General features: G+C 64.8%; 52 protein-coding genes and 1 pseudogene (1 of these 53 running past the window's edge). 28 read left to right on the forward strand and 25 right to left on the reverse strand.

All coding sequences use genetic code 11. From position 1 onward, the window contains the following. From B5G43_RS10460 to B5G43_RS10475, 4 genes and pseudogenes are all read right to left on the reverse strand, one after another. Positions 1-1241, reverse strand: a 1241-nt coding sequence (locus B5G43_RS10460; RefSeq protein WP_206405023.1) for a DUF1116 domain-containing protein, incomplete at its 3' end; no start/stop codon positions are given. Positions 1242-1432: 191 nt separating this feature from the next. Next, positions 1433-2857, reverse strand: coding sequence for a sigma 54-interacting transcriptional regulator (locus tag B5G43_RS10465; RefSeq protein ID WP_087261007.1), 1425 nt, complete (start codon positions 2855-2857; stop codon positions 1433-1435). A gap of 335 nt (positions 2858-3192) precedes the next feature. Beyond that, complete coding sequence (locus tag B5G43_RS10470) at positions 3193-4344, reverse strand: HAMP domain-containing sensor histidine kinase (protein WP_087261009.1); 1152 nt, start codon at positions 4342-4344, stop codon at positions 3193-3195. Then, positions 4341-5021 (reverse strand): annotated as a pseudogene (locus tag B5G43_RS10475) (response regulator transcription factor). Before B5G43_RS10475 ends, B5G43_RS10470 begins: the two are co-directional and overlap by 4 nt. Positions 5022-5164: 143 nt before the next feature. On the opposite strand from B5G43_RS10475, the gene B5G43_RS10480 reads away from it, so the two are divergent. From B5G43_RS10480 to B5G43_RS10505, 7 genes are all read left to right on the forward strand, one after another. After that, on the forward strand, positions 5165-5950 hold the full coding sequence (locus tag B5G43_RS10480) for a hypothetical protein (protein WP_087261010.1): 786 nt from the start codon (positions 5165-5167) through the stop codon (positions 5948-5950). Between the two features lies 1 nt (position 5951). After that, positions 5952-6083: a CD1871A family CXXC motif-containing protein gene (locus tag B5G43_RS18010; protein WP_275532317.1), complete on the forward strand. Its 132-nt coding sequence runs from the start codon at positions 5952-5954 to the stop codon at positions 6081-6083. Beyond that, the gene (locus B5G43_RS10485) at positions 6076-6945 is read left to right on the forward strand and encodes a 4Fe-4S binding protein (protein WP_087261012.1); all 870 of its coding nucleotides are present in this window, start codon (positions 6076-6078) and stop codon (positions 6943-6945) included. Before B5G43_RS18010 ends, B5G43_RS10485 begins: the two co-directional genes overlap by 8 nt. Beyond that, positions 6942-7496 carry a TlpA disulfide reductase family protein gene (locus tag B5G43_RS10490; RefSeq protein WP_087261014.1) on the forward strand — a complete coding sequence of 185 codons (555 nt, stop codon included), beginning with the start codon at positions 6942-6944 and terminating at the stop codon, positions 7494-7496. Before B5G43_RS10485 ends, B5G43_RS10490 begins: the two co-directional genes overlap by 4 nt. A gap of 155 nt (positions 7497-7651) precedes the next feature. Further along, on the forward strand, positions 7652-8671 hold the full coding sequence (locus B5G43_RS10495; RefSeq protein ID WP_087261016.1) for a LacI family DNA-binding transcriptional regulator: 1020 nt from the start codon (positions 7652-7654) through the stop codon (positions 8669-8671). After that, positions 8668-9558: a ribokinase gene (locus tag B5G43_RS10500; RefSeq protein WP_087261018.1), complete on the forward strand. Its 891-nt coding sequence runs from the start codon at positions 8668-8670 to the stop codon at positions 9556-9558. Before B5G43_RS10495 ends, B5G43_RS10500 begins: the two co-directional genes overlap by 4 nt. Positions 9559-9978: 420 nt before the next feature. After that, positions 9979-13233, forward strand: a complete 3255-nt coding sequence (locus tag B5G43_RS10505; RefSeq protein WP_087261021.1) for an S-layer homology domain-containing protein — start codon at positions 9979-9981, stop codon at positions 13231-13233. An 87-nt stretch (positions 13234-13320) separates the two neighbouring features. On the opposite strand, the gene B5G43_RS10510 is transcribed toward B5G43_RS10505, so the two are convergent. The 7 genes from B5G43_RS10510 to B5G43_RS10540 form a co-directional block, all read right to left on the reverse strand. Further along, positions 13321-14511, reverse strand: coding sequence for a M20 family metallopeptidase (locus tag B5G43_RS10510; protein ID WP_087261023.1), 1191 nt, complete (start codon positions 14509-14511; stop codon positions 13321-13323). A 21-nt stretch (positions 14512-14532) separates the two neighbouring features. Then, positions 14533-15192: a lactate utilization protein gene (locus B5G43_RS10515; protein WP_242960537.1), complete on the reverse strand. Its 660-nt coding sequence runs from the start codon at positions 15190-15192 to the stop codon at positions 14533-14535. A gap of 70 nt (positions 15193-15262) precedes the next feature. After that, the gene (locus tag B5G43_RS10520; RefSeq protein WP_087261029.1) at positions 15263-16660 is read right to left on the reverse strand and encodes a Na+/H+ antiporter NhaC family protein; all 1398 of its coding nucleotides are present in this window, start codon (positions 16658-16660) and stop codon (positions 15263-15265) included. 57 nt (positions 16661-16717) lie between these two features. Then, the gene (locus B5G43_RS10525; protein ID WP_143382856.1) at positions 16718-17119 is read right to left on the reverse strand and encodes a DUF296 domain-containing protein; all 402 of its coding nucleotides are present in this window, start codon (positions 17117-17119) and stop codon (positions 16718-16720) included. Positions 17120-17128: 9 nt separating this feature from the next. Next, on the reverse strand, positions 17129-18490 hold the full coding sequence (locus tag B5G43_RS10530) for an FAD-dependent oxidoreductase (RefSeq protein WP_087261033.1): 1362 nt from the start codon (positions 18488-18490) through the stop codon (positions 17129-17131). Between the two features lie 21 nt (positions 18491-18511). After that, positions 18512-19426 (reverse strand): dihydrodipicolinate synthase family protein, encoded by a 915-nt coding sequence (locus tag B5G43_RS10535; RefSeq protein ID WP_087261035.1) that lies wholly within the window; start codon positions 19424-19426, stop codon positions 18512-18514. 184 nt (positions 19427-19610) lie between these two features. Further along, positions 19611-20297, reverse strand: a complete 687-nt coding sequence (locus B5G43_RS10540; RefSeq protein WP_242960538.1) for a Crp/Fnr family transcriptional regulator — start codon at positions 20295-20297, stop codon at positions 19611-19613. Between the two features lie 289 nt (positions 20298-20586). Here B5G43_RS10540 and B5G43_RS10545 point away from each other — a divergent pair, with 289 nt between their 5' ends. Then, on the forward strand, positions 20587-21336 hold the full coding sequence (locus B5G43_RS10545) for a GntR family transcriptional regulator (protein ID WP_087261040.1): 750 nt from the start codon (positions 20587-20589) through the stop codon (positions 21334-21336). A gap of 37 nt (positions 21337-21373) precedes the next feature. On the opposite strand, the gene B5G43_RS10550 is transcribed toward B5G43_RS10545, so the two are convergent. From B5G43_RS10550 to B5G43_RS10595, 10 genes are all read right to left on the reverse strand, one after another. Further along, positions 21374-21781: a secondary thiamine-phosphate synthase enzyme YjbQ gene (locus B5G43_RS10550; protein WP_087261042.1), complete on the reverse strand. Its 408-nt coding sequence runs from the start codon at positions 21779-21781 to the stop codon at positions 21374-21376. Between the two features lie 11 nt (positions 21782-21792). Further along, the gene (locus B5G43_RS10555; protein ID WP_087261044.1) at positions 21793-22929 is read right to left on the reverse strand and encodes an SIS domain-containing protein; all 1137 of its coding nucleotides are present in this window, start codon (positions 22927-22929) and stop codon (positions 21793-21795) included. Further along, positions 22922-23857, reverse strand: coding sequence for a nucleoside phosphorylase (locus B5G43_RS10560; RefSeq protein ID WP_087261047.1), 936 nt, complete (start codon positions 23855-23857; stop codon positions 22922-22924). Before B5G43_RS10560 ends, B5G43_RS10555 begins: the two co-directional genes overlap by 8 nt. Further along, the gene (locus tag B5G43_RS10565; protein WP_087261050.1) at positions 23854-24765 is read right to left on the reverse strand and encodes a carbohydrate kinase family protein; all 912 of its coding nucleotides are present in this window, start codon (positions 24763-24765) and stop codon (positions 23854-23856) included. Before B5G43_RS10565 ends, B5G43_RS10560 begins: the two co-directional genes overlap by 4 nt. Positions 24766-24771: 6 nt before the next feature. Then, positions 24772-26901 carry an ADP-ribosylglycohydrolase family protein gene (locus tag B5G43_RS10570; protein WP_087261052.1) on the reverse strand — a complete coding sequence of 710 codons (2130 nt, stop codon included), beginning with the start codon at positions 26899-26901 and terminating at the stop codon, positions 24772-24774. A 32-nt stretch (positions 26902-26933) separates the two neighbouring features. Beyond that, the gene (locus B5G43_RS10575) at positions 26934-27803 is read right to left on the reverse strand and encodes a carbohydrate ABC transporter permease (RefSeq protein ID WP_087261053.1); all 870 of its coding nucleotides are present in this window, start codon (positions 27801-27803) and stop codon (positions 26934-26936) included. Continuing rightward, positions 27800-28693 (reverse strand): sugar ABC transporter permease, encoded by an 894-nt coding sequence (locus B5G43_RS10580; protein ID WP_087261055.1) that lies wholly within the window; start codon positions 28691-28693, stop codon positions 27800-27802. Before B5G43_RS10580 ends, B5G43_RS10575 begins: the two co-directional genes overlap by 4 nt. Before the next feature lie 80 nt (positions 28694-28773). Beyond that, entirely contained in the window at positions 28774-30174 is a 1401-nt protein-coding gene (locus B5G43_RS10585; protein ID WP_158097408.1) for an extracellular solute-binding protein, read from the reverse strand. 52 nt (positions 30175-30226) lie between these two features. Continuing rightward, positions 30227-31273, reverse strand: coding sequence for an ADP-ribosylglycohydrolase family protein (locus B5G43_RS10590; RefSeq protein ID WP_087261059.1), 1047 nt, complete (start codon positions 31271-31273; stop codon positions 30227-30229). Continuing rightward, the gene (locus B5G43_RS10595) at positions 31270-32196 is read right to left on the reverse strand and encodes a carbohydrate kinase family protein (protein ID WP_158097409.1); all 927 of its coding nucleotides are present in this window, start codon (positions 32194-32196) and stop codon (positions 31270-31272) included. Before B5G43_RS10595 ends, B5G43_RS10590 begins: the two co-directional genes overlap by 4 nt. A gap of 112 nt (positions 32197-32308) precedes the next feature. Between B5G43_RS10595 and B5G43_RS10600 the strand changes: the two genes are divergently transcribed. After that, entirely contained in the window at positions 32309-33094 is a 786-nt protein-coding gene (locus tag B5G43_RS10600; RefSeq protein WP_087261060.1) for a GntR family transcriptional regulator, read from the forward strand. A 72-nt stretch (positions 33095-33166) separates the two neighbouring features. Here the strand turns inward: B5G43_RS10600 and B5G43_RS10605 are convergent, their stop codons facing one another. From B5G43_RS10605 to ade, 4 genes are all read right to left on the reverse strand, one after another. Continuing rightward, positions 33167-33916 carry a 5-formyltetrahydrofolate cyclo-ligase gene (locus B5G43_RS10605; RefSeq protein WP_087261062.1) on the reverse strand — a complete coding sequence of 250 codons (750 nt, stop codon included), beginning with the start codon at positions 33914-33916 and terminating at the stop codon, positions 33167-33169. A gap of 95 nt (positions 33917-34011) precedes the next feature. Then, positions 34012-35139 (reverse strand): sn-glycerol-3-phosphate ABC transporter ATP-binding protein UgpC, encoded by a 1128-nt coding sequence (ugpC, locus tag B5G43_RS10610; RefSeq protein ID WP_087261064.1) that lies wholly within the window; start codon positions 35137-35139, stop codon positions 34012-34014. A 17-nt stretch (positions 35140-35156) separates the two neighbouring features. Next, positions 35157-36107 (reverse strand): nucleoside hydrolase, encoded by a 951-nt coding sequence (locus B5G43_RS10615; RefSeq protein WP_087261066.1) that lies wholly within the window; start codon positions 36105-36107, stop codon positions 35157-35159. 10 nt (positions 36108-36117) lie between these two features. Beyond that, positions 36118-37815, reverse strand: a complete 1698-nt coding sequence (gene ade, locus B5G43_RS10620) for an adenine deaminase (RefSeq protein WP_087261068.1) — start codon at positions 37813-37815, stop codon at positions 36118-36120. Positions 37816-38093: 278 nt separating this feature from the next. Here ade and B5G43_RS10625 point away from each other — a divergent pair, with 278 nt between their 5' ends. The 19 genes from B5G43_RS10625 to B5G43_RS18015 form a co-directional block, all read left to right on the forward strand. Next, positions 38094-39026 (forward strand): sugar-binding domain-containing protein, encoded by a 933-nt coding sequence (locus B5G43_RS10625; RefSeq protein WP_087261070.1) that lies wholly within the window; start codon positions 38094-38096, stop codon positions 39024-39026. Between the two features lie 184 nt (positions 39027-39210). Next, on the forward strand, positions 39211-39819 hold the full coding sequence (locus B5G43_RS10630) for a DAK2 domain-containing protein (protein WP_087261071.1): 609 nt from the start codon (positions 39211-39213) through the stop codon (positions 39817-39819). A 29-nt stretch (positions 39820-39848) separates the two neighbouring features. Next, on the forward strand, positions 39849-40847 hold the full coding sequence (locus B5G43_RS10635; RefSeq protein ID WP_087261073.1) for a dihydroxyacetone kinase subunit DhaK: 999 nt from the start codon (positions 39849-39851) through the stop codon (positions 40845-40847). Between the two features lie 3 nt (positions 40848-40850). Beyond that, positions 40851-41738: a 3-hydroxy-5-phosphonooxypentane-2,4-dione thiolase gene (gene lsrF, locus B5G43_RS10640; protein WP_087261075.1), complete on the forward strand. Its 888-nt coding sequence runs from the start codon at positions 40851-40853 to the stop codon at positions 41736-41738. 3 nt (positions 41739-41741) lie between these two features. After that, positions 41742-42062 carry a hypothetical protein gene (locus tag B5G43_RS10645; RefSeq protein WP_087261077.1) on the forward strand — a complete coding sequence of 107 codons (321 nt, stop codon included), beginning with the start codon at positions 41742-41744 and terminating at the stop codon, positions 42060-42062. Positions 42063-42207: 145 nt separating this feature from the next. Continuing rightward, the gene (locus B5G43_RS10650; protein WP_087261080.1) at positions 42208-42915 is read left to right on the forward strand and encodes a LytTR family DNA-binding domain-containing protein; all 708 of its coding nucleotides are present in this window, start codon (positions 42208-42210) and stop codon (positions 42913-42915) included. After that, the gene (locus B5G43_RS10655; protein WP_087261082.1) at positions 42915-44240 is read left to right on the forward strand and encodes a sensor histidine kinase; all 1326 of its coding nucleotides are present in this window, start codon (positions 42915-42917) and stop codon (positions 44238-44240) included. The genes B5G43_RS10650 and B5G43_RS10655 overlap by 1 nt, the downstream gene beginning before the upstream one ends. 196 nt (positions 44241-44436) lie before the next feature. Then, entirely contained in the window at positions 44437-47319 is a 2883-nt protein-coding gene (locus B5G43_RS10660; protein WP_087261084.1) for a glycoside hydrolase family 3 N-terminal domain-containing protein, read from the forward strand. 67 nt (positions 47320-47386) lie between these two features. Further along, entirely contained in the window at positions 47387-49819 is a 2433-nt protein-coding gene (locus tag B5G43_RS10665; RefSeq protein WP_087261087.1) for a glycoside hydrolase family 3 C-terminal domain-containing protein, read from the forward strand. Beyond that, positions 49812-50303, forward strand: coding sequence for a GtrA family protein (locus tag B5G43_RS10670; protein ID WP_087261089.1), 492 nt, complete (start codon positions 49812-49814; stop codon positions 50301-50303). Before B5G43_RS10665 ends, B5G43_RS10670 begins: the two co-directional genes overlap by 8 nt. Positions 50304-50499: 196 nt before the next feature. Next, on the forward strand, positions 50500-51633 hold the full coding sequence (locus B5G43_RS10675) for a glycerate kinase (RefSeq protein WP_087261091.1): 1134 nt from the start codon (positions 50500-50502) through the stop codon (positions 51631-51633). Positions 51634-51915: 282 nt separating this feature from the next. Then, positions 51916-52620 carry a VWA domain-containing protein gene (locus B5G43_RS10680; protein ID WP_087261094.1) on the forward strand — a complete coding sequence of 235 codons (705 nt, stop codon included), beginning with the start codon at positions 51916-51918 and terminating at the stop codon, positions 52618-52620. Between the two features lie 132 nt (positions 52621-52752). Beyond that, positions 52753-53124 (forward strand): hypothetical protein, encoded by a 372-nt coding sequence (locus B5G43_RS10685; RefSeq protein WP_143382857.1) that lies wholly within the window; start codon positions 52753-52755, stop codon positions 53122-53124. Between the two features lie 99 nt (positions 53125-53223). Next, complete coding sequence (locus B5G43_RS10690) at positions 53224-53529, forward strand: hypothetical protein (protein ID WP_087261097.1); 306 nt, start codon at positions 53224-53226, stop codon at positions 53527-53529. A gap of 248 nt (positions 53530-53777) precedes the next feature. After that, the gene (locus tag B5G43_RS10695; protein ID WP_087261099.1) at positions 53778-55748 is read left to right on the forward strand and encodes an RAMP superfamily CRISPR-associated protein; all 1971 of its coding nucleotides are present in this window, start codon (positions 53778-53780) and stop codon (positions 55746-55748) included. Further along, positions 55745-56446, forward strand: coding sequence for an RAMP superfamily CRISPR-associated protein (locus B5G43_RS10700; RefSeq protein WP_087261101.1), 702 nt, complete (start codon positions 55745-55747; stop codon positions 56444-56446). Before B5G43_RS10695 ends, B5G43_RS10700 begins: the two co-directional genes overlap by 4 nt. A gap of 9 nt (positions 56447-56455) precedes the next feature. Next, positions 56456-57031, forward strand: coding sequence for an RAMP superfamily CRISPR-associated protein (locus B5G43_RS10705; protein ID WP_087261103.1), 576 nt, complete (start codon positions 56456-56458; stop codon positions 57029-57031). Then, complete coding sequence (locus B5G43_RS10710; protein ID WP_087261105.1) at positions 57028-57411, forward strand: hypothetical protein; 384 nt, start codon at positions 57028-57030, stop codon at positions 57409-57411. Before B5G43_RS10705 ends, B5G43_RS10710 begins: the two co-directional genes overlap by 4 nt. Beyond that, positions 57398-57671 carry the 5' portion of an RAMP superfamily CRISPR-associated protein gene (locus B5G43_RS18015; RefSeq protein ID WP_087261107.1) on the forward strand. Its footprint extends 62 nt past the window's final position, so only the first 274 of its 336 coding nucleotides appear in the window; it begins with the start codon at positions 57398-57400; its stop codon lies beyond the right edge, outside the window. The genes B5G43_RS10710 and B5G43_RS18015 overlap by 14 nt, the downstream gene beginning before the upstream one ends.

The raw sequence follows: 57671 nt of genomic DNA on the forward strand, positions 1-57671 counted from the left end.
TGATACACTTCACTGTAACGGATGAGCGCCTGCTCGAAGAGGGCCATGGGGGCCCGCAGGCAGCCCGCGCCCACCTGGCCCACGCCGGGCTCCTTGTGGGCAACGCCGGTATGGCAGACGGGGGCGATGTTGGTCTCCAGCACCTTCAGAATGTCGATGCCGGTGGGGATGCCCCGGAACTCCAGCGCCGGGATGGTGAACTCCGGGTTCTCCCGGGTCACGATCTCGTACATCTCCAGGTTCCGCTTGGCCGCGTCCTTGGCCGTGCCGCCCACGAACTGCACCACCGACGGGGAGGCTGCTGCGGCAAAGCCGCCGAAGCCCATGGTCTCGGTGATGGTGCTGTCGCCGATGTCGGGATTGGCGTCCTTCTCGCTGTACCCGGGCAGGTACAAGGCATCCACCCGGGGCGCGGGAGCGGTGAACCACTCGCCGGGCAGGCCGCTGATGCGGATGCCGAAGTCGGTGCCGTTGCGGGCCATGGCGGTCACCACCGTGCTGCCCTTCACCCCGTCGCCCGCGTCCGCCATGGATTTGAGCGCCGGCATGGCCAGGTTGAGGAAGGTGTAGTCGTTCTGGCCCACGAACTCCAGCACCCGCTTGGCGTCCTTCTCATTCACCGCGTCGAAGATGGCCGGCGCGATGCGGTTAGCAAAGAGCGCGGAGGAGGCTTTGTAGCGGTTGTGCAGGTCGTCGCCCATGTGCAGCGCCTCGCTGAGGATGGGTTTGATCCGCAGCTCGCCCATGGCCTTGATGACCGCCTGCAGCGCCGGGCCCAGCACCTCGTTCATCCACACCAGGCGCTCATGGACCTCCGGGCCCAGGCCACCGTAGCGCAGCACCTTGCCGCGGCCCTCGTTCAGGTTGCAGTAGGCGTCGTTGCCGTGCTTCCGGTTGTGGATGACAAAGACCGGCATGCTGGGGCTGGTGACGCCCGCCATGGGGCCCACCGCGCTGTGGTTATGGCAGGGGGCGAAGTGGATCTCCCCCGAAGCGGCCAGCTCGTAGGCTTCCGCCTCGGTCCGGGCACGGCCCTCCAGCATCAGAGCCCCCGCGATGGCGCCCTTCATAGGGCCGCACATCCGCTCCCAGGTGATGGGAGGACCGGCGTGCAGGATGGTGTCCTTGGTCATCCCCGGGATGACCTCGATGGCCGGGCGCACGTCCACCCAGACCGGGTCCGCCTCCAGCATGGTGTGCACCGCCTGCTGGTTGGCTTGGTTGATGGCTTCGATGTTCATCGTCTGTTCCCTCTTTTCCTGATAAGATCCGGTGTCAGCTTTTGTCGTGCAAACTACCCTAATATATCAGCAAAATTCATGCCAACTTTGGGCGGTTTTTCACGGGGACAATCCGGCCTTTTTTCCGGGGCATTCAGGAAGGCGATGAAATTGGTCATCATGGACGATGAAAAAGGGAGCGCCCAATGAAATTATTCATCGGGCGCTGTCACGTGCAGGCGTTTCATTTTCTTGACTACGGTGGACTGGTCCAGTTTCAGGGCCTCTCCCACCTTGCGTGTGGTCTTGTAGCGCCGCAGTGCCTGGGTCAGGATACGCCGTTCATACGCTTCCACGGCCTGTTTCAGAGAGACGATCTGGTCCAACTCGTCGGGCGCGGCCTCTGTGGGGGAATTGGGGGCCGGCTCAGAGTCCTCACTGCTGAACAGCTCCAGAAGGCGGATCTGGGAAGCGTCGATGAATTCATAGGGTGAGGTCACGATCAGCCGCTCCACCGTGTGTTCCAGCTCCCGGATGTTGCCGGAGAAATGGAAGTGGCTCAATACCGCATAGCCGGATTCGGTGAGCTGCTTTTTGGTGCCGTATTTCTGGTTGAATTTTTCAAAAAAGAGGTTGGTCAGATAGGGAATGTCCTCCCGCCGCTCCCGCAGAGGGGGGATGGTGATGGGGACCACACTGAGCCGGTAGTACAGATCTTCCCGGAATTTGCCGTCCTGGATGAGTTTTTTCAGATCCTTGTTGGTGGCGGCCACGATGCGCGCCTGGATGCGGATGGGCTGGCTGCCGCCGATGCGCAGCACCTCGTAGTGGTCCAGCACATGGAGCAGCTTCACCTGGAGCTCCAGGTGCATGTCCCCGATCTCGTCCAGGAAAATGGTCCCGTTCTTGGCCAGTTCGAACAAGCCCTTTTTTCCGCCGCGCTTGGCGCCGGTGAAAGCGCCCTCCTCATAGCCGAAGAGCTCCGACTCCAGCAGCTCCTTCGGGATTGCGCCGCAGTTGATGGTCACGAAGGGAGCGTCCTTGCGGGGGCTGAGCTCGTGGATCAGCTTGGCAAAATAGCTCTTGCCCACGCCGGTCTCTCCCAGCAAAAGGACCGTGACGGTGGAGTTGGCCACGTGCTTGATGAGCTCCATCAGGCGCTGGACCGCAGGGCTTTGGCAGGCCACTTTGGAGTCGTGGATGGCCTGGCGGCGCCAGAGCTCGTTGCGGCACCAGTCCAGCTCACTTTGCAGGTTTTTGACCTCGGCGTTCAGAGACTCCTCCTCCGTGATGTCCTTGGAGAAGCTGATGATCTTGGAGAGCTTGCCCTGGTCGTCAAAAATGGGGTGGGAGGTGACGAAGAGGGTCTTTCCGGAGGCGGTCCGCTGGACCATCGTACTTTTGGAGCCGGTCTGTACCACTTTGGCGGTGATCGACTGGTCAAAGATGCCGTTGCGCTCCAGATCTTCAGAGCCCATGCCGATCAGCTCCTGCTCAGGGATGCCGAAATAGCGCTCACAGGATTTGCTGGCCGCGGTGAGGATGCCCTTGCCGTCGGCTATGGTGATCATGTCGTAGCTGAGATCCAGAATCAGCTGCAGTTCCTTCTCATATTCACTCAAATAGTTCTGCTTCATGGTATGCTCCTTTATACAAAACCATCGATGATGAGCGGCTTTTTATTCCATATTACCCGATTAGCCAAGGCTTTGTCAAACCCCGGGATAATATTGGAAAAAACATTGAAATATGTGTAAATACGTGGGAAATGTTTGAAAAATAGAGCGGAATGAGCGGTGATGTAACAATCGCGGAAAATAGGTTCGCTTTTTAGAAAAAAACCGGTCGGTCGGCCGGGAAACTCTGTGCAGCTGCCCACTCCGGCGTTATAGAAATAGCTTGAAATAGGAACAGGCCGCCCGGCACAGCCTCACAAGGCTGTGCCGGGCGGCCTGCGTGGGACGCCGTGGGATCATGGGTCCGGAGCCTTCGGGATCGTGGCCCGGAGGGGCAGCTCCAGCACGAAACGGCTCCCGCCGTTGGGGCCGGGCTCGGCGCGGACCGAACCGCCGTGGAACTGCGCAATGGCCCGCACCAGGGCCAGGCCCAGTCCGGTACCGCCCTGCCGGCGGGAGCGGGCGCGGTCCACCCGGAAGAAGGGCTCAAAGATCTGCTGGCGGCATTCCTCCGGGATGCCGGGCCCCTGGTCGGTCACCTGGATTTGGATAAGCCCGCCGGTCTGCCGGGCCAATACCTCCACTGTGCCGCCGGTCGGGCTGTATTTGACCGCGTTTTCCACCAGATTGAACAGGGCCCGGTGGAGCAGCTGCCGGTTTCCACGCAATGTGCAGCCGGGCACATCCACCGCCACCGCTACCTGCCGCGGACCGGCCAGGGGGCGGACCTCGTCGGCGACGGACCGGAGGAGTTCCACCACCACCGGCTCCTGCCGCGGGGCGTCCTCCAGATTGGTCAGGTCCAGCAGGTCCCCCACCAGGGAGGAGAGCCGGTCCACCTCGCCCTCCAGAATTCCAACAAGCTCTGCCGTCTCCGGCGGCGGAGCGTGCACTTTCTTCCGGTACAGGCCGAGGCGGGTCTTCATGATGGCCAGTGGGGTGCGGAATTCGTGGGCCGCGTTGTGGGAGAAGTTTTTCTGCATCACAAAGACCTGATTCAGCCGTTCGGACATCTGGTTGAAGGAACAGGCCAGCTCCCACACCTCGTCGCCGTGGTTGGGGATGTCCACCGGCCGGTCCAGATCGTCGGCCGTTCGCTTCCGGATCTGGCGGGTCAGCTCGTGCAGCGGGGCCAGAGCCTTCCCCACACCCCAGTAGATAAGGACGCTGCCCGCCACCACGATGGCGGCCATGGCCAGCAGGCTCTGGATGTGAAAGGACTGCCGGGCCTGCACGGCGGGCTGGCTCAGCTCCAGGTCGGTCATGGGGAGAGCCGGGGACGGCTCCGCCTCCATGTCCTGGGCGGGAAAGACCGGCGTGGCCTGGATGGCATCGGCCAGGTGCATGGCGGAAAAGTTGTTGGTCAGGGTGAGCAGCAGACAGCACAGGGCCAGGAGGGCTGTGCACACCAGCGTGACGCGCAGGCGCAGGGAACCACGTATTTTCATGGCGTCTCCTCCCGGATCAGGCGGTAGCCCCGGCCCACCTTGGTCTCGATGGGGTCCTCGCTCAGCCGTTCCCGCAGCTTCTTGCGCAGGGAGGAGACATGGGTGCGGATGGCGTTGCTGAAGGGGTTGGCCTCCGCGTCCCAGATGTGTTCTACCAGCTCCTCCTGGCTGACCTAGCGTCCCGGGTGGAGCATCAGGTGCTCCAGAATGGCAAACTCCTTGGGGGTGAGGGAGAGGGGGCCGCCGGGGGCGGAGATCTCCCGGGCGGTGGTGTCCAGTGTGAGGGCCCCCACCTGCACCCGGGTATCCTGCTGGATAAAGGAGCGGCGCAGCAGGGTGCGCACCCGGGCCTCCAGCTCCTCCAGGGCAAAGGGCTTGGTCAGGTAGTCGTCGGCCCCCAGGTCCAGCCCGGTCACCTTGTCCGAGAGCTGGGCCCGGGCGGAGAGAATCAGCACCCGGGTCTCCGGCCGCTCCGCCCGGATGTGCCGGAGAAGCTCCAGACCGTCCATACCGGGCAGGTTCAGGTCCAGGATGACCAGGTCATAGGGCTCCACAAACAGCCGCTCCCAGGCCTCCGCTCCGTCATAGCACCGGTCCACGGTGTATTTCTCCAGCTCCAGATCCTCCGCGATGCCGTCGCACAGCAGGCGCTCGTCCTCCACCACCAGCAGCTTCATTCCATCCGCCCCTTTCCGTTTTTCCCATTATAGCACGGCGCCGTCAAGATTCCATCAAGAGCGCCTTGACAGAAACTTGACATCCGGTGTGCTAGGATACCTCCCGTCAACATCAGCCGCTGCGGCGGCAAGGAGGTTTTTGTATGAAGGATATCATCAGACGCCGGTTGGCCGCCCTGGGCCTGGCTGGCGTAGTCGCGCTGTCCCTGGCTGCCTGCGGAAACAAGAAGCCCAGCCTGGAAGAGGTGGAGCAGGCCATTCAGGAGGGCACCCTCACGGTGGAGGATGCGCTGGACAAGGGCTGGGTGGACCAGGAGTGGGTGGACTCCTATGTGGAGGCCAACAGCGTCCCCGCCGCCGACAAGACGGAGGCCGGCGCGGTGGGGGAATTCACCACGCAGACCCTCTCCGGGGAAGCATTTACCCGGGACCAGCTGAGCCCGGTCACCTTTTTGGCCTTTGTCGATCCGGAGAATGGGGAGGCGGAGGCATTCTACCAGACCCTGAAGGACGCCTGGGAGGGAGTACAGGAGGCCGGCGCGGGCGTGGTGCTGTGCATCAAGGGGGAGAGCGGCAGGGACCGCTTTGCTGATTCTCCGTTCCCGGTGATCGTCTATAACGACTCCCTGCGGGAGGCGCTGGGCAACAACCAGAGCATGGTAGAGGAGCTGGCGAACACCGGAGCCTGGTATGTCAACGGCGCCATCTTCTCGGCCTGGAGCTCCTCGCTGGAGGTGGAGGACTTCATCTCCTCGGCCCAAAGCTTTGTGCAGATAGGGGCGGAAAAAGACGACACCCCCTCCGGCGGCGGCATGACCGACGCCAGCACGTCCGGTTCAGGCGGCGCGCTGATTTCGGGCGGCGGGAACTCCATGACCGTCGGTCAGGGGGCCGTTTCGAGCAGCGGCGCGGCGGCACCGGTGGGCTGAGATGCGGAAAACGACCATAGTAGCACTGTGCGCCGCGCTGGCGATGATGGGGATCGGCCTGTGGCGCGGTGAGGCGGCGGTGATCCTGAGCAAGGGGACCCGCCTCTGTCTGGAGTGTGTGGGCATTGGATAGAAACAAGCACCGCTGGAAGATCCAGCTGGGGGCCACGCTGGCCTCCAACCCGGTCCTGCTGAACCTGCTGCGGGGCAAGATCGTGCGGGGAAAGTCCAAGCTGCTCTGCGTCCCGGGGCTGAACTGCTACTCCTGTCCGGCCGCTGCGGGCTCCTGCCCCATCGGCGCCATCCAGGCGGTGATCGGCTCCTCCAAATTCCACTTCGCCTATCTGGCGGTGGGACTGCTGCTGTGCATCGGCGTGCTGCTGGGGCGGGTGGTCTGCGGGTTCCTCTGCCCCTTCGGCTGGTTCCAGGAGCTGCTCCACAGGCTCCCGGGCAAAAAGCGCAGCACCCGGCCCCTGCGCGTCCTGACCTATCTGAAGTACGGCGTCCTGCTGCTCTTCGTCCTGGTCCTGCCCATGACGGTGGTGAACGAGGTGGGGATGGGTGACCCCTTTTTCTGCAAATATCTCTGCCCCGCCGGTATTCTGGAGGGCGGCATCCCGCTGGCGCTGGCCGATCCCGGCATCCGGGCCAGCCTGGGCGTGCTGTTCACCTGGAAGAGCTGCATCCTGCTGGGAGTGGTGGTGCTGGCGGTGTTCTTTTACCGGCCGTTCTGCAAGTGGCTCTGTCCGCTGGGGGCGCTGTACGGCCTGTGCAACCCCATCTCGGTCTACCGCCTGCAGGTGGACCCGGCGCGGTGTACGGGCTGCGGCGCGTGCGGAAGGGTCTGCCGGATGGATGTGGATGTGTTCCGCACCCCCAATCACCCCGAGTGCATCCGGTGCGGCGACTGCGCGGCCGCCTGCCCCACCCGGGCCATCACCAGGACCTTTTCCCTGAAAAAAACCACTGAGATCCAAAAGGAGACGACCTTATGAAACAAAGCCTTTGCATCCTGCTGGCCGGTGTGCTGGCGGCGTCCCTGACCGGCTGCGGCTCCGGCGGGACGGACCAACTGGTCTCCAAAACGCCGTTCCCGGACTTTGAAGAGGTGGATATCGTGCTGGGCGAGACGGTGTCCGACGACCTGTTCGGGGAGTATGACGCCACCATTGTGAACTTCTGGAACAACGGCTGTGGAACCTGCGTCGAGGAGATGCCCGAACTGGAGGAGCTGTACCACGCCTTCCAGGAGCGGAACATAAACCTGATCGGTGTGGGCACGGATTCCGGCGAGGGGGAGGAGCAGCTGGCCACGGCCCGGGACATTCTGCGGGAGAAGGGCGTGACCTACTGCAATCTCTCCCCGGACCCGGAGGGGACCTTTTATCAGGAGTTCGTGGCAGACCTCACCACCTACCCCACCACCTATGTGGTGGACAGCCAGGGGAATATCATCGGCGCGCCCATTGTGGGCAATGTGAAAAAACAGCTGGACACGGTGGAGGAGCGCCTGGCGCTGATTTTGGAAGAAAACAAAAGCGAATGACGCGGCACGCAGCCGGGGACGGGATCGTCTCCGGCTGCGTGTTTTTTCTGGCCGGCTGCGGGGATCTTCTGCTTGCATTGCGGAACCAAATAGGCTATTATGATGATATGAAACGGGTTTCAAATGCGTTCTCTGCACAATGAGAGGTGAGTTGTGTGTCCAGCATCCGAGAAGTGGCCCGCCTGGCCGGGGTCTCGCCCGCCACCGTCTCCCGCGTCATCAACGGCACCGCCCGGGTGGCCCCGGAAAAGCAGGCCCAGGTCCTGAAGGCCATCGCCGAGACCGAGTTCATCCCCAACGAAGTGGCCCGCTCCCTGTTCAAGAAATCCTCCAGAACCATCGGCCTCATCCTCCCCAGCATCCGCAATCCCTTCTTTACCCAGCTGGCCGGCGCGGTGGACGAGGCGGCCAAGGCAAACGGCCACTATGTGCTGCTCTGCAACGTGGGGGGTGACCTGGAGGAGGAGCGGGCGGCGCTGCGGATGCTCACCGCCATGAACGCCGACGGGGTGCTCATCGCCTCCACCCACGAGGCCATCCAGGCCGAGCTCAGCCAGTGCGACAGGCCGGTGGTGGCGGTGGACTCTCTCTTTGACACCCTGGACATCAACGGCTACGTCTACTGCGATTACTACCGGGGCGGCTGGCTGGCCGCCCAGCATCTGTGGGAGTGCGGCTGCCAGAACCTGGTGTGCATCCGCGGTCCCCAGGATATTTTCAGCGCCCGGGCCCGCTACCGGGGTTATCGGGACTTCTGCCGGGCCTATGGCATCCCGCAGCAGACCATGGACTGCGACTATGATTTCGACGCCGGTATGGCCATGACCGAGGAGCTGCTGCGCACCTACCCCGCTGTGGACGGCATCGTGGCCTGCAACGACATCGTGGCCATTTCCATCTATAAGATCCTCCACAAGCGCAGCATCGCCGTGCCCGACCAGATCCAGCTGATCGGGTTTGATGATATTGCTCTGTCCAGCCTGATCTCCCCGGAGCTGACCACCATCCGCCAGCCCATCCGGGAGATGGCGGTCAAAGCCGTCGAGCTGATCCTGGGCCGGAAGGACGCGCCCAAGCGCGGGGAGCGCCATGTCTTTCCGGTCTCCCTGGTGGTGCGGGAGACCACACGGGACAGAGCACAGCAGCCACAGAGCGGAAGGAGTGTCACACCATGAAAGTATTGAACATCGGCTCCATGAACCTGGACCACGTGTACCAGGTGGACCACATCGTCCAGCCCGGCGAGACCGAGTCCACCGGCAGCCTCGCCCTCTTCCTGGGCGGCAAGGGCATGAACCAGTCGGTGGCTCTGGCCAAGGCGGGGGTGGAGGTGTACCAGGGCGGCATGCTGGGCCCCGACGGGCAGCCCTTCCTGGACGCCTGCCGGGAGTACGGAGTGGACAGCCGGTATATCCGCACCGTCTCCGAACCCACCGGCCACACCATCATCCAGATCGACCGCCACGCCCAGAACTGCATCCTCCTCTACGGCGGGGCCAACCAGTGTCTCACCGAGGAGTATGTGGACGAGGTGCTGTCCCATTTCGCGCCGGAGGACATCCTCCTGCTCCAGAACGAGGTGAACCTCCTGCCCTACCTGGTGGATCGGGCCTGTGAGAAGGGCATGACCATCGCCCTGAATCCCTCGCCCTTTGACGAGAAGCTCCGGGCAGTGGACCTGTCCAAGGTCTCCATCTTCCTCCTCAACGAGGTGGAGGGCGGCCAGATCACCGGCCTCACCCAGCCGGAGGAGATCCTGGCGGCCATGGTGGAGCGTTTCCCCGACACCCAGATTGTCCTCACCCTGGGGAAGGACGGGGCCCTGTACGCTCACGGCGCTGAGCGCCACTTCCAGCCCATCTTCCCGGTGCAGGCGGTGGACACCACCGCCGCCGGGGACACCTTCACCGGCTATTTCCTGGCGGGTCTGACCGAGGGCCTCCCCATCCCCGAGGTCCTCCGCCGCAGCGCCAAGGCCTCCGCCATTGCCGTCACCCGGCCCGGCGCGGTGCCCTCCATCCCCCAGCGGGACGAGGTGCTCCGGGCGCTGGAGCAGGCGTGAGACGGAGCACGATGTATCGAACATAAACCCGACAGCCCCGGTCCAGAAGGACCGGGGCTGTATATTTTGACAGAGGCGGATGGCGGAGGCAGGGCGGGTGTACAAAGCAACGTATTATGCAAGGGAAAAAGCGGCAGCTTGATGGAATATTACCACGCGCAATGGGTGCAGGGCGGGAGCCCGGATATCCGGCGCATAAAGATAAGCACAATTGGACGGGGAAAGGGGATGATTTCTCTCAAATTTGATGAAACCAGAAATCCTGGATATTGATATGGCGGGTTTTCAAATGGAATGAATGGACTGGCATGGCGGACGGGGGCAGCATAGAGGTTACAAAAACATATTGATTTGAACAAGATTAACTGATAAAATTACCGCTGCGATCGAGAAGAGAACAAAGAAGAGGAGAAGTGAGCCATGAACCAGACATACAAGCGCATCACCAGCGTGTTCCTGACCTGCGCCATGTTCCTCACACTGCTGCCCGCCGGGGCACTGGCCGCAGAGGGGGAGACGGAAGAGACCACCTCCGCGCTGGAGATCACAGAGGACATCATCCCCGACAGCGAGGCCGGGGCGGAGCAGGAGGTCAGCGGTACCGCTCGGTTCGCCGGCGGCGACGGCAGCCAGGAGGACCCCTATCGGATCAGCACGCTGGAGCAGCTGAAGGCCTTCCGGGACAGCGTCAACGGCGGCGAGTCCTACCAGAAGCAATACATCCGGCTGACCGCCGACCTGGACCTGGGGTACGAGGAGTGGGAGCCCATCGGCGGCGCAGGTACCGGAAACCGCTTTGCCGGCATCTTTGACGGCGATGGGCATACCATCTCCAATCTGAAGATCACCCGCGGGCTGGAGAATACGGCGGCCAACAACAACGTGGGCCTGTTCGGGGCATGTGCGAGCCCCGCCACACTGCAGAATATGATGCTGGAGAATGTAGACGTTCAGGGGTCCCTCTGCGTGGGCGCTGTCCTGGGCGACTCCCAGACCAGCAGCTCCACCATTTCCAATGTCCATGTGACCGGCAGCGTCAGGGTCCGCGGCTGGTGGTATGTCGGCGGCATCCTGGGGAAGGGCTATGGCACGGTGACCGGCTGCTCCGTAGAGGGCGACGGCACCGATACCTCCTACGTAAAAATCACCGGCGGCTATGCGGGCGGTATCGTAGGCTTCATGGGCGAGGGCAATTGTGTGACTGCCGACTGCTCTGTAAAGCACCTCACCGTGGAAGGCCTGTACAATGGCATTGGCGGCATCAACGGCATCTTGCACTATGGCAATACCATTCGTGACTGCACGGCGGAAGATGTGGTCGTGTGGCAGACCACAGACCCGGATGCCGAGGAGGACCGCATTTACTGCGGCGCCTTTGCCGGGACCTACCTTGCCAGCGGGGGAGCGCCCACCCTCCGCAATTGTACCTTTACCGGTGGGCTCTACTGCGGCCCGGAGAAAACCGATATTTTGGAGCCCACCCGCTATGTGGGCAGCCTGTGGTACGGCGCGGAGCCCCCTGCGGATGTGAACATTGAAAACTGCACCATCCACATGCGCCCGGTGGCCCAGGTGGGAGGCCAGACCTATTCCACGCTGGCCGAGGCCATCGCGGCGGCGCAGAGCGGCGATACCGTCAAGCTGCTCTCGGATGTGACCATCCAGGAGGCGGTCTCCTTTGACGGGAGTTCCTACGCCCTGGCCATTGAGACATCGCTGACCATCGACGGCTCGTCCGAAGGGGGCGAAAACCATACCATTGCGATGAGCACGCCGCGGGGCATCGCGGTGAAGGGCGGGGACTCCAATGTGGCGGTCACCTTCCGGAACCTCAACCTGGAGCAGACCTCCGGCCGCAGCTGCATCGAGACCCGGGGCGGCGTGGGCAGCCTGATCCTGGACGGCGCTGTGCTGAGCGCGGAGAACAGCCAGGGGAACGCCCAGGTCCTGACCATCGGCGGAAACCAGAGTGAGCCCGCTCGGGTCAGCATCACGAACACCACCATCACCTCCAACCGGGCCGGTTATGGCGTGGTCGTGTTCAACCCCATCGACCTGGAGATCCGGAATTCGGTGCTGACGGGCTGGGGAGCGCTGTACTTCAAAGGTCCGTCGTCCTCCGCCGGTTCCAGGGGTTCCAACGTGACGGTGACCGGGAACAGCGTTCTGAACAGCCGGAATGAAAACGGCGCGGGGGACAATCAGTTCGGCGCCATCGTGTTTGAAGACGACAATGTCTCGGTGACCATCGAGAATGCCGCCATCCACGTCTCCTCCGCGGCTCCCAATGAGCAGCAAGCGGCGGTCAGCTTCGGCTGGTATTACGGGGCAGAGTCCGAAGAGGACCGCCCCGTGGCGGGCAATCAGGTGTACTTCCGCGGCGGGGCGGAGGTGACTCTCGCCGGTGACCGGGCGGTGTTCACCGGTGAAACGGGAGAGAACGGTATCACCATCACCGGCGGCACCTACAGCTTTGACCCCAGCGCCTATGTGCCCGAAGGCTATGTGGTGAGCGGCAGCGGGCCGTACACCGTCAGCAAAAAGACCGCAGGGGGGAGCGGCGGAAACAGCGGCTCCACCTCCGGCGGGGGCTCGTCCACCGGCGACAAGACCGAGACGGTGACCCACCCCGACGGCTCCACCACCACCACCGTGACCCGCCCCAACGGCACGGTCACCGAGACGACCAACCGTACCGACGGCTCCACCCAGGTGGTGCATACCCAGCCGGACGGCACCGTCACCACCACCAGCACCGACACGGACGGCAATAAAACCGAGACGGTGGCCAAGCCGGACGGCTCTTCCGTCACCAAGGTGGAGCAGGGCGATGGCTCTGCCTCCACCACCACGGTCACCCAGACCGGCCGGGTGGAGAGTGAGGTGCAGCTCTCCCAGAGCGCGGTGGACACCTCGGAAAACGGCACCGTGACCCTGCCCATCCCCGCCGTGTCCGCCGGGGAGGAGCGCTCCGAAGCGCCCACGGTGACGGTGACCCTGCCCGCCGACACCACCGCGCGGGTGGAGGTGCCGGTGGAGAGCGTGACCCCCGGCACGGTGGCCATTCTGGTGAAGCCCGACGGCACCGAGGAGGTGCTCAAGGCCAGCCTGACCACCGAGAACGGCGTGGCGGTGACGCTGTCCGGCGGGGAGACCATCAAGATCGTGGACAACAGCAAATCCTTTGACGATGTGGAGGAGGCCCACTGGGGCGCCGACGCCATTGATTACGCCAGCAGCCGGGAGCTCCTGGCAGGCACCGGCGCCAACACCTTCTCCCCCGAAGGCGAGATGACCCGCGCCATGGTGGTCACGGTGCTGGCCCGCTATGAGGGCGTGGATACCTCCACCGGCGAGAACTGGTATGACGCGGGACTTCAGTGGGCGGTGGAGAACGGCGTCTCCGACGGCACCAGCCTCCACGATGCGGTGAGCCGGGAACAGCTGGCCGCCATGCTGTGGCGCTATGCCGGCAGCCCCACCCCTGCGGGCGGGACCGAGGCCTTTGTGGACAGCGGCTGCGTCAGCCCCTGGGCCACCCAGGCCATGGCTTGGGCGGTGGAGAACGGCATCATCCGCGGCGTGGGCAATGACACCCTGGACCCCCAGGGCAGCGCCTCTCGCGCCCAGGTGGCCCGGATCCTGATGAACTTCGCCCAGCTGGGGCTCAACTGAATAGAAATGCGCACCGGCGTTCCGCTCTCCAAAGAGAGTGGAACGCCGGTGCTTTTGCGGTGAGAGGAAAGGAGAGAAAGAAAGGGATCAGAAGGTAAAGCCCAAATAATCCTCCGCCAGGCCCAGAATGGTGAGCATGCCGGTGGGGATACAGGCGTTGTCGCAGTAGAAGGTGGAGGAGTGCGCCGAGCCGTAGGGGCCGCCGGGGGTGCGCACACCCAGGCGGACGAAGATGCCGGGCTTCTTCTCCTTGATGTAGGCGAAGTCCTCGCCGCCCATGGCGGCATAGGGCATGATCTTGGTGTTCTCCTCACCCAGGACCTTCTTGCCCACCCGGAGGGCCCGGTCCACCCACTCATCCTCGCAGATGAAGGGGGGCACGCCCCGGATGTAGTCCACCTCGGCGGTGCAGCGGTAGGCCTCGGCCACGGAGGCGGCGACCCGCTTGACGCTCTCCTCCATGCGGTCCCGGTCGGCGGGGTTCAGGGTGCGCACCGTGCCGCTGAGCTCCACAGAGTCGGGCATGGTGTTGTGGGCCTGGCCGCCGTGGATGGTGCAGATGGAGATGACCACGGAGTTGGCGGGGTTGGTCTCCCGGGAGACCAGGGTCTGCAGGCCCATGACGATGGCGGAGGCCGCCACCACCGGGTCCCGCAGGGTGTGGCAGTGGGCGGCGTGGCCGCCCTTGCCGTTGACCTTGATGTGGATCTCGTCGGCGCTGGCCAGGATGGCGCCGTAGCGCACACCGATGGTGCCCGCATCCAGCTCGGCGGAGATGTGGAGGGCGGCCACGGCGTCGATCTTGTCAAAGTCGATGTCGGGGTCGTTCAGGAAGAGCTTGGCGCCCTGGAGGGTCTCCTCGGCGGGCTGGATGAAGAAGTAGATGGAGCCGGAGAACAGGTCCTTGTGCTCGCTGAGGATCTTGGCCGCGCCCACGTTGATGACGCCGTGGACGTCGTGGCCGCAGGCGTGCATGACGCCGGGGACCTTGCTGCAGGGGGACATGGACGGGTCCTCCTGGATGGGGAGGGCGTCGATGTCGCCGCGGAACACGATGGTGGGGCCGTTGCCCGGCTTGGTGCCCCGGATCTCAAAGAACAGTCCGGTCTCGCCCACCCGCTTGAGCTGGTCGTACTTCACGTTCTTCCGGACGTAATCCTCCAGATAGGCGCAGGTTTCATACTCCTGCATGCTCAGCTCCGGATGCTCGTGGATGTGCACACGCATGGCGGTGATCTCCGGGGTGATCTCGGCCACGGCTTCTCGCATAGTTTTCATAGGATTCTCCTTTTTGAGGGTTCAGATGCCCAGCTCCTCGCCGACCAGCAGGACTTTGATGCGTCCGGCGGGGCGGCAGCGGCGGGTTATCACCAGAGAATTGCAGATACAGTCAGGGGCGTTGCAGTTCCGGCAGATGCCGGTGACCGAGCAGGCGGTCTTGCTGTCGCTTTTGATGAAGCGCATCATGTTGACCGGTCCGGCCACCGTGCGGATGCGCTCGATGCCCGCCTCCACATTCGGCACGACCTTGTTCATTCCGGCCACCACGATGACGCGCCTGGGCCCAAAGGTCAGGGCGGCCACCCGGTTGCCATTGCCGTCCATGTTGATGAGGCGGCCGTCCTCGCTGATGGCGTTGGAGCCGGTGAGGAACACATCGCACAGCAGGGCCTGGCGCATGCACTCCTGACGCGCTTCTTCGCTGGCGGCGGCGTCCCGGTCCAGGACGGGGTGGGTGGAGCGGACCGCGTCCAGCAGTCCGATCTGGGCCACCGAGAGGGACCCACCCCAGCCCACCAGCGCGCCCTGGGGGATCCAGGCCAGGCTCTGCTCCAGGGCCTCGGCCCGGGTGCGGACATAGCAGGCGTCAAAGCCGCGGCTGCACAGATTCTTGACCACAAGGGGGGCGTAGCGCTCGTTGCGCATCTCCAAGGGGGTCACAGTCATTCCTCCGATCATGGCCGGAAGGCCGGAGAGGGCGTCAAATGCCGCTCCAGCCCTCCGGCGATTGTCTGGATGAGCGGGAGGCTTAGAGGCCGGTCCAGCCCACCGCCTGGAGCACCATGGTGATGACCACGGCGGCGCCGATGTTGATCATCAGGAACTTGAAGGCCCATTTGATGTACTTGGGGAAGCTGACGCCGGCGATGGCCAGGCAGCCCATCATGGGACCGTTGAGGGGAGTGAGGAGGTTGCACAGGCCGTCGCCGAACTGGAAGGCCTGTACGGCCACCTGACGGGTGATGCCCACCAGGTCGGCCACGGGGACCATCAGAGGCATCATGACCGCCGCCTGGCCGGAGCCGGAGGGGATCACGATGTTGACCAGCGCGTTGACGATGACCATCAGGCCCGCGCCGGCCACGGCGCCCACCTTGTTCAGGGGCAGGCTCAGAGCGTACACGATGGTGTCCAGCACCTGGCCCTGGCTGAGGACGACGGCGATGGAGCTGGCAAGGCCGGTGATGAAGGAGGCGTAGATCATGGGCTTGCAGCCCTTGATGAAGCCGTTGGCGATCTCATTCATGCTGAAGCCGGAGACCGCGCCGGTGACGATCATCATACCGAAGAAGAAAGAGGCGATTTTCTGGGCGCTCCACTGATAGAGGATGGTGCAGGTCACGCAGAAGATGACGCCCACCAGGAACACGGCCACGGTGGCCATCTGGCGCTTGGTCATGGTCTGGTCCTTCTCCTCCGCGGGGGCATCGAAGGCGCTGGGGGCGGCGCCGTAGTTCAGGCTGCGGGTGGGGTCCTTGCGGATGCGGCGGTAGTAGAACATGGTGACCAGGTACAGATAGGCGATGTTGGCCACGCAGCACACCGCGCGCACGCCCGTGCCGGAGAAGATGGGCACCTCGGCCATGGTCTGGGCCACGCCCAGAATGCTGGGATTGGCAAAGCCCACGGAGAAGCCGCTCTGCAGGCCGTAGTAGATGATGAGGAAGGCCAGGAAGGCGTCGCCGCCCAGGGCCTTTGCCATGACGATACCGATGGGCATCAGGGCCACGCCGATGTTGGCGAAGGCGCCGGCGGCGTTGCCCAGGCCCAGGCCGAACATCAGGATGGCGATGGCCAGCATCTCCTTACCCTTGAGCTTGCGGGCCAGCCAGTGGAAAAAGGCGGACAGGGCGTGGCTCTCCTCCACCATGGCCACCGAGGCGCCGCAGAAGAAAATCAGGAAAATGGTGCCGGCGCTGTTGGAAAAGCCCTGATAGATGGCCTGGAGCATATCCCAGGGGGTCTGCCAGGCGGAGTCGGTGTAGTGGAAGCTGCCGGCGACGACCTCAGTGATGCCGTTCTCGGTCACGCGGTCAAAGGCGCCGGCCGGAATGATCCAGGTCAGGACCATGGCGACGCAGCACAGGATAAAGACCAGTGCGTAGACGTCCGGGAATTCGCGTTTCTTCTTCAGTGTTCCTCCCATGTTTCATACCTCCGGTTTTCTGATTGTGATGTGGGGGCTCTCGGAGCGGGCGCGGATTCAGGATTCCAGGGGGATCAGGAAAATGCGCACGCTGCGGAAGGCCTTCCCGTCCACCAGACCTCCGCCCATCACATGCCCGCCGGCGGTTGCCACACTGGCGTGGATGTGGATGAACAGAGGGCTGGTCTTGTCGGAATAGACGGCGGCCAGGGCGGGGTCCATGCGTTCCCGATTCATGATCTCGCCCGTGAAGCTGAGCAGCTCGGCCGCGTCGTGGCAGGGGGTGGAGAGGGTGCGCAGGGGAAGCTGGTTTTCAATGGGGGCGGTGAAGGCACAGTCGATCACAGAGCCGACCGCGCCGCAAAGATAGACGCTCTCCCATCCCTGCTGCTGAATATAGGCGGACAGAGTCTCCTTGATGCTCTGGCCGGATGAGACTGTGACTTCACAGACTCCCATATGGATCACCTATTTCTCTACTTTTTTCATGGCCTGACTGGCCGCGATCAGAATGGGGTCATACACCGGTGCCACCGGGGGGGCGTAGACCAGATCCAGCTCGTTGACCTGTTCCACCGTCATGCCGCAGGTGATGGCGGCCACGAACACGTTGACGCGGCCCGCCACCGACTCGCCGCCGATGGCCTGGGCGCCCAGCAGACGCCCGCTCTTCCGGTCCAGGACCAGGCAGATCCGGGTGTCGTGTCCGCCGGGGTAGTAGGACGCCCGGTCCCCCTTGGTCACCACCGAGGAGACGGCGTCATAGCCCGCCTCCAGCGCCTGCTGGAGGGAGAGGCCGGTGGCCGCGATGTACAGGTCAAAGACCTTGGTCACCATGGAGCCCAGCACGCCGGGGAAGGTGTCGTGCCCGCCGGCGGTGTTGGCTCCGGCGATGCGGCCCTGCTTGTTGGCGGTGGTGCCCAGCGGGACGTGACAGGGGCGGCCGGTGACCCGGTTCTTCATCTGCACGCAGTCGCCGCAGGCCCAGATGGCGGGATCGCTGGTGCGCATGCCGTCATCCACCACGATGCTGCCCTTGACGCCCAGCTCCAGGCCGGCCGCGGCGGCCAGCTCGCTGTTGGGGGTCACGCCGATGCTGAGCAGCACCAGGTCGGCGGGGGTCTCCGCGCCGTCGCCGGTGCGCACCGCCCGGACCGCGCCGTCCTCGGTGAGCAGCGCTTCCACGGCCGCGCCGGTGTGGACCTGCACGCCGTGGGACGTCAGCACGTTGAGCACCGCCGTGGAGAAGCTCTCGTCCAGGAAGGGGAGCAGCCGGGGCAGCATCTCGAACACGTGGACCTCCAGGCCCGACAGGGCCAGCTCCTCGGCCACCTCCAGCCCGATGAAGCCGCCGCCGATGATGGCCACCTGCTTCTTGCCCTGGGCGGTGACGGCCCGCTTCAGGCGGATGCCGTCCTCCACGGTGCGCAGGCAGTACACGCCCTGGGCGTCCACGCCGGGGATGTTGGGCCGGATGGGCCGGGCGCCGGTGGCGATGACCAGCTTGTCGTAGGGGTAGACCTGCTCGGTGTTCCGGTCCAGGTCCACCACGGTGACCTGACGGGCCTCCCGGTCGATCTTGGTCACCTCGTGGTGGATGTAGGTGGGGATGCCGCGCTGGTTGGTCACCTGGTCCACGGTCAGGCTCACCAGGTCCTCCGGCTCGTCGATGAGCCCGCCCACGAAATAGGGCAGGCCGCAGGCGCCGTAGCTGATGTAGCCCGAGCGCTCAAAGACCTGGATCTCCAGGGAGGGGTCCAGGCGCTTGGCCTTGGAGGCGGCGCTGAGACCGGCGGCGGTGCCGCCGATGACGATCATTTTTTCCGACATAGCGGTTCTCCCGTCCGCGCCTTAGCGCACGCCGTACTTGTCGATGACGCCCAGCTCGCCCATCAGCTTCTCCAGGTCGGCCAGACGCTGGCCGGTGTACTCCTCATAGGGCTTGCGCAGGTGGCCGCCGGGCAGGCCCAGGATGCGCAGGGCGGCCTTGATGACCACAGGGTTGGAGAAGGTGTAGAGCTGCTGGAGCAGGGGGAACCACTTGAAGTACTCGGTGCGGCACTCCTCCATGATCTCCATGCTGGTCCAGGGACGGGAGTACTTGGCGGCTTCCTCGGGGATGATGTTGCCGCCGATGTTGGCCGTGCCGGTGCCGCCCAGCGCCAGGGTGGGGACCACGATGGAGTAGTGGGGGTAGTCGCAGCACATGATCTTGACCTTGCCCTCGCACAGGCGCTGGACCTGGACCAGCTGCTCCACGCTGCCCTGGGCCTCCTTGTCCACCACAAAGTTGGGGTGCTTGTCGGAGAGCTTCTTGATGGTCTCGGGCTGCACCAGCACGCCCAGACGGCTGGGGTTGTTGTAGATGCCGCAGGGGATGCCGATGGAGCTCATGCAGGTGTCGAAGTGGGTGAAGGTGGCGTGCTGGTTGATGAGCACGTAGGGGGGCACGGTGAAGATCACGCCGTCGGCGCCCTGCTGCTCGCAGTAGCGGGCCATCTCCACGCTCTGCTCGGTGGTCAGGGCGGAGGCGTTGAAGAAGCAGGGGATGCGGCCCTTGGTCATGGAGACGACCTCTTTGACGATGGTCTTTTTCTCCTCCATGGTGAGCAGCGTGGTCTCGCCGGCGCTGCCGAGGACGAAGAGCTGGCTGGTGCCGTATTTGATCTGGCGGTCGATCAGCGTGGCGAAGCCGTCAAAATCGATCTTGTCATTCTCGGTGAAGGGGGTGGGCATGGCCACCCAGGAGCCTTGCAGTTGAATCATGAGAAGCACCCTTTCGTTTTGTGGATTTTCCGAGATGGAGTCGCCATCTTTTTTGGCTCTCTTTCGCAATATAGACAAAAAAGATGTTCGTCTAAATTCTTACACGAACATCTTTTCCTTGCAATCTATCAAGTTATAATGACGGAAAACACCAAAAGAATGCTTTTTGATATTGTAAGAAATGCTACATTTTCTTTCGCGTCGTAAATTTCCGGTAGGGCTCGGCACAGACCTGCATCTTGCGGTTGAGCAGGCGGATAAAGCCCTCCTCACACAGCTCGTTGATGAGCTTGTTGACCGTGACCCGGGAGTTGCCCACAATGGCGCTGAGCTCGTACTGGGTATAGCGCACCTTGAGGGGATACCAGCCGTCCACCGTGGGGTGCTCGGTGTCGGCCACCGAACAAAACAGCCGCTTCAGGCGGTCTTTACAGGAGTTGAAGGCCAGATTTTCCACCTCGTGGCGGAGAATCAGCTCCTTTTTCGAATAGCTCTGGAGGATGGCCTCCCGGAACAGTTTGTCGTGGTCCAGCATCCACCGGTAGTCCCGCAGGGGGATGTAGTAGACCTGGGTCTTGACCTCCGTCATGGAGTAGAGACTGGTGGGTTCCTCCAGCACACAGGAGGCCTCCCCGAAGAACCAGCCGGGGGCCAGGGTGTACAGGACCTTTTCCGAGCCGTCCTCCGCCATCATATAGTGACGCGTCCGGCCGGCTGCGATGTAATACACGCCGTGGATGGTGTCGCCCGGCTCCAGAAAAATTTTTTTGGCCGGATATTCAATGCACGTCGCGTGATTCTGGATGAGATCTGCCAGCTCTTTCTGCACAGGACTGGGCTGTGTCAAACTCGACTCAAGCCATGCGTTCACATGATTCATCTCCTCGCATTGCAAATGGCGCGGCAGCCCCTGGCCAAGGCTGCGTGTGCGGTAGGGCGGACGGCGTGTCCTGGCGCGGAGCGTGATCGCCTTATTTACATAAAACTATATAACTTTGTCATTATAGCACTTATTTTGTAACTTTACAATGGAAAGTCCAGGGGGAGGCGGGGCAGCGACCTTTTTCCGCGGAGATCGAAAGGGGATCATTGACAAGAGAAGGAAAATCGGTGATAATATAACGTATGGATGTCCATAAAATAATACAGGAGATGTTACGATGGTTTCCACGGTCCGAATCGACAAGACCTCTCCCATTCCGGCCTATCATCAGATCTCATCCGATCTGACGGAGCGCATCGACAGCGGAGAGTGGCATATAGGGGACCGGCTGCCCTCGGAGAGCGAACTGGCCCGTCAGTACGACGTAAGCCGCATCACGCTGCGCCAGGCGCTGTCCGATCTGGAGGAGCGCGGCCTGCTGACCCGGATCCAGGGGAAGGGCGCCTTTTTGACCGGCCAGACCAAGCCCTTTGTGGAGGAGCTCAGCTTCCCCATCCCGGGGCGGACCCGGCCGGAAAAGAAGCACAGTGAAAACCGCGTCCTGGAGCTGCGGACCGAGGAGAATCCCCCTGTGTTCGTCCAGGAGGCCTTCCACTGGAAGGAGAACCCCATCCCCCTGCTCTATCTGCGTCGGGTCTTTGTGCAGGCAGGGCGGCCCTTGGGTCTGAACCACGCCTGGTTCCCCGCTGAGCGGGTGCCCGGCCTGGTGGAACAGGGGCTCATCGACAGCAGCATCACCACCACGCTGGACCGGCGCTACCAGTACCGCTTTTCCAAGATCGAAAATTACATCGAGGCGGGCAGCGCCGGCGCCATGGACGCCGCGCTGCTGGAGTGCCCCTACGGCTCCTCCCTTCTGAAGATCCAGACCTCCTATTTTCTGGAGGATGAGACCCTCATCGAGTTTGCCAGCACCCTGTGGCTGGGAAATCTGACCCGCTTCCATCTGGTCATTGAGGATGAATGAAATTCCGCCCGGGATCAAATGATCCCGGGCGGAATTTTTATTGATCCGCGACGATCTTTACATAATACTGCCGATGGCGCGGACCGTCGAATTCCAGGAAGAAGATGCCCTGGGAGGAGCCGATCATCAGCTTGCCCTCGTGGATGATGAGGGTCAGCTGTACGCCCATCAGGGAGGACTTCACATGCCCGGCGGCATCCTGGGGGGTGTCGAACTGATGCTTGAAGTCGATGCGGGTGGGGACCAGACGACAGACTTCGTCCTGCAGATCCTCCAGGCCATTCAGATCCCAGAAGGAGCTGATGGTCAGTCCGGCGGTGGTGTGGGGGCAGTGGATCAGGCACAGCCCCTCCTGCACGCCGCTCTCCGCCACGGCGGCCTTGATGTCGGCGGTCAGCTCAGTGTAACCGCGGAATTGCGTCTCCAGCTTGAATGTACGCAGCATGGCACTCTCCCTCACAGTACGATGATCTCGCTGTTTTTGATGGCGGTTCCGCCCTGGCAGAAGGCCCAGGGACCGGTGCAGCCCCGGCCGTCCACCTCGCCCAGCAGCTCGCCCAGATAGCCGGTCAGCAGGCACAGGGGCACGAACTGGACCAGGGGGGCCAGCAGCTCCGGCTGGACCTGGGGCACCGGGAGCACCGCGGCCCCCTTCGGGAAGGCGTCGGGCTGGTCGGTGACCAGGGCCAGGGGGCGGCCCATCTGGGCGGCGTAGCCCAGCAATTCACAGGCCCGGGAGCGGGCGGGAGAGTTCCCGCCGCAGACCACCACAGTGCCGATCCGCTCCACGTCGCGCTGGAAGAAGTTCAGGTGGAGCCACTCCTCGGTGTTGATGTGCATGGCGGGCTTGCCCATGGCCTCAAAGACCTTGGCGTGCCCGAACCAGGCGGAGGTGTAGTCCGGCCCGGCGCCCACGAAGTCGTAGGCCACGCAGTCTTTCCACTTCCGGGCCAGGTCCAGACAGGCGTCGTCCAGGGCGGGCATGGCGTCCGAAAGGGCCTGGGCCAGCGCGGGAATGGCCAGGCGGTAGGACATGGCGGTATCCATGGTGTAGCGGCCCCGGACCTCGCCGAAGCGGATGGCCAGCAGCAGCAGCGCCAGCAGGGACACCAGGTACGAGCGGGTGCCCGGCGCGCTCTCAAAGGGCGGGATGTCCAGCTGCACCAGCTTGTGGGCGCTCTGGCCCAGCAGGGAGCCGGGATTGCCGGTGACGCCCAGGGTGAGGGCGCCGTGCTTGGCGCAGCGCTGCACCGCCTCGCCCACCCGGGACACGCCGCCGGAGTTGCTCACCGCGATGACCAGGGGATTGTGGGGCGCGAAGCCCAGCTGCGCCTGGGGGTAGAAGCGGGAGAGCTCGATGGCGCTGACCACCTCGGTGGGGATGCCGGTCCAGGCCTCAAAGGCGTACTTGGCGGCCATGCCCGCCGCCAGGGAGTCGCCGCAGCCGGTGAGCACGATGCGCTGCACCGAGAAGATCTCCGGTGTGGTCAGCGCCAGGCGGGTCTTGGGTTCCAGGTCTTCGTACTGCTGGCGCAGAAGCTCCGGCAGACTGCGGGCCTGACGGCACATGGCCGAATCCAGTCGTTCATTCATGGGTGGTTTCCTCCTGTTTGCCCAGCTCCGGATACCAGTGGGGTTTCTGGCCCTTCTGCAGGTCCATGCAGTGCAGGATGGCACAGCCCTCCAGAGCCACATCCAGAGCGTAGTTGTGGCCGATCCCGGCCGAAAAGCGCTTTCCGGTACACATATTGTCCGACACCGAGCAGATGGAGCCGCCCCGCCGCCCGAAGAGGGCGGACAGCGTCAGAATGGCGGAGGACTCCCGGTCCCCGTTGAGGCATCCGGCCCGGTTGTAGATGCCGGCCTTTTCGATGTTCCAGGGCTGCATATAGCCCCCCACGCCGGGGCGGCCGCCGCCCACATAGTCGCTGTCGCAGGAGACGGTGACCCCCACGTGGTAGGGGTGGCCCACCTGCTCGGCGGCCTGCACCAGGGCGCACACCACTTCGTAGTGGCTGACGGCGGGGTAGCCCGCCTCGATATAGGCCTGGGTCATGCCCTCGGCCCGGACCGCGCCGGAGGAGATGACCAGATCGCCGGGATTGACCTCGTCACCGAAGCCGCCGAAGCCGCCCACCCGCAGGAAGGTGCCCGCGTCGGTGTGCTCCATGTAGTCGTAGAGGATCATCTCCATCTCCGGCGCACCGCTGCCGCCGCTGACGGCGGTGATGTGGGCGCCCTTGTACCAGCCGCTGTACGAGGTGTACATGCCGGACTGGCCGATGAGCTCGGCGTGCTCCAGCCGGTCGGCCACGACTTTGGCGGGGTCGGAGCCGTAGGCGCACAGGGCGTCCCGCACCAGGACCAGCACAAAGTCCCCCACTTTGGAGGTGTCGATCTGGGTCAGCGCTGGGCGGCCCTGGATGAAGAAGCCGCTCTGGGGGATGTTGTCGTCGTATTCGAACTGCTGGTGGATGTGGGCGATGGAAGCCTTCGCCCGGATGGCGTCACTTTTTTTCATGTTGCCTCCAATCCCCGGAGCATGTGCTCCAGATCCTCCCGGGCCCTCGCCCGCATCTCATCGGTGAGAATGGGCGGGCCGTACTGCTCGATGCAGCGGGCGGCGCTGATGGCCCCCATGGCGCCGCAGGCGGCGGGGGAGCGGCCCTGGCACCAGCCGCAGAGGACGGCGGCGCTGGAGCTGTTGCCCGCGCCGGTGGGGTCTACTACCGGGCCGCAGGGGGCGCAGGGGATGGACACCGCCCGCCCCCCGGCCAGGACCATGGCCCCGTGGCTCCCCAGACGCAGGTAGATGAGCCGGGTCCGCCAGGTCAGCAGCTCCCGGACCATCTGGTCCAGATCGCCGGTCCCCAGCAGATGGCCGGCCTCGGTGCGGTTGAGGGAGAAGAGGCCGCAGGCCTCGGCCAGGGCCTTCACCCGGTCCAGACGGTCCGGGCGGGCCTCATCGGCGTTGAGCTCCCACAGGATGGGGGTGCAGCTGGGGGCGGCCTGGGCCAGAACGGCCTCCCAGTAGTCGGGGCTCAGGTCCTTGAAGATGTAGGCCCCCCGGACCACGCCCCAGTAGGGGCGCAGGTCCTCGGGCGTGGCCTCCAGCCGCCGGTAGTGTTCGGGGCCGTAGGGCGGAGTCTCCAGGCGCTCGCCGTCGGGCTGGTAGCGCACGGTGGACGCGGCGGTATGGGGGTCCTTCACCAGCAGTCCCGCCGTGGTGCAGCCGCTGGCGCGGAACCAGCTGCCGTGGAGGGCCTCGAAGTCCTCGCCCACGCCGGTGACCAGGATGGGGGTGTCACACCAGAGGGCCGCGCCGCACAGGGCGTAGGTCCCCGCGCCGCCCAGAAAGTCCCCCCGATAGCTGCCGTCGGCCAGATAGAGCTGGTCGGTGACGGCGGTGGATACGATGAGACAGTCCATGGCGGCTTACAGCGCCTCCACGGTGAACTCCTTGGCCACGATGGCGCCCTCGTCCACCACGAAGCCGCAGGAGCCGCGGGAGTAGGTGTCGTCCTCGCAGGTGCAGGCGGTCTGGCCGTCCACCAGGAAGGTCAGACGGGACCCCTTCACCTCGAAGCGGAAGTCGTGCCAGTCGCCCTCCCGGTAGCCCATCTCGGAGGTGGCCAGGACGGTGATCTCCTCGCCCTTGCGGCACAGGAGGTAGACCTTGCCCTCGCCAAAGACGGCGGCGTAGTACCGGCGGTGTCCCTTGGCCCGGGCCACCAGACCGGCGTATTTGGCGTGGACGAACTGGATGCGGGATTCCACCGAGTAATCTTCCCAGGTGATATCACCGATGGTCAAAACGCCGTTGCGCTCCGGATGGGAGATGGCCAGGGTGGCCAGGTAGTCGGGACCGGTGTGCTTGGTGGAGTTCATGAAGGCCATCATCCACTTGGTGCGGATAACGAAGGGGCTGATGCCGGGGGTGAGCTCGTTGGCCAGGCCCATGTGGAAGCGGCTGGGGGCGCCCTTCCAGTCCACGGTGCGCAGGATGACCCGGCCGTCCTGGCGGTGGTCGGAGAGCAGCTCCAGGCCCAGGCGGTACACCGCCCGCCCGCAGGTGTCGGGGATGGTCCAGGTGAGGGTGTTGTCCCCCGCGGAGAGGGCCTGCCGGGGGCCGTACAGGGTGGCGATCTCGTCGTTGCCGTCGTAGTAGTCGATGAAGAAGCGGAAGTCAGGGGTCTGGCCCGCCTCGCAGGAGAGAACGGCGGTTACGGTCTGGCCGGAGTAGAGGGAGGGGCTGGCATAGACCTCAAAATAGCTGGTGTCGGGGGCGGCCTTGGGCGCGGGGTCCACATAGGTCTGCACCGAGACGCTGGCGGTCACCGAGCCGGACACGCCCTGGTATTCGATGGCCAGGCCGGGCTTGCCGGTCTTGGCCAGGGTGTTCTCCAACCGCCGGGCGGCCTGGTCGAAGGGATGGGTGGGGTGGATGAGGAAGCCCTGGACCGAGCCGGGCATCTCAAAGGCATAGCGCTGGGCGGGCAGGTCCACCGTCTCGCCGTTGAGGGCGGCGGCGGCCCGGAGGATCTTGCGGGTCTCCCGCACGGCGTCGTAGATGCAGTCGCCTCCGTCGGTGCTCACCACATACATCCGGTCGGCCACGGGACCCCGGAGGTCCACATCGGCGTCAATGGCGTCCAGGCCAAGCCGGATGGCGTTGAGGCAGCCCACGTTGCCGGCGTTGCAGTCGGTATCCCAGCCGGCGGAGGCGGCGATGTCGATGGAGCGGCGGAAGTCGTCGCCGCCGAACCACAGGGCCATGATGACCGCCAGGTGGTTGGGCACCATGGGGCAGTTGCCCTGGTACTTGGCATAGTTGTGGTTCTCCTCGATCCAGTCCCGGACCTGCCGCCAGTTGTCGGCCGCGCGGCACTGCTCCAGCACGTCGTCCAGAAGGCCGTTGAGCTGCCGGCCGTAGGCGTTGTCGGCGATGTAGCGGCGGCACTCGCGGAGCAGGGTGGGCACGTCCTTTACGTCAAAGGCCATGGCCTCCAGGGCGGCCAGGTACACCGCGCACTCCACGGCGATGCCGTCGTGGCTGACCACCGCGGCCTCCCGGGCCATGCGGGCGGCCCGGTCGGGGTTGCCGGGGTTGACCATGGCCCAGGTGTCGATGAAGATCTGGGAGCCGATCTGCTCGGCGATGGCCATGCCGTTGAGCTCGCCGGAACCGCTCCTGGGGGGCTTGATCCCCGCCTTCAGGCGCAGATAGGCCGAGTGCTCGGTGGAGCGGGCCAGGCCGCCCCACCAGAGGATGGTCTTGTCCTCCACGATGTAGTTGAGCCAGGCCTCGCCGATCTGCTCGGCGGTGACGTTCACCGGGTAGCCGTTGTCCTCCAGGGCCCGGTAGAAATTGAAGGTGCCGGAGATGTCGTCGTCGGGGACGATGAAGGGGGCGCCGGTCTTGTGGGACACATAGTAGTCGATGAAGCCGAACCGCTCCCGGATGGCGTCGTAGCTCCAGCCCTCCACGGGCCGGCCGGTGTAGACGCCGATGATCTTACCCAGCACACCGGCGTAGATCTGCTCCTGATAGCGCTGTACGCTCATGGTCATTACCTTCTTTCTGTGATGAGTGGTTCTTATCCCTTGACGGCGCCGCTGGCCATACCCTCGATGAACTTCTTCTGCAGGAGCAGGAAGATGACGATCATGGGTACGATCATGATGACGGCGCCCGACATGATGACGCTGTAATCCTTGGAGAACGTGCCGTTCAGGTTGAGGAATTTCAGGGTGGCGGTGAAGTTGCTCTCGCCCTGGAGGAGGGTGGTGCTGAGCAGGTACTCGTTCCAGGAGAAGAGCCCCACGATGACCGCCACGGTGATGAGACCGGGGGAGACGATGGGGAGCATCACCTTGGTAAAGACCTGGAAGGTGTTGGCCCCGTCGATGCGGGCGGCCTCCTCCAGCTCATAGGGCACTTTCAGGAAATAGGTGCGCATGAGGAAGATGGGCATGGGCAGGTTCCAGGCGGCGATGGCCACGCCGACGGCAAAGACATTGCCCATCAGGTGCAGGTTGACGAAGGTGGTGTACAGAGGCAGCATGAACATCTGCAGGGGGACCGTGGTGCAGAGCATGAAGTAGAGGGTCAGAGGCTTCCAGGTCCGCACCCGCCGGGTGGCCAGCACATAGCCCATGGTGGCGGAGGCCAGCACGCCGGTGACGATGGCGGTGCCGGTGAGCTTGAGGCTGTTGAGGAAGCCCTCGCCGAATTTACCCACCTGCCAGGTGTAGAGATAGTTGCTCAGGCTGAGCTCGGTGGGCAGGGACAGGGGATTGGCCAGGATCTCGGCGTGGCTCTTGAAGCTGTTGATGAGCACCAGAAACAGCGGGAACAGGGAGATGACCGCCATGATGAGCAGAAACAGGATGGCCAGGAGGAAGCCCAGCGTGATCTGCCGCTTTTCCTTGGGCGGCCGTTCGGCTCTGTGGGACAGCGCTTTCATTCCAAGGCCTCCTTCCGGCTGAACCAGGTGTAGAAGAATGCGGCGAAGCTGCCCAACAGGCCCATGGCCAGGGAGATGGCAGCGGCTTTTCCGAATTTAAAGGCGGAGAACGCGGTGGTATAGGCGTAGGTGGAGAGCATCTCGGTGGCGTGGGCGGGCCCGCCGGAGGTGAGCAGATAGATATAGTCAAAGGTCATGAAGGAGTAGATCACGATAAAGACGAACATCAGGCGCACGGTGGGGGCGATGTTGGGCAGGTACACATAGCGGTAGACCTGCCAGCCGCTGGCGCCCTCGATCTGGGCGGCCTTGATCTGGTCCACCGGGGTCTGCCGCAGGGCGGCCAGGTAGATGACCGTCAAAAAGCCCCAGTAGTGCCAGATGTCCACGGCGGCTACGCCGTAGAGGGCGGTGTTCATATTGCCCAGGGGAGAGGTGATGTCCCAGCCCAGCTTCTGCAGGAAGCCCACCAGGCCGCCGGTGGGGCTGAAGATGATGTTCAGCCAGATGATGGCGTTGGTGGTGGGGGCCAGCAGGTAGGGGATGAGGTAGATCACCTGAAAGGTCTTGTGCCCCACCCGGAAGTGGGCGATGAGCACGGCGGAGAGCATGGCGACGATGACCGGGATGGTCACGAAGATGAGGGTCCACTTGATGTTGTTGACCAGAGCCTGCCGGAAGATCCAGTCTTCGGCCAGCTCCTGGAAGTTGCGCAGGCCTACCCACTCCTTCTCCGGGGAAATGCCGTTCCACTCGGTAAAGGCGGCGTAGATGGTCTGCAGAGCGGGAATGAGCACCACAAAGGCGCTGAGCACCACGGCGGGCAGGGACAGCAGATGGTAGCCCAGGGTGCGGACCCGTTTTTGGCGGTGAGCTGGGAGTTGCGTCATTCTTTTCACTTCCCTGTGTTTGAATGGAAGAGGGGGGACGGCCGGGCAGGCTGCCGCGGCCGTCCCCCGGGATGGATGGATCAATAGGCGGGCTCCGTCAGCGGGCAGACCAGCCCGTTGGCGATGTCGTTCTGAAGCTCGGCGTCCACGGTCTGGCAGAACTGCTCCGCGGTCATGACGCCCTGCCACACGGTGTCGATGTCCTCAAAGGCGGTGACGGTGGCGGAGGGGAAGAAGGAGGAGGGATGCAGGCAGAAGTAGCCCGCGTCGATGCTGTCGATGGCCTGCTGGAGGATGTCCATGGTGAGCTTGGAAAGGCCGGTCATGGAGCTGGCGTCGTAGTTGGCCATGTCCTTCACGGGGATCGCCCAGTAGCCGGGCCAGCCTTCGGTCATCTTGCCGCCGAACTCAGCGGTGAGCATATAGTCCAGGATCTTGGCGCACTCGTCGGCGTACTTGGTGTCGGCGTTGATGGCGAAGTTGCAGTTCATGGACACGTCGTAGACGTCCTCGTCCATGCCCACGGTGGGCATGGGCACGAAGCCGACCTGGTCGGCCTCCTCACCCAGGAAGCTCTGGGCGGCGAACTGGATATACAGCGTGGGCACCATGGCCATGGCGGAGCGGCCGTCCTTCAGGGTCTGGATGGCCTCCTGGGAGTCCAGGTTCACATAGTCGTTACCGGCCAGGTAGCCCGCCTGGAACCAGTCGGCGCTGGTCTGGACGGCCTGCACCATCTCAGGGGTGTTGAAGGAGGTGTTGCCGGTCAGGGCATCGTAGAACAGGCGGGGAGAGCCCAGGTGGTTGATGATCATGGAGGAGAAGTGGTCGTTGCAGGGCTTCCAGCCCTTGTTGCCGGCGGCCAGGGGGTACATGCCCTCCGCCTTGGCCTCATCCATGATGGCGACCATCTCGTCGATGGTGGTGGGGGGCTCCCAGCCCTTCTCCTCAAAGGTGGCCTTGTTGTAGAGGATGCCGCCGATGACCATGCCGCCGGGCACGGAGTACAGGTGGCCGTCCAGGGTGCAGGCGTCGTACATGACGCCCAGGACGCGGTCCTTCCAGCCGTACTGCTCGGCGTAGTCGTTCAGATCCAGCACCAGGCCCTCGTTGGCGTAGACGGCGGTGTAGGACGGGCCGGAGGCGTAGACGATGTCGGGGGCGTTGTGGGCGGCCAGGGCGCGGGGCATATCCACGTCCACGGTGTTGCGGAACTCAATGGTCAGCTCGTACTGATCCTGGGACTCGTTGTACCAGCCGCAGAGCACGTCCTGGATGTGCTCCTGGTACTCGGGCGCGGGGCCCCAGAACCACATGGTGATCTCCTCACGGTCGGGGTACTGGCGGGCCGTCTTGGTCACGCCTTCTTCCTGTTCGGTGGGCTCGCTGGTGTCGGGGGGCGTGGTGCCCGTGGAGCCGCAGGCGGGCAGCAGGGTCAGGAGCAGTGCGGAAGAGAGCAGCAGAGACATGAGCTTTTTCATCATAAGTCCTCCTTTTTTTCTGCCATCTTTGGATGGAAGGGTAGAGCCGCGATCAGATCCCCCGGTCCGCGCCCGCCGGGGGGGCCACTTCCCATTCGGGGATCAGGTGATCCAGGAGCCGGTTGGCGTAGTCCTCCAGCGCGATGTGGTTCACCGAGCGGATGGTCTCCCGCCAGGCAGCGGGGACCCGCTCCACGCCGGAGTAGGCGCCGGCCATGGCGCCGGCCATGGCGGCGTTGGTGTCGCAGTCGCCGCCGAAGTTGACGCAGTACTCGTTGACGGTCTTGACGTCGCCCTTGCCCAGGGCGAAGAGACCGATGGAGACGGGGATGGAGTCGGCGGCCAGGTCGCCGCCGCCAAAGTAGTCGTAGAGCTCGGCCATGGCCTTCTTGGGGTCATCGCCGTATCGCTGCACCAGCTCGTAGACCAGCCCGATCCGCTTGGAGATGGAGGGGGAGACCACCGAGTAGCCCAGGTGGCTGGCCAGGTCCGCCGCGCGCATGGTCTCGGCCACGATGTCGCCGATATTCTGCTCCCCGCGGATGCACAGGGCCACGCCCCAGGCGATGGCGGCGGCGGAGGAGACGCAGACGGTGGTGTTGTGGGTGGGCATGCAGGTGGCGTACACGTCCCGGATCATCTCCTCACAGGAGGAGCCCCGCAGACCGTGGATGATGCCCACCGGGCTGATGCGCATGGCCGAGCCGTTGGTGTTGCCGTACTTGCCGCTGACCGTGATGTCGGCGCCGTCCCGGATGGCCTTCAGGGCCCGCTCGGTGCTGGGGCCCAGGGGGCTGGCGTACTTGTCCTTGACCCGGTCGGCCCAGGCCAGGATCTCCTTCACCACGTCCAGAGGCACCACCTTCTTGTTGCGCAGGAAGGAATTCATCAGCGCCAGGGCCTGCTCGGTGTCGTCGGTGTACTCGCCGGCCTTCAGCCCGTCGTGGAAGATGTGGCCCTTTTCCGGGGGATAGAAGGTGTCGATCCAGCCCCAGGTCTTTTGGATGTACTCCTGGGTCATGAAGGAGCTGGGGACGCCCAGGGCGTCTCCGGAGGCCATGCCGTACAGGCAGCCCAGTACGCGGTCGTAATCGGTCATTTCATCTCTTCCTTTCTCAGTTGGGGAAATTGGCAGTCCAGCCGTGCCCCGATCTCTTCCCAGGTGGGCATGGGACACTGGCCGCCCTGACGTTCAATGACGAAGCTGGCCATGGAGGCGCCGTACCAGGCGGCGCGCTCCGGGGGGATGCCGGCGGCCAGTGCGCTGACCACTCCGGCGGTGAAGGAGTCCCCCGCGCCGGTAAAATCCATCAGCTGTCCGGCCTGCACGGGGGAAAATTTGGTCTCCGCTCCGGCCCGATACAGGCTGCTGCCCTCACCGCCGTCGGTGATGTAGAGCAGCAGATGGGGATAGGCCTCCGAGAGGGCCCGGCGGTCCGGGAGATCCAGTGCCTGGCAGAGCTCCTGGGCCTCCCGGCGGTTGATGATGAGGCCATAGAGCTCCGGCAGCCACGGACCCAGCGCCGCTTTGCCGATGCCGGTGACCACCACCTTGCGGCGCTGGCGGAGGGCTTCGGTCAGGTATCCGGCGGTGTAGTCGCCCAGCACCGGCGCGAGGACCACCCACTCGGGCAGCTCCACCGGCAGCGCCGCCCGGGCGCTGGCCGCCGCGCCGTAGTAGGAGAAGCACATGGTGGTGCCGTCGGCCTGCATGTACATCCAGGCGCAGCCGGAGGGGACGCCCGGGACAACGGTGAGGCCGCTGCAGTCGATGCCGCGGGCCTGCCACTGTTCCAGCAGCCCGGTGGCGGAGAAGTCGTCGCCCACCGGGTAGAAGAGCCGGGGACGGGCGCGGCCCAGCGCGGCGATCCCGCAGGCGATGTTGGGCGCGCAGCCGCCGGGGACCAGGGCGCCGCTGTGTTCGGTGATGCGGACGATCTCCCCCCGGTCGGGCAGATGCTCCACATGAAAGAGATAGTCACCAATAGCCGCGGCCCCGATCACCGCGATGGTCTGCTCCATATCAGGTCCCCCTTCCCGCCCGGCGGTCCGGGCCGTTACTTGCATTTTTCGGTAAGTTCGTGTAAACTTAATTACATAGTGTGGACTTTTACAACCAACAGGGAGGTGCTCCATGGCAGAACGCGCTGCAAAGGTGGATAAAAACTCTCCCGTCCCGGTGTACTTCCAGATCGAGATGGATCTGAAACAGCGGATCATCCTCCAGGAGTGGAGCATCGGGCAGCAGCTGCCCGGCGAGATGGAGCTGGCCCAGCAGTATGACGTGAGCCGCATCACGCTGCGCCAGGCGCTGGCGGAGCTGGAGAAGGACGGGATCATCCGCAAGGAGCGGGGCCGCGGCTCCTTCCTGGCGGCAAATCCGGTCCCCTACATCAACAGCCTCAACTACGCGGTGGTCTCCAAGGGGCATCTGCTCCAGCCCTCTCAGGAGCCGGAGGTCCGCGCCGACATTCTGGAGCAGCGGCTGGTCACCGATCTCTTCCCCTCGGTGTGCGAGCATCTGGGGCTCCGGCCGGAGGATGAGGCGGTGTACATCAAGCGGCTCTACCACATCGACGGAAGGCCCATCGCGGTCAGCCGCTCCCACCTGCCTGCCCGTTTGGTCCCCGGGATGGAGGGGGTCCAGCTCATCCACAACTCGGTGCTGGAGACGCTGGAACAGGTCTACCATCTCCAGGTCGACCGGGTGGAGGACGACATCGAGGCGGTGCGCGCCACGCCCGCGGACCGGGCCCTGCTGCGCTGTATGCAGGATACGCCTCTGGTGCTCCTCCACGGTACCGCCTATCAGAAGGACGGCACTGCTTTGGAGTACTCCAATACCCTCTGGTCGGGGGACAGCGTGCGCTTTCACCTCACGCTGCAGAACGGCCCCACCGGATTTGTGGTACAGGAATAAGCAAATGGAAAACGGCCCCGCCGGATTGGTCCGGCGGGGCCGTTTTGTCTGCGCTGCGCCGCCGGCTCGAGACTATTTGCAGTGGATCTGACACCAGAGCTCCTGAATGGGGGGGATCTGTCCCCGCATCTGGGGTTCCAGTGCGCTCCAGAGGATCCCACAGGTGGGCTTGGGGTACTCGCTGCGGGTCGGAATGACCCGGGTAGGCGTCACGATATAGTCAATGGCGGTGTCGTGGGGCTGGACCTCCACATCCGCGTCCACCACCTGGCAGTCGTGGCCCGCGCCGATCACCGGGGTGTGGACGTCCACCAGCCCGGCGGTATAAGTCATGGCCCATTCCAGATCAAAATAACCGTGTCCCTTGCCGAAGCGGATGCCGCCCGGGGTGACGGTGGAGGCGCCGGTGACCATCAGGTCGATGTGCCCCACCGACTCCTTGAGCTGGGCCAGGGTCTGGTGCTTCCAGTAGCGGGCCACGCCGTCCAGCAGGGAGGCCACCTCCTCCTTGCCCTCGGGCACCATGCCGGGGGCGATGAGAAAGAAGCCGCGGGTGATGCCGTAATTGGTCATGACCACCGTCTTTTTGTCCCGGAAGGCGATCTCACGCAGTTTTTCCAGGTTGTTGTCCGGGGTGATGAAAATGACCTTGGCCTTCTGGTAGAGGTCCATGGCGGCGATGCGCTCCGCGCCCTGCTCGCTGCCCTCGTAGTCGGTGATGAACTCGGCAAAGTCCCAGCTGAACCGGGAGTCGGGGCGGGCCACCTTCCGCAGAGCTTCCCAGGTCTGGACCCGCATATACTTGGCGTCGTGCTTGACCATGCGTCCTCCTCTTCTGTATCTTGTATAGTAGTCTTTACAAGTATAAATGTATCAGTGCGGGGAGCGGTTGTCAAGGGGATTTTTGCATTTCTTCGTCAATTTTGCACAGGTAATAAGTTCCTGCCGCTGGAGCGTTCAAACAAATGCACCAACGGGCTGAGCAGGCGGAAGGAGATGGGGGTGCCGTGGTAATAGTTCCGGCTCTCCTGGGGCTCGGCCGTCAGGCGCACCAGGACGATGGGTTTGCCACCGCAGTCCACATGGATGTGGATACTGCTGCCCATGAGCTCGAATACGTCGCAGGTGCCGTGGAGCACAGCGCCCTCCTCGTCGGGACCGCAGAGCTCCAGGTGCTCCGGCCGCACGCCCAGGGTGATGGGCTGGGGCGGAGTGCCGGCGGCGTCCAGGGCGGCGTTCTGCTCCTGGGTGAGGGGGAGGCACACCCCCGCCACCGAGACGGCGTAGCCGCCGTCCTGCCGGATCAGCTCCGCGTCCAGGAAATTCATCTGGGGCGCGCCGATAAAGCCGGCCACAAAGGTGTTGGCCGGGTGGTCAAAGACCTGGGAGGGCGTGCCGATCTGCTGGACAAAGCCGTCCTTCATGATGACGATGCGGTCCCCCAGGGTCATGGCCTCGGTCTGGTCGTGGGTCACGTAGAGGAAGGTGGTGTCGATGCGCTGGTGGAGCTTGAGGATCTCCGCCCGCATCTGGTTGCGGAGCTTGGCGTCCAGATTGGAGAGGGGCTCGTCCATCAGAAACACCTTGGGCTCCCGCACGATGGCCCGGCCGATGGCCACGCGCTGGCGCTGGCCGCCGGAGAGGGCCTTGGGCTTGCGGTTGAGAAACTCCGTGATGTTCAGAATGGAAGCGGCCTCCCGGACCTTCCGGTCGATCTCCTCCTTGGAGGCGTGGCGGATCTTCATGCCGAAGGCGATGTTGTCATACACCGTCATATGGGGGTAGAGGGCGTAGCTCTGGAATACCATGGCGATGTCCCGGTCCTTGGACGGAAGCTGGTTGACCAGCTTGCCGTCGATGTAGAGCTCGCCCTCTGAAATGCGCTCCAGACCGGCGATCATCCGCAGCGTGGTGGATTTTCCACAGCCGGAGGGGCCCACGAACACGATAAATTCCTTGTCCCGGATCTCCAGATCCATCCCCTGGACCGCCACCACATGGCGGTCGTACACTTTTTTCAGACCCTTCAATGTCAAAGTCGCCATGGTTTCCCTCCTCCTTGTTATGCCAGGAACCGCTCCTTGAGCAGAGCGAGGAACCGGCCGTAATCGGCGCTTTTTCCGATGCGGACGTCGGGCAGGTGGGACCAGGTGTGGTGATGCCGCCGGTCCAGCACCGTCATGCCCAGGGTCAGCTCGCCACGGGTCTCCACGCCCACCTTGCCGGTCATGGTCTCCACCAGCGAGGGGTCCACGGCGTAGCCCACCGCCATGCAGTCGATGATGGTGCAGTAGGACTGGAACCCCCGGCCGTTGTTGAAGCGGATGGCCTGACGGAGGAAGCGGCACTCGGGGTTGGGGCTGTTCTCAAAGTCGTCCAGGTCCTGCTGGCTGAAATTGACGTCAAAATGGGTGGCCACATCCAGGCCCAGCGCCACCAGGTCCACGCCGGACTCGTAGACCACCTTGGCGGCCTCCGGGTCAAAGTAGACATTCCACTCGCTCTGGGGGTTGTCGCCGGTGCCGTTGAGGAAGGCGTACTCGTTGAGGCCGAAGGCACCGGAGATGGCGATGACGCCGGCCAGAAGCTCTGTCAGCTCCGGCTCCTTCCGCAGCGCCAGGGCCAGGTTGGTCATGGGGGCCAGACAGAGCAGCCACAGCTCCCCGGGATTGGCGCGGGCCGTCCGGATGATGAGGTCCACCGCGTGCTCGTCGGCCAGGGGCATGGTGGGCGCGGGGAGGAAATTCTCCCCCTGCCCGTCCCGGCCGTGGGTGAAGGGGTCGTTGGGCGCGGGGCGCACCAGGGGGTGCCCGCAGCCCCGGGCCACGGGGATGTCGGTGCGGCCCAGGAGCTCCAGCACCTTGCGGGCGTTGGAAGAGGTGATGTCGATGGGGTAATTGCCCGCCACCGTGGTGATGGCCTGCACGTCCAGCTCCGGCGATTTCAGCGCCAGGATGATGGCGGCAGAATCGTCCATGCCGGGATCGCAGTCGATGATGACCTTCTTTTTCATGCGCTTCCTCCTATATGAACGAAAAATGAGTGACGTCAAACATGCCAAGATCGGTGAGCCGTACCTCCGGGATCACCGGCAGGGCCACGAAGCTCAGGGTGGTGAAGGGGTCGATGCCCTCGGTCACGCCCATGGCCCGGGCCTGGGCCAGCAGGCGCTCCAGCTCGGGCAGGAATTCCTCCGTGGGCGCGGCGCTCATCAGGCCCCCCACCGGCAGGGGAAGGCGGCCCACCACCTTGCCGTCCTGGACCAGACAGTAGCCGCCGTCCATCTCCTCCATGGTGCGCACCGCCAGAAGGAGGTCGTCGTCGTTGTTGGCCGCCACGATCAGGTTGTGGGAGTCGTGGGCCACGGTGGTGGCCACCGCGCCGTGGCGCAGGCCGTAGCCCTGGATGAGCCCCACGCCGATGTGCCCGGTGGCGTGGTGGCGCTCCACCACCGCCAGCTTGCGCAGGTTCCCGGCGGCGATCTCCGCTTCCACATCGCCGGAGGGGATCTGAGTGCGGCGGGTGACGATCTGCCCCGGCTGGACCACCAGCACCGGCTGCTCCTCCCGCTGGGGGAGGCGGAACCGGGCGGCGTCGCAGGCGGGCAGGTGGACGCTGTGGAGAATGGCGTCCGGGCAGGCGGCCGGCGTCTCCGGGACCAGGAGCTCTCCGTCTCGCACCACACAGCGCCCATCCTTGTAGACCTGGGCGACCTGGAAGTGGTCCAGATCGTCCAGCACCACCAGATCGGCCCGATAGCCGGGCGCCACCGCGCCCAGCCGCCGCAGGCCGTAGATCTGAGCGGCGTTGAAGGTGGCCATCTGTACGGCCTGGACGGGGGGGAGGCCCAGCGCCACGGCCATGGCCGCGTTGTGGCGGATGGTGCCGTCCCGGCGGATGTCGGCCAGATGCTTGTCGTCGGTGCAGAAGGCCATGCGCCCGGTGGACACCCCATCGGCCAGAGCCCCGGTGATGAGCTCCGTCAGATTGCGGGAGGCGCTGCCCTCCCGCACCAGGACCGCCATCCCGGCGCGGAGCTTTTCCCGGGCCTCTGCCCAGGTCACCGACTCGTGGTCGGTGGCGATGCCGGCGCAGGCGTAGGCCTGGAGCGCCGCACCGCTGACGCCGGGGGCGTGCCCGTCGATCACCTGTCCGGAAAAGGCCTCCAGCTTGGCCAGCACGTCGGGGTCGCAGGAAGTGACGCCGGGGTAGTTCATCATCTCGCCCAGCCCCAGCACACGGGGGTGCGCCTGCAATTCCAGCAGGTCGGCGGCGCTCAGCACCGCCCCGGCGTGCTCAAAGGGTGTGGCGGGCACGCAGGAGGGGAGCTGCACATAGTAGTTGACCGGGGCGTTTTCCGAGGCGTCCAGCATGTAGCGGATGCCCGCCATCCCGGCCACATTGGCGATCTCGTGGGGGTCGGTGACGAGGGTGGTCACGCCGTGCCGGAGCTCTTCCCGGCAGTAGTGCTCCGGCACCACCATGGAGCTCTCCACATGGCAGTGGGCGTTGATGAGCCCGGGGATCACATAGCGCCCCTCCAAGTGGACGGTGTAGAGCCCCTTCTGGTAGGAGCCGATGCCGGCGATCACGCCGTCACAGACGGCGATGTCGCCCGTATAGATCTGGCCGGTAAACACATCGACGATCCGCCCGCCTTTGAGGAGCAGATCCGCCGGCCGCTGTCCCAGTGCGGTCTGGATGCGCAGTTGCTGCTTCATGAAGTGCCTCCTTCTCCACCGGCCCGGAGGGCCTCCGGGGGTGCGGACCGGTTCCTTAGGGTGCTTAATGTTTTAATGTCATATATTCTATACAAGTATATGATTTATGGGGATAGCATACATCTGAACCGCCATTCTGTCAAGAGTACTTGTACAGAATGTCAAAATTTGCCCGGAAAATCGCCGCCCGGATTTTCCGGGCGGCGGCGTTGCATTCCATGCCGGGCTGTATTATGATAGAGTTACAAATGTAACATCCATCGGGGTGGGGGAGTGTCATGAACCGCAGCCGGGAAAAATTGCAGAAGCTGGCCCATGTGGCCCAGCGCTATTATCTGGAGGACTGGAACCAGAGCGACATCGCCAAGGAGCTGGGCGTGTCCCGGCCGCTCATCAGCCGGATGCTCCGGGAGGCCCGGGAGCTGGGCGTGGTGAAGATCATGGTCTGTCCGCCGGTGACCGACGCCGACACCCTGCTGGAGCGGCTCCGCCGCACCACCTCCATCCGGGACGGCGTGCTGGTGGAGGACGGGGCCGACGATGACGCCACCAACCAGCGCCTCTCCCAGGGCGCGGTGCAGCTGCTGTGGCAGCTGCACTCCCGCCGCCTGGGCATCGGCTGGGGCCACCTCATCGGCCAGCTGGTCACCTGGCTGGAGGAGCACCCCCAGCTGGGCAGCACCGTCACCGACATCTGCCCCCTGGTGGGCAACGCCAGCATTCCCGCCCGGAACTACCAGTCCAATGAGAACGTGCGCCTCATCGCCCAGCAGCTGGGGGCCACGCCCCACTTCATTTACCTGCCCGCCCTGCCGGAGGGCCTGGAGGAAAAGCAGCTCCTCTGCTCCACCGAGATCTACCGCCAGATCCAGCTGGAGTGGTCCAGGATCGACACGGCGCTGGTCAACATCGGCAATTACCCCTCCAGCCCAGACTTCGCCTCCCTGGTCCGCTACGGGAGCCTTCTCCAGGAGGAGCACACCTGCGGGCGCCTGCTGGTCTACTACTTCAACCCCGAGGGCAAGGTGATCCAATCCGACCAGGATTTCGCCATCCAGATCCCGCTGGAGACCCTGAAGGGCTGTCCCAACCGGATCGGCGTCTGTTCGGCCAACACCAGCGTCCAGGCCCTGCGGGGCGCGCTGGCATCGGGCATCTTCACCCATCTGGTGGCCCGGGCGGGGCTGGTACGGTCTCTGCTGGAGGAATAATGTAACATATGTAACCACACCCTTCCGCAAAACAGAGCGGAGGGGTGTAGTTCTTTGTCTATATGACCAAATTAAGCGATTATACTTTATCGAATATAGAGAAAATGACAAATAAAATTGACTTCTGTAACGGTGAGGAATAGAATGGAGGCACAAACGTAACAACCGGAAAGAAGGGAGAGCTATGACGAAAACGGAATTTGCCCAGCGGCTTCTCCACGCCTGCGACCACGTGAAGGCCGCGGAGGCGACCCTCACCGAGATCGACTCCAAATTCGGCGACGCGGACCACGGCCTCACCATGAGCAAGATCGCCGGGGCTATCGCCCAGGCGGTGGAGGAGTCCGACGGGGGCATCCAGGAGATGCTGGACGACGCGGCCATGGCGGTCATGGTGCTCAACGGCGGCAGCGCGGTGCCCCTCTGGAACAGCTGGCTGGACGGCATGCAGGAGGCCGCCCCCGCCGGGGAGGAGATCGACGTGGCCGGGCTCCAGGCCGTGTTCGCCCGGGCCTTTGAGGCGCTGGACGAGATGTCGGGGGCCAAGGTGGGGGACAAGACCATGATGGACGCCCTCATCCCCGCCAGCGAGGCCATCGCCGCCTACACCGGCAGCGACGAGGGCGAGCTCTTCGACCTGGCCGCCCGGGCTGCCGCCGAGGGCGCCGAGGCCAGCAAGAACTTTGTCTCCAAATTCGGCCGGGCCAAGAGCTACGGGGAGCAGACCATCGGCACCCCCGACGCGGGCGCCGTGTCCATGTCCGTATTCTTCCAGGGACTGGCCCAGGGCTGAGTCCATCCAATCGACCGGGAGGTATCACTATGAAAATGAAGAAGTTCATCAACGCGCCCGAGACCATCACCGACGAGGAGCTGGTGGGCCTGGGCCTGGCCTATCCCGACATTCTGGACGTGGACGGCCATCTGGTCATCAGCAAGGACCTGGCCACCGCCGACCGCGTGACCATCGTCACCTACGGCGGCTCCGGCCACGAGCCCGCCCAGGCGGGCTTCGTGGGCAAGGGCATGCTGGATGTGCAGGCCGTGGGCGACATCTTCGCCGCCCCCAACGGCAAGCTGGTCTTTGACGCCATGAAGCTGGCCGACAAGGGCCACGGCGTGCTCCTCCTCACCCTGAACTACGCCGGCGATCAGCTGGCCGGCAAGCAGGCCATCAAGCTGGCCCAGAAGGCGGGCCTGAACTTCCGCCAGGTGGTCACCGGGGAGGAGATCCAGTTCGACCCCAATGGCGAGGACAACCAGCGCGGTCTGGCCGGCGCCGTGGCCCTGTACCACGTGGCCGCCGCAGCCGCCCGGGAGGGCAAGAGCCTGGATGAGGTGGCCGCCATTGCCCAGCGCTACGCCGACAACATGGCCTCCATCACCGTGAAATCCACCGACGCCACCCACCCCCAGAACGGCATGTCCTTCGGCGACCTGGGCGAGACCGACCTTATGGAGATCGGCGCGGGCCAGCACGGCGAGGGCGGCGGTGTCCGGGTGCCCATGATGTCCTCCAAGGATACCGTGGCCACCGTGGCCGAGGCCCTGAGCAGCAAGCTGGGCCTGAAGGCCGGGGACAACGCCTTCGTCATGATCAACGGCTGCGGCGCCACCACCATGATGGAGATGCTGGTGCTCTTCAAGGACACCGTGGAGTTCCTCAAGGCCAAGGGCGTCAACGTGGTGGCCAGCATGGTGGGCGAGATCCTCACTGTGCAGGAGGCGGGCGGCTTCCAGATGAACCTCGCCAAGTGGGACGATGAGATCCTCCGCCTGTGGAACACCCCCTGCCACACCCCCGCGTACAGCAAGGAGTAAGCCATGGCAGATAACATTGGAAACAAGGCCGCCCACGACTATCACCTGGACACCCCTGTGGCCCAGGAGGGATTTTACGTCAAGGGCGCGGCCCACTGTGACTGGGGCATGAAGAGCCGCCTGGGCCGCATGTTCCGCCCCGAGTCGGGCAACACCGTCATGCTGGCCTTTGACCACGGCTACATCATGGGCCCCACCGCCGGACTGGAGCGGCTGGATCTGGTCATCCCGCCCCTCATCCCCTATGTGGACGTGCTCATGGGTACCAAGGGGGCCATGCGCGCCTGCATCCCCCCTGCCAGCTCCGCCGCCAAGTGCGTGCGGGTGACCTACGATACCACCGTGCTCTTTGACGAGATGAGCAACGGCGGCGGCATCGCCTGCGACATCGAGAACGCCATCCGCATGAACGCCGACTGCATGGCGGTCCAGACCTTCCTGGGGGCCCCCGGCGAGAGCCGCTCCCTGGAGCTCCTGGCCCGCACCGCCGATGCCGGCGCCCGCTACGGCATCCCCACCCTGGGCGTGGTGGCGGTGGGCAAGCAGATGGAGCGCACCGAGAAATTCTTCCTCCTGGCCACCCGGGTCCTGGCCGAGAACGGGGCCAACGTGGTCAAGAGCTACTACTGCGACGGGTTCGAGCGGGTGGCCGCCGCCTGCCCGGTGCCCATCGTCATCGCCGGGGGCAAGAAGCTCCCCGAGCTGGAGGCCCTGGAGATGGCCTACAAGGCCATTCAGGAGGGCGCCCACGGTGTGGACATGGGCCGGAACATCTTCCAGTCCGACTGCCCCGCCGGCATGGCCCAGGCCATCGGCGCGGTGGTCCATCAGGGTTACACGCCCCAGCAGGCTTATGAGGTATACGAGAGCGTCAAGCATAAGGAGGGTTAAGCTATGTCCGCGGAGTACATGCACATCGGCATCCCCGTCACCAACCGCAAGCCCGGCATGACCTACAACGAGGGGGCCAAGTTCTGGGTCAGCAATGTGGACGACTATGACTACAAGATCGAGTATCTGAAGTTCGAGGAGGGCACCCCCTTCCCCGAGGAGATCCATCGCAACCCCCATGTGGCCTACAAGGTGGATAACCTGGAAAAGTACATCGCCGACGCCGACAGCGTCATCTGCGGCCCCATGCCCGCCAACGAAAAGGACCGCCTGGCCTTCGTGTGGAAGGACGGCGCCATCCTGGAGCTGTACGAGGCCAACTGAGTACATTCCGAACCACCAGCCCCCGGACCCGCCCAGGGCCCGGGGGCTTTTCGCGCACCGGACGGTGTGGTATAATATACAGTAATATCATTTTGTTACCCCCAGCATCGGCGACCCCCCATACCGGCAGAAAGGAGGCGGTCGGATGATCCGCATCGCCGTTGCCGAGGACGAGGCGTCCTGGGCCCAGCAATTGCAGTCTTACCTGGACCGATATGCCAGAGAATCGGGGCAGAGCTTTGATGTGGTCCTCTTCCCGGACGGGGAGGACCTGGTGGAGCGGTACCAGGGTCAGTTCGACCTGATTTTCCTGGACGTTCAGATGCGCTTTCTGGACGGCATGGCCACGGCGGAGCTCATCCGGCGGACCGATCCGGAGGTCATCATCATTTTCATCACCAACATGGCCCAGTACGCCATCCGCGGCTACGAGGTGGACGCCCTGGACTACATGCTCAAACCAGTGAGCTACGACACCTTTGTCCAGCGCCTGGGCCGGGCGCTGGAGCGGCTGCGGCGGCGGACGCGGACCTATGTGGCCATCCCCATCAAGGGCGGCACCATGAAGCTGGCCGCCGAGGACATCACCTATGTGGAGAGCCAGGGGCACCGCCTCATCTACCACACCCGGGAGGACGTGTATGTGAGCAGCGGCACCATCAAAGAGGCGGAGGAGAAGCTGGACGGGCTGCACTTTTTCCGCAGCAACAAGGGCTACCTGCTGAATCTGGCCTTTGTGGACGGGGTGCAGGACAACTGCGCCCTGGTGGGAGAGGAGCGGCTGCTCATCAGCCGCGCCCGGAAAGCCCCCTTCCTGGAGGCCCTGGCCGCCTACCTGGGAGGGGGACGCTGATGGGCGAGACCATGCCCCGCCTCTTCACCGCTCTGGCCGAGTGGGGAGCCTGTATGCTCTACCTGACCCAGTACCGCCGCCGCTTCCGGGGCCCCCGGCTGTGGCTGGTAGCGGGGGGCAGTCTTATCCTCCAGGGGGCCTGGCTCCAGGTCACGGGCTCGGCGCCGGTGGCCCTCTGGATGCCCGCCATGGCCGCGGCGGTGGGGCTCATGCTGCTGCTCATCTGGAGCTGTGCCGCCGTGGACCTCATCGGGGCGGGGTACTGCACCGTGCGGGCCTTTTTGCTGGCGGAATTCGCCGCCTCGCTGGAGTGGCAGCTCTACACCTTCTTTGTGGAGCGGACCGGTCTCCGGGGCGCCGCGGTGTCCGGGGCGTTCCTTGTGGCGGTCTACGGCGGGGTGTTCCTCCTGGCCCTCCGGCTGGAAAAGCGGGCCAACGGCAGCGGCGGCCCGCCGGGTGTGACCAACCGGGAGCTGCTGTCCGCCTCCGCCATGGGCCTGGGGGCCTTTTTGCTGAGCAACCTCAGCTTCGTCTCGGCCAACACCCCCTTCAGTAGCTCCTTCCAGCAGGAGATCTCCACCATCCGCACCCTGGTGGACCTGTCCGGTGTGGTGCTGCTCTACGCCTATCACCTCCAGCTCTCCGAGCTGCACACCCGCCGGGAGCTGGACGCCATCAAGAACATCCTGCAAAACCAGTACATCCAGTACCGGCAGTCCCGGGAGAGCATCGACCTCATCAACCGGAAGTACCACGACCTCAAGCACCAGATCGCCGTGCTCCGGGCGGAGGAGGACCCCGACCGCCGGGCGGCCTTCCTGGACCGGATGGAGGAGGAGATCCTCCACTACGAGGCCCAAAACAAGACCGGAAACTCGGTGCTGGACACCGTCCTCACCGGCAAAAGCCTCTACTGCGCCAAGCACCAGATCAAGCTCACCTGTGTGGCCGACGGAAGCCACCTGGCCTTTATGGACATCATGGACGTGTGTACCCTCTTCGGAAACGCCCTGGACAACGCCATCGAGTACGAGCTGTCCATCCCGGACAAGGAAAAGCGCCTCATCCATCTGGAGGTCTATGTGCGCAAAGGGTTCCTGGTCATCCGGTGCGAGAACTACTGTCCCAATCCGCCGGTCTTTGAAAACGGCCTCCCTGTCACCACCAAGGCCGACCGGGAGTACCACGGCTACGGGCTCAAGAGCATCCGCTACACCGCCGAAAAGTACGGCGGCTCCATGGCGGTGGAGGCCAGCGACGGCTGGTTCCAGCTCACGCTGCTCTTCCCGCTGCAGCCGGATCAGCCGCCAAAAAAATCCGCCTGATCTCCGCCCCACTTGTCCAAAGTGCTGAACAAGTGGGGCGATATTTTGTTGAAATTCACAACTTGATTTGCAGTTTGAGCGGAAAATCGGACACTTTGTGCAGATGGCGTCCATTTCGGTAAAAATACGGTAAAATCTTCATCAGAAATAAGGGCGATCCGGACGCCCGTCTGATTTGAAGAGGAGGAGAAAACCCATGTTAGCCATCAACATCGAAGACGTCATCTCCGTGTTGAATACCTGCAAGCCCTATCTCATCGGCTTTGGCGTGGTGGTGGTCCTGGCCATCATCGCCATGCTCGCCTGCGGCAAGCTCTCCCGCGGGCGCAAGTTCCTGATCCGGGGCGAGGCCGCCCTGGCCATCGTGCTGGCCCTGGCCGTCACCGTGAACCTCATCTGCTTCGGACCCATGAGCAGCCTCATCTCCCTGGCCATGGGCGACGGCTCCGTCACCGATGAGACCGCCGCTTCCGCCAACGAGCTGTGCCAGACCATCGCCGAGGAGGGCATCGTCCTGGTGAAGAACGAGGGCGCCCTGCCCCTGAGCAACACCAAGCTCAACGTGTTCGGCTGGTCCTCCACCAACCCGGTCTACGGCGGCACCGGCTCCGGCGGCCTGTCCGAGTCCTACCCCACCGTCTCCCTGCTGGAGGGCCTGAGCAACGCCGGCATCGAGTACAACACCGCCATCTCCGACTTCTACACCGAATTCCGCGACAGCCGTCCCACCGTGGGCATGTGGGGCCAGGACTGGACCATCCCCGAGCCCACCATGGAGGAGTATGACGCCGCCGGCATCTTTGAGAATGCCAAGGAGTACTCCGACACCGCCCTTATCGTGATCTCCCGCTCCGGCGGCGAGGGCGCCGACCTGCCCACCTCCTACGACGGCGAGGACACCTTTGAAGAGGGCGGCACCTGGGGCGCCTCCGGCGTGCGCCTGAGCTCCCAGGCCGACGACCTGGACGCCTCCAAGCACTACCTGGAGCTCTCCAACCGCGAGATCGCCATGGTGGAGCGCGTCACCAGCGAGTTTGACAACGTCATCGTGGTCATCAACGCCGCCAACGCCATGGAGCTGGGCTGGCTGGACCAGTACGATTCCATCAAGGGCGCCCTGGTGATGGCCGGCCCCGGTCAGACCGGCTTCAACGCCCTGGGCGAGATCCTGATGGGCAACGTCAACCCCTCCGCCAAGATGGTGGACACCTATGTCTACGACCTGACCGCCACCCCCACCTGGAACAACTTCGGCCACTTCGCCTATGACAACGTCAGCGAGTTCGAGATCGAAGGGGCCACTCCCACCTTCGTCAACTACAACGAGAGCATCTATGTGGGCTACAAGTTCTATGAGACTGCCGCAGCTGAGGGCCTCATCGACTACGACGCCACCGTGCAGTACCCCTTCGGCTACGGCCTGAGCTACACCACCTTCACCCAGGAGATGGGCGCCATCTCCGAGAGCAACGGCACCATCACCTTTGACGTCACCGTCACCAACACCGGCGACGTGGCCGGCAAGGACGTGGTCCAGGTCTACTACAACCCGCCCTACACCAACGGCGGCATCGAGAAGGCCAGCGCCAACCTCATCGCCTTCGACAAGACCGACCTCCTGGAGCCCGGAGCCTCCCAGACCCTGACCCTCTCCTTCAGCGTGGAGGACATGGCCTCCTATGACACCTATGGCGCCGGCGCCTATGTGCTGGAAGCCGGTGACTATGTCATCTCCATCAACTCCGACTCCCACAACATCATCGACTCCCAGACCTACACCGTGGACGAGACCGTGGTGTATGACGAAAACAACGCCCGTTCCACCGACGCCGTGGCGGCCACCAACCAGTTCGCCGCCGCCGAGGGCGATGTGACCTACCTCAGCCGCGCCGACGGCTTCGCCAACTACGCCGAGGCCACCGCCGCCCCCGCCAGCCTCTCCATGAGCGACGAGGCCAAGGCCGCCTTCCTCAACAACAGCAACTACGATCCCAACAACTACAACAACGCCGACGACGTCATGCCCACCACCGGCGCCAAGAACGGCCTCACCCTGGCCGACCTGCGGGGCGTGGACTACGACGATCCCCAGTGGGACTCCCTGCTGGACCAGATGACCGTGTCTGAGATGGACACCCTCATCGCCATCGGCGGCTATCAGACCAGCGCCATCAACAGCATCGGCAAGGTGCAGACCATCGACTGCGACGGCCCTGCCTCCATCAACAACAACTTCACCGGCAAGGGCTCCATCGGCTTCCCCGCCGCCGTCATGATCGCCGCCACCTGGAACACCGACCTGGCCCATGACTTCGGCGAGCGCATCGGCAAGATGGCCGACGAGATGGGCGTGTCCGGCTGGTACGCCCCCGCCATGAACACCCACCGCTCCGCGTTCGCCGGCCGTAACTTCGAGTACTACTCCGAGGACGGCCTGCTGGGCGGCAAGATGGCCGCCAACGCCATCCTGGGCGCCCAGGAGCACGGCGTGTACGCCTACATGAAGCACTTCGCCCTCAACGACCAGGAGACCAACCGCGATGTGATGCTCTGCACCTGGTCCAATGAGCAGGCCATCCGCGAGATCTACCTGAAGCCCTTCGAGATCGCCGTGAAGGAAGGCGGCTGCCAGGCGGTCATGTCCTCCTTCAACTACATCGGCGCCGTTTGGGCCGGCGCCTGCGACGAGCTGCTCAACAACGTCCTCCGGGATGAGTGGGGCTTCCGCGGCTTCGTGCTCACCGACTACTTCGGCAACACCACCTACATGGACGCCGACCAGGCCATCCGGGGCGGCACCGACTGTATGCTGGTGGCCTACGACACTCCCACCAACCACGTTACTGACACCACCAGCGCCACTTCCGTCCTGGCCATGCGTCAGGCCTGTAAGAACATCCTGTACACCACCGTTAACTCCCGCGCCTACGCCGAGGAGAACCTGACCGGCGGCGGTCTGCAGGGCTGGCAGGTGGCCGCCATCGCCATCGACGTGGTGCTCGGCGCCGTCCTGGTGGCCGGCGCGGTGCTCATCGCCAAAAAGGCCAAGCAGAAGGACGACACCTCCGCTCAGGTGTAATCCCTCTCCGGTGACGGTCCCCGGTCCGCCGGGGACCGTCCCTTCCGTATGTGAAAGGAGCTTTGCTGTGAAACACCAGGATATTTTGGATCGGCTGACGCTGGAGCAGAAGGTGGCGCTTCTCTCCGGCCGGGACGTGTGGAGCACCTATCCCTTTGCTCAGGCGGGAGTGCCCAGCATGTTCCTCTCCGACGGCCCCCACGGCGTGCGCAAGCAGGCGGGGGCGGGGGACCACCTGGGCCTGAACGCCAGTCTCCCCGCCACCTGCTTCCCCACCGCCGCCGGCATCGCCAACAGCTGGGACCCGGAGCTGGCCCGTCAGGCCGGCCGGGTCATCGGCAGCGAGGCCGCCGCCCTCCAGGTCAATGTCCTGCTGGGCCCCGGCCTGAACACCAAGCGCAGCCCTCTGGGCGGGCGCAATTTCGAGTACTACTCGGAGGACCCCTATCTGGCGGGCAAGCTGGCCGCCGCCTTCATCCAGGGCGTGCAGGAGAACGGCATCTCCGCCTGTCCCAAGCACTTTGCCGCCAACTCCCAGGAGCTGCTGCGCATGACCAGCGACAGCGTGGTGGATGAGCGGGCCCTGCGGGAGCTGTACCTGACCAATTTTGAGATCGCCGTGAAGGAGGGCCATCCCAAGGCCATCATGTCCTCCTACAATAAAATCAACGGTACCTACGCCAACGAGGACAAGACCCTCCTCACCGACATCCTCCGGGAGGAGTGGGGCTTTGACGGTATGGTGGTCACCGACTGGGGCGGCTGCAACGTCCAGAGCGCCGGCATCCGGGCCGGAAGTAATCTGGAGATGCCCGGCACCGTGGGCGACAGCGACCGGGAGGTGCTCGCCGCCCTCAAGGAGGGCCGCCTCACCCAGGCGGAGGTGGACCAGCGGGTGGACGAGCTGCTGGACGTGATCCTTTCCACCCACGCCGCCACCGCCGGCGGACGGCGGGACTTCGACCAGGAGGCCCACCACGCCGCCGCCCGGACTACCGCCGCCCAGACCGCCGTGCTGCTGAAGAATCAGGACGGCATCCTCCCCCTGGCCGCCGGGACCCGGGTGGCTGTCATCGGCGACATGGCCCTGGAGCCCCGCTATCAGGGGGCCGGTTCCTCCCTGGTGAATCCCACCAAGCTGGACAAGCCCCTGGACTGCCTGACCGAGAGCGGCCTGAGCGTGGTGGGCCACGCCCGGGGCTACCTGCGCAGCGGCAAGGCCGACCCCGAGCTGGAGCAGGCTGCGGTGCAGCTGGCCAAGCAGGCCGACGTGGTGCTCCTCTACCTGGGTCTCCCCGAGGTCTTTGAGAGCGAGGGCATGGACCGCGCCCATATGGCCCTGCCCGAGAACCAGAACCGCCTGATGGCGGCCGTTGCCGCAGTCAACCCAAAGGTGGTGGTGGTGCTCTCCGGCGGCTCGCCGGTGGAGCTGCCCTGGTACGACCAGGCCGCCGCCATTCTCCACGGCTACCTGGGCGGCCAGGCCGGAGCCGGAGCCATGGCCGACCTCCTCACCGGAAAGGTGAATCCCTCCGGCAAGCTGGCCGAGACCTACCCCCTCACCCTGGCGGACACGCCCTGTTACAAGTGGTTCCCCGGGCGGGAGCGCACCGCCGAGTACCGGGAGTCCATCTTCGTGGGCTACCGCTACTACCTCACCGCCCACAAGCCGGTGCGCTTCCCCTTCGGCTTCGGCCTGAGCTACACCACCTTCGCCTACTCCGACCTGGAGGCCACCGCGGAGGGAGTCACCTTCACCCTCACCAACACCGGCGACCGCGCCGGCGCGGAGGTGGCCCAGCTCTACGTCTCCCGGCCGGAGAGCCAGATCTTCCGCCCCCTGCGGGAGCTCAAGGGCTTTACCAAGGTCTCCCTGGAGCCCGGGGAGAGCCGCCGGGTGACCATCCCCCTGGACGACAAGGCATTCCGCTACTTCAACGTCAAGACCGGACGCTGGGAGGTGGAGGGGGGCGCTTACCTCCTCCAGGTGGGCGCCAGCGCGGAGGACACCCGCCTTACTGCCACGGTAGAGCAGGCGGGGACCGGCGCGCCCGTCCCCTACGAGCGGGAGAAGCTGGCCTGCTACTACGACGCCCAGGTGGAGAACGTGCCCGACGGGACATTTGCCGCCCTGCTGGGCCGCCCCATCCCCGCCGCTCACTGGGACTCCGGCGCGCCCCTGGGGGAGAACGACAGCCTCTCCCAGATGGTGTACGCCAAAAGCGGCCTGGCCCGCTTTGCCGCCAAGCGGCTGGAGGCCATGCAGCACAAGAGCGAGGAGAAGGGCACCCCCGACCTCAACCTGCTCTTCATCCGCAACATGCCCTTCCGGGGCCTGGCCAAGATGACCAACGGCATGGTCACCACCGCCATGGCCGACTCCATCCGGGACATGGCCAACGGCCATTTCTTCCGGGGCCTGGGCGGCGTGATCGGGGGCTATTTCTCCAACCAGAAGGAAATCAAACGCAGAAAGGAGCGCCTGCAGTCCCATGATTGAGCATGTGAAAGCGTGGAAGCGCGCACACCCTGACCTGTGGGAGTTCATCCTCTTCAACATTCTCTCCAACTGCGCCACCGTCACCAATTTCGTGGTGCTCTGGCTCACCACCGGGATCTGCTTCGCCCACCTGACGCAGCCCTTCCGCTGGTTCATCTTTGACTACACCGCCCCCGGCTCCGGCGGGCTGGGCGGCTTCCTGGGCTTCCTGGTGGCCTACATCTGCGCCCAGATCGTCAACTACATCGTCCAGCGCAAGCTGGTGTTCGGCGCCACGGTGGACATCTCCAAGACCATCGGCTGGTACATCCTCACCGTCACGGTGGCGGGCATCATCAGCGTGGCTCTGCCCGGGTACATCACCCCTGTGCTCAGTCAGTATGTGGGCTCCTTCGCCGCCACGGTGGCCAATGTCATCAACATCATCCTCCAGGTGGTCATCAACTACCCCATGATGAAGTTCGTCATTATGAAGAAGGACTGAGGTCTGCCCCTGCCGTAGAGAACAGGCGAGAGGCTCCCCGGACGGGGGGCCTCTCGTTTTTTATTGGTAGCGGAAGTGGGAGCACCTGTGGTATGCTGAGGTATGCTGAGGTATGCTGAGGTATGCTGAGGTATGCTGAGAGAAAGCGGGATCATTCGATCACACCCGCCCCAGGGGCGGAAAAGGAGCGCGGCATATGAAGAAGATTTTGCTGGTACCCGACTCCTTCAAGGGGACCATGTCCTCCCGGGAGATCTGCGACATCATGGCCGAGGAGATCCAGAAGGTGTGGCCCAAGGCCCTGGTGATCTCCATCCCCGTGGCCGACGGGGGCGAGGGGAGCGTGGACGCGTTCCTCTTCTCCGTGGGGGGTGAAAAGTGCTTTGTCCCCTGCAAGGGCCCCTATCTGGAGGATATGGAGGGCTTTTACGGCCGCCTGAGCGACGGAACCGCAGTGGTGGAGATGGCGGCCGCGGCGGGCCTTCCCCTGGTGGGGGATCGGCTGAACGCCGGACAGACCAGCACCTACGGCGTGGGTCAGCTCATCCGCGCCGCCGCCCAGAAGGGCGCCCGGCGGATCATCGTGGGCCTGGGGGGCAGCGCCACCAACGACGGCGGCTGCGGCGCGGCCGCGGCCCTGGGCGTGCGCTTCCTGGACCAGAACGGGGAGGCCTACATCCCCACCGGCGACACTCTGGACCGGCTGGAGCGCATCGACCTGTCCGGGCTGGACCCCATCCTCCGGGATGTGCAGCTGGTGACCATGTGCGATATTGACAACCCCCTCTGCGGCCCCACCGGCGCCAGCGCCGTGTTCGGCCCCCAGAAGGGCGCCACCCCGGAGCAGGTGCCGGTGCTGGACCGGAACCTCAGCCACCTGGCTGACGTGACGGCCAAGGCCATTGGCGAGGACCTGCGGGACCTGCCCGGCGCGGGCGCCGCCGGCGGCATGGGCTTTGGGATGCGGGCTCTGCTGGGGAGTCGGATGCAGATGGGCATTGAGACGGTGCTGGACACGGTGGGCTTCGACCGCCTTCTGGACGGCACCGACCTGGTCCTCACCGGCGAGGGCAAGATGGACACCCAGAGCCTGCGGGGCAAGGTGGTCATCGGCGTGGCCCGCCGGGCGGCTCAGAAGAATGTGCCGGTGGTGGCCGTGGTGGGCGACATCGGCGACGGCGTGGAGGAGGCCTACGACCTGGGGGTCTCGGCCATTTTCAGCACCAACCGTGTGGCGGTGCCCTTCTCCGAGGCCAAGCCCCGCAGCCGCTCCGACATGCGCCTGACGGTGCAGAACCTGGTGCGCTTCCTCAAACGGATGGGTCTTTAAAAGAATACACTCGAACTCAGAAAAACCGCCCCGGTCCATTTGGACCGGGGCGGTTTTTTAGTTCTGCCAAATGAAAACAAAAAAGTCCCTGGACCGACTGGTCCAGGGACTTTTTGCGCGGATATAAGAAATTTTGAAAAAACGAAAAGAAGCCCTGAATTCCGCGGCGGGACCGGCGAGGTATAGACAGAGCGGAACAAAAAAATTCCGACCGCAGCCCTGAACAAGCAAAACGGGCAGACGAGAAGAACACAGAGACAAGCAGAAAGGAGCACGATACCAATGAACTACAATACCATGCTGACGAATCTCAAGGATCTGGTGGACAACCCCACGCCCCGCATTCCGGTGGCCCTGTGCCTGGATGTGAGCGGGTCCATGTTCGGCAAGCCCATGGAGGAACTCAACACCGGCGTGACCCGGTATCTGGAGGAGGTGCGGAAGGACGAGCTGGCCCTCAGCTCGGCGGAGACCGCGCTGGTGACCTTCGGGGACACCGCCCAGCGCATCGCGGACTTCGATACGGCCGACCGCCTCCGGCCCCCCGTGCTGGAGGCCGATGGCATCACCGACATGGGGGCGGGGCTCGCGCTGGCGCTGGACCTGCTGGAGCAGCGGAAGAAGGCCTATCAGAGTGCCGGCGTGGACTACTACCAGCCCATCCTGGTGGTGATGAGCGACGGCGCCCCCAACGGAGACCCCCGGGTGCTGAAGGCGGCGGTGGTGCGCATCCAGGAGCAGCTGGACCGGCGGAAGCTGACGGTGGTGGCGGTGGGGCTCGGCCCCGACGCCGACCTGGAGATGCTGAGCCGCCTGAGCCGGCGGCAGGCGGTGCGCCTGAGCGGGACGCGGTTCCGGGAGTTCTTCCTCTGGCTGAGCCGCAGCGTGGCCAGCGTGTCGGCCACCCTGCCGGGGGAGGAAACGTCGCTGAACCTGGAGGCCCTCCAGGCCCTGTCGGCGGAGCCCTGGCCGGAGGATATCCTGTAAAACCAGTCTTCGGGCTGAAAAAAGCCCAGCCGCACGGTGGTGCGGCTGGGCGGGGTGTCCCTGTGAGGGGTTTCTTATTTATAAGGTGTCCGGAGAAGGAAATGACAAGGAGAAAGGACAGGTGATTTTCATATGAAGCGAGTGCTTTGGATTTCCCGTCACCAGATGACTGCGGAGCAGCGGTCAGACCTGGAGCGGGTGATAGGGGAGGCGGTGGAACTGCATCCCTGGACCGAGACGGTGGAGGACCTGGCGGACCTGCGCCCCGAGGTGGAGCGGGCCGACGCGGTGGCGGCGGTGCTGCCGGTGGAGCTGCTGGCGGAGCTGGTCCGTCTGGCAGGGAAGCGTCCAGTGTTCCAGACGGCGGCGGTGCGCACCCCCACCGGGCGCTTCCACACCCTGCCGGACGGCAGAAGAGAGCCGGAGTTTGCCTTTGCCCACGGCGGCTGGCAGCAGATCCTCCGGCTGGAACTGGAGGTGAAACATCTTTCGAAAAAAAGTTGAGTCATCCCTGAACTCTCCCCGCGAGCCGACGAGAAAGAGACAGAAGGAACTCACCGGACTACATGACCACACATATCACTTATTTAAGGAGGAACGAATATGAATCGGATTTCTATGAATCAGGCGGCTGAGGCCGTAAAGCTGGATGTGACGGCGCTGCTGCGGCAGCAGGGCAAGGCCCTCATCGTCCCCTCCGGGGTGGTGGAGGAGCTCAAGTCCCTGCTGGAGCGCAAGCCCGAGCTGCGGGAGACGGTGCGCCCGGTGGCGGTGGTGCTGCCGGAGGACTGCGGCGATCCGGACCTGCGGACCTACGACTTCTTCCGGGGCCTGTGCAAAGCCATGCAGGGGGAGTACGGCAAGACCGCCCGGGGCAAGATCAAGGATCTGCGCACCGCCTTCAAGTAGGGCGAGCTGGAGAGCCGCTTTTTCCTCCAGGACAAGGGGGTACGGGATCTCCTTTACCACGGCTTCGAGGCGGCCTACCGGGGCGGCGCGCGCTGGGAGCAGTACCGCCGTCTCCTGACCCAGGGCGGCGGGCTGGACAAAGAGCCCTTCCGCACCATCTCCCTGGGGGAGAGTAGCGCGCGACACTGTCTGTTCTTTGACGCCATTGAGATGATCGATCACTGCGACTTTCTGGAGGAGGTGGAGGCATGAGCGACCGTGTGACCCTGGGCGTGACGCTGGAACTCTGCTCGGACGCCATTTTCGGCTCGGGCTTCAGCATCCCCGGCGGCGAGGACATCGCCGTGTGCCAGGACGGGGAGGGCTACCCCTATCTGAAGGGCTCCACCTTCAAGGGCCTGCTGCGCGAAAGTCTGGAAAACCTGCTGGCCTGGACCGGCGGGGACGGCGGCACGGCCGGGGAGCTCTGTGGAGAATCCGGCTGGGAGGGCGCGGCGGACGGCCGCCGGCTCCAGCTCACCGCCCTGTTCCCGGAGCCCCGGCCGGAGACGCCGGAGGACTGCTTCTCCACCCGGGTCTTTACCAGCCTGGAGGGGGGCGTGGTGAAGAGCGCGACCCTCCGGGCCGCCTCCTGCATCCGCCGGGGCCTGCGCTTCACCGGCGCGGTCACCTGCTGCCGGGAGGACGTGGAGCTCCTCCGGCAGGCGGTGCAGGGCATCAAGTGGGCGGGTACCCTCCGCAGCCGGGGCTTTGGCCGGGTGAAGTGTACCCTGGATGCCCCGGTGGAAGGGACAAAGCGCCCGCCGCTAACGGCGACCCGCTGCATCCGCTACCGCCTGTATACGAAGCTGCCGGTGCTCATTACCGACCTGGGCCGCAGCCGGGACAACAGCTACGCCACCCGGGGCTACCTCCCCGGTTCGGCCATCCGGGGCATGGTGGTCAGCACCCTGGCTCAGGGGGACCCGGCGTGGTTTGAGGCCCACCGGGCCGCCCTCCTGGGGGAGGGGACCCGCTTCCTGGACGCCCTGCCCGTCGAAGGGGAGGGGGCCTGCCTTCCCGGCATCATGGGCTTTTACGGCGAGAAGGGCAGCGCCCAGGTGGTGAGCGTCCTCAACCACGATGTGGCCGGCATGAAGCGGGCCAGCCTGGGGACCTGCTGCGCCCTGGAGGGAGACACCGTCCGGGGCTGGAGCGCCTCCACCGGAGGCAACCTGCGCATCCAGCGCCAGGTGGGGAAGGGCGAGGACACCCGCCCCTTCCAGACCCGCCACATCGACGCCGGACAGACCTTTGAGGGGTACATTCTGCTGGACGACCCCACCCTGGCTGAGGCCATCGGCGGGGCGTTTGGGGAGCAGGTCTGGCTGGGGGCCGACCGCTATGAGGGCTTCGGCCAGTGCGTGGTCACCGCCCTGGAGGGGATGGAGGCCCCCGGCTGGCAGTCCTGCGGCTATGCCCCCGGGGCACAGACCGACACCACCCTGTATCTGCTGGCTCTCTCGCCGCTGACCATGCTGGACGCATTCGGGGAGCCCTGTGGGCTGGACCTGGACGCTCTGGCCGGACGGCTGGGCGTGGAGCGGGTGGAAATTGAGGCGTGCAGCACCGCTATGGCGGAGTTCGGCGGCTACAACCGCACCTGGAAATGCCGCGTCCCCACCTTGCGGATGTACGACCGGGGGAGCATTTTCAAGCTCCGCTGTTCCGCCGCCCCCAAGGCGGAAGCGCTGCTGGAGGTGCAGCGCACCGGCCTGGGCGCCCGCCGGGCAGAGGGCTTCGGACAGGTCCTCTTCCTGCGGCGGGAGCTGCTGGAGGGGGTCCGGCGTAAGGCCGACAGGGAGGAACAGACGGCTTTCGCCGTGGAGACCCCCGCGGCCAAGCTGCGCCGGGCCAAATACCGCTGGGTCATGGACCGCAGCGGTGAGCTCTACCGGGACGGCCTGTCCCGGAGCCAGCTGGGGACCATCCAGGCCCTGTGCGAGAAGGCCATGGCCAGTGGAGACACGGCGGAGCTCCTGGCCCATCTGGAGAAAAACACCGGGGACCGGGGGGCCCAGCACGCCGCCCGCTTCCGGGGGATCGACCGGCTGATCCGGCAGGTGCTGAGCACTCCGCTGGAGCGGACTCTGGGCATGCCCGGACCGGACGGCGCCGTACAGCGGCTGGAGCTGCTGTGCCTGCTCTTTGACCACAGCCGGAAGGAGGGAATGGCATGAGTGCGACCTTTACGAGAGCGGTGCGCTACCGGATGGAGGCGGTCTGCCTGACCCCCCTGCGCACCGGCGGAGCCGACGGCGCGGTGGACACCGTGCTGCGGGACTGGACGGGCAGGCCCTTCGTGCAGGGGACCTCGCTGGCCGGGGCCCTCCGGGACTGGCTGGCGGACCGGGACCCGGACAAGGTGGAACCCCTCTTCGGCAGTCAGGCCCAGAGCGGCAGCCTGATGGTGTCTGACGGCCTCTTTGAGGCTGCGGCGGAGCAGCAGACCCGCCCCCGCCTGCGCATCGACGGGGCCACCGGGACTGCCGATGACGGCGGAAAGTTCGATGTGGCCCACATCGCCGCCGGAACGAAGCTGACCTTCACCCTCACCTGGCTGGGGAGCGAGGAAATGCTGGAGCAGACCGGCGCGGTGGAGCAGATGCTCGCCGCCCTCCATGCCGGGGAGATCCGGCTGGGGGCGCAAAAGACCAACGGCTTTGGTCGGGTGTCCCTCACGGTGCAGAAGCGGAGCTACCGCATGGAGGACGCGGGGGACCGCGCGGCTTGGCTGGAGGACCGGGAGGATGGGACGCCTCTCACCCTGCCCGCGCTGACCCTGGGCGGTCAGGTGGTCTTTACGCTCACCGGCCGGGCGGACAGCATTCTGGTGAAGGCGGGGGCCCGGGAGATGCGGAGCAGCCCCAAGGGCTGAAACCGCAATGTGACCGTTCCCCTCCGGGAGAACGGCCGGGCGATCCTGCCGGGCTCCTCGGTGAAGGGTGCCGTGCGGGCCCGGGTGACAGCCATCGCGGAGCTGCTTGGAATGGAGAAGGCCGTGACCGAGGAACTCTTCGGCCGCATGAATCGGAGAGGCGAAAACCCGGACAACGGCCTTCCGGGCAAGGTGCGGTTTGAGGACGCGGTGCTCTCCGGCAAAAGTCAGGAAATCAGCCGCATCCGCATCAACCGCTTCACCGGCGGCGTCATCCGGCAGGGCCTCTTTGTGGAGGAGCCCATCCGGAGCGAGATCACCTTGCGCATCACCCTGCCGGAGGGGGAGGCTCGGGGCTGCGGCCTGCTGCTCTACGCCCTGCGGGACCTGGGGCTGGGGCTCTACAATCTGGGCAGCGGCGGCGCGGTGGGCCGGGGCTATCTGGCGGTGGACACCATCCGGGCCCAGGCACCCGACGGCGCCGAGGCCTGCCTGCGCTTTGACCAGGACCGGCGCTGCACCATGGAAGACCCCAGCGGGCTCTTCGCCCGGTGGCTGGACGCGGTAAGGAGGGATGAGGCGTGAGACGGGAAAAGTTGAACGTGCAGGAGGCCCTGCGCCGGGGAAGCGCCCTGCCCTACGGCTGGATCTGCACCCTGAGCGGCGTGTCGCTGGGACCGGTTCCCGGGGAGCTTCCGCTGGAGGAGCTGGTGGAGGCCCGGCTGTTCGGCCCCACGGAGGAGGTGCGCCTCTTCCGTCGGGAGGGGGAGCTGCAGGCCGCCGTCCTCGCTGAGGAGCCGGGGGACCGGGTCCTGGCGGAGACCTACGCCATTGAGAACAAGGCCCTCTTCGGGAATGAGCTGACGGTACATCAGATCCTGGACGCCGACGAGGACGGCCAGTGTTACATCGCCGCCGTGCGTCTGGCGGACTGGAAGGGAGGGGCAGAGCATGGAGGGAAATAAGGCGCGCGCGCCCTATAACTTTGTGCCCTTTTCGGAAAAGCTCCTCATCCGCTATGAAACCCCCGGGGAGCTGCCCCGCCACGACCGCATCGACCCGGCGCTGCACAGCGGCGAGATCCAGGTGGAGCTGAAGGCCGAGACGCCGGTCTTTGTGTCGGACGGGCAGCCGGACCCCCACTTTTTCCGGGGGCCGGACGGGACCTACCAGATCCCCGGCTCCACCGTGCGGGGCCTGGTGCGGGAGAACATGCAGATCCTGG

This window comes from Flavonifractor sp. An92 (assembly GCF_002159175.1).
Taxonomy (GTDB): domain Bacteria; phylum Bacillota; class Clostridia; order Oscillospirales; family Oscillospiraceae; genus Pseudoflavonifractor_A.

Bases quoted from the DNA above. Each gene is read 5' to 3' on its own strand.
- B5G43_RS10465 (WP_087261007.1), bottom strand. From the start codon at position 2,857: ATGAAGCAGAACTATTTGAGTGAATATGAGAAGGAACTGCAGCTGATT.
- B5G43_RS10470 (WP_087261009.1), bottom strand. From the start codon at position 4,344: ATGAAAATACGTGGTTCCCTGCGCCTGCGCGTCACGCTGGTGTGCACA.
- B5G43_RS10480 (WP_087261010.1), top strand. From the start codon at position 5,165: ATGAAGGATATCATCAGACGCCGGTTGGCCGCCCTGGGCCTGGCTGGC.
- B5G43_RS18010 (WP_275532317.1), top strand. From the start codon at position 5,952: ATGCGGAAAACGACCATAGTAGCACTGTGCGCCGCGCTGGCGATGATG.
- B5G43_RS10490 (WP_087261014.1), top strand. From the start codon at position 6,942: ATGAAACAAAGCCTTTGCATCCTGCTGGCCGGTGTGCTGGCGGCGTCC.
- B5G43_RS10500 (WP_087261018.1), top strand. From the start codon at position 8,668: ATGAAAGTATTGAACATCGGCTCCATGAACCTGGACCACGTGTACCAG.
- B5G43_RS10505 (WP_087261021.1), top strand. From the start codon at position 9,979: ATGAACCAGACATACAAGCGCATCACCAGCGTGTTCCTGACCTGCGCC.
- B5G43_RS10510 (WP_087261023.1), bottom strand. From the start codon at position 14,511: ATGAAAACTATGCGAGAAGCCGTGGCCGAGATCACCCCGGAGATCACC.
- B5G43_RS10515 (WP_242960537.1), bottom strand. From the start codon at position 15,192: ATGATCGGAGGAATGACTGTGACCCCCTTGGAGATGCGCAACGAGCGC.
- B5G43_RS10520 (WP_087261029.1), bottom strand. From the start codon at position 16,660: ATGGGAGGAACACTGAAGAAGAAACGCGAATTCCCGGACGTCTACGCA.
- B5G43_RS10525 (WP_143382856.1), bottom strand. From the start codon at position 17,119: ATGGGAGTCTGTGAAGTCACAGTCTCATCCGGCCAGAGCATCAAGGAG.
- B5G43_RS10530 (WP_087261033.1), bottom strand. From the start codon at position 18,490: ATGTCGGAAAAAATGATCGTCATCGGCGGCACCGCCGCCGGTCTCAGC.
- B5G43_RS10535 (WP_087261035.1), bottom strand. From the start codon at position 19,426: ATGATTCAACTGCAAGGCTCCTGGGTGGCCATGCCCACCCCCTTCACC.
- B5G43_RS10545 (WP_087261040.1), top strand. From the start codon at position 20,587: ATGGTTTCCACGGTCCGAATCGACAAGACCTCTCCCATTCCGGCCTAT.
- B5G43_RS10550 (WP_087261042.1), bottom strand. From the start codon at position 21,781: ATGCTGCGTACATTCAAGCTGGAGACGCAATTCCGCGGTTACACTGAG.
- B5G43_RS10555 (WP_087261044.1), bottom strand. From the start codon at position 22,929: ATGAATGAACGACTGGATTCGGCCATGTGCCGTCAGGCCCGCAGTCTG.
- B5G43_RS10560 (WP_087261047.1), bottom strand. From the start codon at position 23,857: ATGAAAAAAAGTGACGCCATCCGGGCGAAGGCTTCCATCGCCCACATC.
- B5G43_RS10565 (WP_087261050.1), bottom strand. From the start codon at position 24,765: ATGGACTGTCTCATCGTATCCACCGCCGTCACCGACCAGCTCTATCTG.
- B5G43_RS10570 (WP_087261052.1), bottom strand. From the start codon at position 26,901: ATGAGCGTACAGCGCTATCAGGAGCAGATCTACGCCGGTGTGCTGGGT.
- B5G43_RS10575 (WP_087261053.1), bottom strand. From the start codon at position 27,803: ATGAAAGCGCTGTCCCACAGAGCCGAACGGCCGCCCAAGGAAAAGCGG.
- B5G43_RS10580 (WP_087261055.1), bottom strand. From the start codon at position 28,693: ATGACGCAACTCCCAGCTCACCGCCAAAAACGGGTCCGCACCCTGGGC.
- B5G43_RS10585 (WP_158097408.1), bottom strand. From the start codon at position 30,174: ATGAAAAAGCTCATGTCTCTGCTGCTCTCTTCCGCACTGCTCCTGACC.
- B5G43_RS10590 (WP_087261059.1), bottom strand. From the start codon at position 31,273: ATGACCGATTACGACCGCGTACTGGGCTGCCTGTACGGCATGGCCTCC.
- B5G43_RS10595 (WP_158097409.1), bottom strand. From the start codon at position 32,196: ATGGAGCAGACCATCGCGGTGATCGGGGCCGCGGCTATTGGTGACTAT.
- B5G43_RS10600 (WP_087261060.1), top strand. From the start codon at position 32,309: ATGGCAGAACGCGCTGCAAAGGTGGATAAAAACTCTCCCGTCCCGGTG.
- B5G43_RS10605 (WP_087261062.1), bottom strand. From the start codon at position 33,916: ATGGTCAAGCACGACGCCAAGTATATGCGGGTCCAGACCTGGGAAGCT.
- ugpC (WP_087261064.1), bottom strand. From the start codon at position 35,139: ATGGCGACTTTGACATTGAAGGGTCTGAAAAAAGTGTACGACCGCCAT.
- B5G43_RS10615 (WP_087261066.1), bottom strand. From the start codon at position 36,107: ATGAAAAAGAAGGTCATCATCGACTGCGATCCCGGCATGGACGATTCT.
- ade (WP_087261068.1), bottom strand. From the start codon at position 37,815: ATGAAGCAGCAACTGCGCATCCAGACCGCACTGGGACAGCGGCCGGCG.
- B5G43_RS10625 (WP_087261070.1), top strand. From the start codon at position 38,094: ATGAACCGCAGCCGGGAAAAATTGCAGAAGCTGGCCCATGTGGCCCAG.
- B5G43_RS10630 (WP_087261071.1), top strand. From the start codon at position 39,211: ATGACGAAAACGGAATTTGCCCAGCGGCTTCTCCACGCCTGCGACCAC.
- B5G43_RS10635 (WP_087261073.1), top strand. From the start codon at position 39,849: ATGAAAATGAAGAAGTTCATCAACGCGCCCGAGACCATCACCGACGAG.
- lsrF (WP_087261075.1), top strand. From the start codon at position 40,851: ATGGCAGATAACATTGGAAACAAGGCCGCCCACGACTATCACCTGGAC.
- B5G43_RS10645 (WP_087261077.1), top strand. From the start codon at position 41,742: ATGTCCGCGGAGTACATGCACATCGGCATCCCCGTCACCAACCGCAAG.
- B5G43_RS10650 (WP_087261080.1), top strand. From the start codon at position 42,208: ATGATCCGCATCGCCGTTGCCGAGGACGAGGCGTCCTGGGCCCAGCAA.
- B5G43_RS10655 (WP_087261082.1), top strand. From the start codon at position 42,915: ATGGGCGAGACCATGCCCCGCCTCTTCACCGCTCTGGCCGAGTGGGGA.
- B5G43_RS10660 (WP_087261084.1), top strand. From the start codon at position 44,437: ATGTTAGCCATCAACATCGAAGACGTCATCTCCGTGTTGAATACCTGC.
- B5G43_RS10670 (WP_087261089.1), top strand. From the start codon at position 49,812: ATGATTGAGCATGTGAAAGCGTGGAAGCGCGCACACCCTGACCTGTGG.
- B5G43_RS10675 (WP_087261091.1), top strand. From the start codon at position 50,500: ATGAAGAAGATTTTGCTGGTACCCGACTCCTTCAAGGGGACCATGTCC.
- B5G43_RS10680 (WP_087261094.1), top strand. From the start codon at position 51,916: ATGAACTACAATACCATGCTGACGAATCTCAAGGATCTGGTGGACAAC.
- B5G43_RS10685 (WP_143382857.1), top strand. From the start codon at position 52,753: ATGAAGCGAGTGCTTTGGATTTCCCGTCACCAGATGACTGCGGAGCAG.
- B5G43_RS10690 (WP_087261097.1), top strand. From the start codon at position 53,224: ATGAATCGGATTTCTATGAATCAGGCGGCTGAGGCCGTAAAGCTGGAT.
- B5G43_RS10695 (WP_087261099.1), top strand. From the start codon at position 53,778: ATGAGCGACCGTGTGACCCTGGGCGTGACGCTGGAACTCTGCTCGGAC.
- B5G43_RS10700 (WP_087261101.1), top strand. From the start codon at position 55,745: ATGAGTGCGACCTTTACGAGAGCGGTGCGCTACCGGATGGAGGCGGTC.